This window comes from Fictibacillus phosphorivorans, from assembly GCF_001619875.1.
GTDB lineage: Bacteria > Bacillota > Bacilli > Bacillales > Fictibacillaceae > Fictibacillus > Fictibacillus phosphorivorans_B.
Genome location: NZ_LRFC01000006.1, coordinates 1 through 57,160 on the forward strand (window position 1 = coordinate 1; position 57,160 = coordinate 57,160).

A 57,160-nucleotide genomic window follows, 5' to 3' on the forward strand; every position below is an offset into this window, starting at 1 on the left:
ACGTTTTCAGAGAATGCTAGTGATGCTGATGGAGATACCTTAACCTATCAGTGGGCCTATCAAACTCCTGGTTCAAGTACATGGGTGAATTTTTCAACAGTAGCCAATCCGACAAAAGTATTGAATATAAAAGGTACATGGGATATTCGATTAACAGTTACAGATTCTAGTAGTTCAACAGCTTCGGTTACAAAATATCCAGTTGTAGTTAACCGAGCACCTGTAGCTGATTTCACGTATAGTCCAACAACCATTTATAATGATACAACTGTAGCCTTCAATGAGAATGCAAGTGACGCGGATGGAGATACCTTAACGTACCAGTGGGCATATCAGACACCGGGATCTAGTACATGGGTGAACTTCTCAATAGCCGCTAATCCTTCAAAAGTTTTAAATATTAAAGGAACATGGGATATACGCTTAACGGTGACAGATTCAAGTGGAGCTACCGCATCGAAGACTAAAAATCCAGTTGTAGTAAATAGACCACCAGTTGCTGATTTTAATTTTAGTCCTGCGACGATATATAATGATACAACCGTTACTTTTACAAACGCTTCAGTAGACGCGGATAATGACACTCTAACGTACCAATGGGCTTATCAGCAGCCAGGAACATCAACATGGACAAACTTCTCAACAGCGGTTAATCCTACAAGAGTGTTGAATGTAAAAGGAACATGGGGGATAAGATTAACGGTCACTGATGTAGATGGAGCTACCGCAACAAAGATTAAAAATCCAGTAGTTGTAAACCGACCACCGGTCGCTGATTTTAATTTCAGCCCGACTACCATCTATAACGATACAAACGTCACGTTTACAAATGCTTCTTCAGATGCAGATGGAGATTCTTTAACGTACCAATGGGCTTATCAGCAGCCAGGATCTTCGACTTGGACAAATTTTTCTTCAGTAGTAAATCCAACAAGAGTGTTGAATATAAAGGGGACTTGGGGGATAAGACTAACGGTTACTGATGTAGATGGAGCAACTGCAACAAAGATTAAAAATCCAGTTGTAGTAAACAGACCTTCAACAATTACTGTTACTTACTCTCCAGCTGATCCATATGAAGGGGACACGATTAACATCTGTGCCACTGCTAGTGACCTTGATAATGACCCGCTACTGGTGAAAATCTTTGTTAAGAAAGATAGCGGCATAGAACAAACTGTACTCAATAAAAGTAATGTCGTTAGCGGGACTCAAAAGTGTTATTCTTTTACATCACAAGTTGGAAGATACGATGTTAGAGCTACCGTTCATGATGGTACTGTAGAAGTAGGAACTTCAACATGGTTCTATTCCAAACCGCTCATTATTAAAGGGTATGTAAAACATACAGCTGATTGGTTATTAAAACATCAAGAACAAGGTCATTCTCCAAACCAATTCTATAGTGGAGAAAAATTCTTATTAGAAGCTGATACATCACCTTATCCTATCGTATATGTTCGTTCTACTCTTATAGCAACACAGGCTAACGGTAATCCTCATGTAAAAACAGTGGGACTTACTCCAACAACAAATGTTTTTGCGAAAGGTGAATTGTATGATCCAGCCTATTTAGAGTATCCGACGAATTTAAAAGTAGGAACTGCAGCATTTGAATTTGAAGTGAAATATGCAAACGGAGTAATAAAGAAAGATAGAGTACCTATCGAAATCATCGATGACGTGTATAATGCCTATAAACTGCATAGAACGTATTAAACCGACTTAATTTTTAGTCGGTTTTTATTTTTATGAAGGAAGATACAAAGTAACAAATAACGAGCTTTGTTAAACCAATTTAGGAAAATATCCTCCAACTTTAGTAATTAAGTAAACAGTTTTTCTCTTATTTTTATTAAAATAGAACCTATGTTCCGATGGAAAGGTACAAATTAATCAGTATAATAATACTAATAGTGGTATTAATTGGAATTGATATTTGTATTTCTTTTTTTTACACTAAAGTTATTATTTTGTAAAAAAGATTTCTATGTTTTTAAAAAAATCGATTGTGGAAATATACAGTATGAATTGAATTTCATAATAAAATGAAATTACATAAAAAATTAAGTCTGAAACAAACGAATTAAAGGGTGAGGACTATGAACGACATTATGACTAATCATTCATATTATATTAAAAAGACCGTATTTGAAGGCGATAATGATAATTTAGTAGAGCTAATTTCTGTTACTGAGGAAATTTGCGAGAAAAGTACTGGAAAAACTGTATACACTCCTGTTATTGTAGCGTCTCATATTCGTGAAATTTCTTTAAAAGATGCGAAAAAACATGGATTGTCCATTCACGATGAGGATCTAAAGCTATTTATTTCTGACGAACAAGCGGAACAACTGGTAAACATGAAAGATGAATCATTATTTCTTTCTACAATTTATAACATAATTTCATAATTTTTCTTGTAAAACAAAAGAATAAAATGGTAATATTTATATATAGTTTTTTCTTATTTTTGTTTTTTTGTTTTGGTAACCATTAAACACGAGCCTTTGGGTTCAGTCTTTTTTACGCATATTTATTTATGCCAATAGACTGCTCCCAAAGGCTTTTTTTGTGCCTTTGAAAGGAGATGGTAAATGAAAAATAAAGTTGTTTTAAGGGGTAATTAAAAAACTTTGAGAGAGGGAATTATGATGGACTACGTTTGTTGTAATTGCACGAAAACTTGTGATGCTGCTTATTACAAAGTTAATGGACAAGAGTATTGTTCAGAAAGTTGTATTGAGAAGAAGTTAGGAAATGATGATCATGTATAAGATTACATGCTTCGCTCCAATTGAACCTCAACAACTGGAAAAAGCATTAAAAGGCATTCATTTCAAAACTGTAAAAAGCGGTTTTGAATGGTTAATGGATGGATCAGTGTTTAGAATCGAGCCTTTTCAGAATCAACCAAGAGACAGCATGAAAGCGTATCGTATCTACTTTAATGGTGACATTAACGGTGGAACTTACCTTTTTGACTTAACACTTGGTTGCATGGATGCGGTAGTAACAGGTATTGAGTACATTCTTGAAGATTCATCAATGAAACATGATGATTGGATGAATGAACTTATAAGAAAACCTTCTTACCATATGATCGATTCAAGAGGATTATTTAGTAAGCAGGAAGTCGGTGTGACATTAGTAAACAATACGGTCACATTACAGCTTCGAAGCAGAAAAAATCAAAAATTGAAAATGTGGGATTGTCTAAAGAGGATCGATTTTATCCGGGAAGAACTTCAGCCCGTAAAATACGACCTCTTTTCTATTGAGGAGGAAATCGCGTGATCAGAGAGTTTTATACAAAAGATGAACAATTCGTTGTTTCATCCAAGCGGATCTTTAGAAATGGAGAAATCATTGCTGAAGGAACCGTAGAGATTCAACGTCTATGTTTAGACCAACCCGCTTGTTTCGTTGTAAGTAACGGAAATGAACACCCACCAACTTACTTTGAGACAAAGGTTGTTTCTGCTGTATTACCTCGGCTTGAGTATTGTAGTCAGTCTCACCGAGATGGACTTCAAACACGAAGTTTATAGCTCTACACGTTTTTCTTTGCAATCTCCACATTTTAATAATCGGAAGGATGTTTAACATGGCAGAAAAACAAAAAAATCGTTTCTATGAATATTTTAATCGAGATAAAAAAAGACTCCTTAACTTACTAAAGAGCCAAGGAATCTTTGAGCAATTTAGTCAAACTCATGGGTATCTATATTCAGTAGAAATTGGACAGCAATCCGGACAATCTATTCATTTGAAGGTAGCTTTAAAAGCCGGTGCACTAACAATATTAGATGTATTTAGCCGCTCTCTTGTAGCAACAGCTGAATAATTAGGAGGATAATTTTATGTCAATCATTAAAGCGTATTTATTAAATAAGGAACAAACAACAGGAAACTTTGCTGGTGATTATTTAGTTAGTTTTGAAAACCTCGCTTCCTTCCTGCAGAGATTTCAAGATAACTATGAAATTGTGGTTGTGGGACAATCGGATCTTCAATTTGTATTAAGTGTAAAAGGTGGAGTGATCGAATATTGTACCTTGCCGAATGAGTTACTGGTTAAGTTGAAAAATGAAATGAAAGCTTATAACAAACAATCTGAATTGCAACTGTTTCAAGTAATTCGAAATCAGGGAGTTGTTGAGCGTATTAACCTTTACTCAAATTCGGCTACACAAGCACGTGAAGATTTCAATAAATGGAGCAAGTTATCTCCTGACAAAATTATTCAGATCGCGTAATACCCAATAACATATTCCTTTCTAGTGGGGATTATTAAAATAACTCCCCGATGCTAGATGGGGGAGTTATCTGGGGTGATTAAATGAGCAAGGGTAAGAAAGCTAAAAAACAAATAATATCTACTGCTGCTGAAATGATGGAACAGTTTATTGAAGAAGGTACTTATCCTCATTTAAAGCAATCAGAAGAGAAGGTAAAGCGGTTAACATCTTCCATGAGAAAACGATTGGAACAATCAGAGAGCAAACGTCATGAATTTAAGGATTTTAATCTGGTTGGGCGGTTTACAGCTAAAAAGATTTATCAAACCGACTATATCTCGTTAAATGAATATTTATATGACCTCGGATTGTTACTGCATGTTGTTGAAATTGATAACAAATCAATCCAAGAGAATGAGCTCTATCTCGATATGATACAAGACTTTAAACTTGAAGATACTTTTTTTGTTAAACCTAACTTTAATAAGCTGGGTAAATCCTTAAATGCACTTCCAGAAGAATATTTCATTCCGGATGACTGTGAGCTTACAAGATTGGCCAGAGATATTTTAATCTTAAAGCCACAAATTAAGGACTTCAAAAATCAGTACGACAAGTTGAAATGGAAACTGTTACAGCTGGACGATTTTAAGAAGTTAAAAAGTCTTCCAAAGGAAAAGAGGAAACCTATTCCTCACAAGTATGGAAGTCTTTCTCTTTCTGTAAATCAACCAAAATATGATGTATCGAAAATTTATGACTATATCGGTGAGTGGTTGTTGATTGAATATGGAAAACCGAGTGCTGACAGCTTAGAGCGACTAATTTTAAATGGGACGTTATCCAAAAAGGAAATCGATCAATTTAAGACTGTCACTGATGTTAGATTAGACTTTTCGGTTATGTCCATTGACGATGAGCGTAAAATTCTCACGATATTAGAGGGAAAAAATCAAAAAGCAGCTGCAAATCGCAGATTGGCTTAATGGGGGAATGAAGATGTACGTATTATTGAGCAGTTGCGGAAACATCTCATATGGAGCTAATGCTTTAGAAGAGAAATTTGGTGTACCGACACAATGGATAAAAGTTTCTGATTTGAAAGAGGCTTCTAATGAATGCAGAAAATTTATTGATGAATATAACTTAGGTGGTAGCGAGTTTATTGGTGGTTATGTAGTAGAAAAGCCGAATGCTGATAAATTGATTAGTGTAATCAGCTACAATGGTCGCATCTGGGATGGAAAAGAGTACCAGGGTATGTACGAGCGTCAACGTGTTGAGTACGGTAGACATTGGTCAAACCCGCTTACGCTTTTAGACTTTAACAAGTGGGAAACCTTTCGTGTTAGCCGGGAGACTCTTTTAAAGCACAGCAAATATCAAGGTGATTGGAGTAAGATTATTGATGATGGCTGGAGATTTGACAGACACTTTAATAAGTTCTACAAAATAGTATTAATAGAAAATTAAGGGAAACATTCAAAAAAAATAATAGGGGACTTTATATGGGTGGATTATACACAAAAGAAAATGACACGATTGTTGAAATGATTAATACCAGAATATTAGTACAACCTGACAATCAGGATTTAATTCTAGTCAAATGTGACTGGTTTAAAGTCGATGAAAATGAGTATATGCCGACTCTAAGTTTATCTGAAATAGCTAAACAATTAGAGGTGGTGTATGGCGATAATTTATTCATTGATGTTTGGGTTGAACTAGGTTTAGCGGGATACATTTATCGCTATAATAGCATGGATAAAACTTGGTCCGAACATGGAAGAACAAGAGGTTTTGCATAAAAAATAGTTAAAGGAGGGAATGTCCTCTGCTAATACAATTAGCGGGGGATTTTCCCCATTTTTGTATTAGTAGTGGAACAATTTATGGATATGATTGACCAAATAAAAGAAGAAATGCGCAAGGTATATCTTCAAGATAAAAAACCAATTGTGGTGTTATATAGCGGTGGGAAGGATTCAAGCCTTGTCCTTACTTTGTTATGGGAAATGCTACTGGAACTACCAGCAGAACAAAGAACAAAAACCGTTCATGTGATGTTGTCAGATACAGGAGTAGAGCTTCCTAACATTTCTGAATATGTGGACCGTTGTTTGATAAAAATCGAGCGTAAAGCAAAACATGATGGACTTCCTATAGTTGTTCACAGAGCCAAACCTAAGATGAAGCAGAATTTTTGGTACAAGGTGTTAGGCCGCGGAACGCTTATTTCAACTCCTAAGACTAAGCATCGTTCTTGTACGCATTGGCTTAAGATTACACCTACTCAAGAAAAGCTAAAAGAACTGATTGCTGAAGCTCCTATTCAATTAGGAACGGATAAAACGGTTCTCACATGTATGCTTGGCGTTCGTAACGAAGAATCAGCGAGAAGGGCAGCTTCTATTCAGAAATGGGAACTCTCAAAAGAATCGCTATGGGCTAGGCATTCAGATTTTGAAGAAATTATGTGCTTCCATCCAATTAAATTCGTGACGGCTGATGAGCTCTGGTACACATTATTATCAAGAGGGACACTACCCTTCGGTGTAACAACCGAAGAATTAACCTTGCAGTATGGTGAAAGTGTTCTTGAATGCGGGATCAAAACTTCCAGTGATCAAGGTAATTCTTGTGGTGGTGGTGCTAATAGACTCGGATGTTGGACCTGTGGTCAAGTGAGTGGTGAAGATCCTATGATTTTACGTTTTATTGCTGAAGGTAAGAACTATCAGGGATTACTAGAATGGAAGAATCTCATGCTTTCAATGAGAAACGATATTCGGTACCGCGAAGTATTTCCTCGCCAGTATTATACCCGTATTTTTAAAGAGGATAACCAGCCGAACCAAATTGACTTATTCAATACGGACGAATCCACATCCTTTATGAATCAGTTTGAAACTTTTAAACGTGCTGATCATGAAACTTATGCTCCTGGAGGCATGACGATAGAGGGAAGAAGAATCTTATTGGAACATTTGTTATTTATCCAAGAGAGAGATGGACATTCTCTCATTTCAGAAGAGGAAATTCAGGCTGTTTTAGACGCTTGGAAGGATACAGACGGTATTTATATAAAACGCTCTGAGATCGCTCCTAGATCGTTTAAATATGATGGTCAATTAATCTTCTTACCCAATAAGACGATAAACAAAAAGGAAACAAAAACGGATAACAAGGTTTTCTATGTGACCATTGAGTTACGCAAAGAGGAAAAGGAACTATATGCGTTTATTAAACAACGACAGCAGCATAACCAGACAAGCTTATTTTTCTTTCCCGCTTCCCAGGAATTCAAGGATAAGAAGATGGTTTGGAATAAGGCGACATTTGTTGTTTGTAAATCTGGGATCACCTCTAAAGAAGAAGCTGCAGAGTACGTTTATAAGTGGTTAGGATGGCATTATGGGTCTTTTACTGAAGAGACTAAAAAGGCTGCTATTAACCATTTAATTTTATCTGCTTTGTCAGAAGGATATTCACAAAATAATAAAAAACTACTAACAAATGCAACTGTCACATTTGAACCGCTACCGGTTTCAACCAATGATGAAGGGCAATTGGCATTTGCAATTTAGGGAGGTTATAAATTTATGAAAAAAAGGGATTTATTATGGAATTGGATTAAAAAAGAGTGGTTTATCTTGGCTTATTTAGGATTAATCATCTCATTTGCATTTATTAAACTTGAATCACAATTAGCATTGATTGTAATGGCAGGAGTCATTGGTTTATGGGGATTTATTAACTCTTTATTTTATGTTTTAGGTAAACGGTCCCCACAATACAATACTTCTTCACAGTCCGAAAGAATCATATGGTTTGTTCTAATTTGTTTAGCCGCGTTTGCCGTTTATAAGACCTTCTCGCATTTTGAAGGGACATTTGACGGGAACGCAGCTACAATGGCTGGATTTTATTTAGGGCTGTTTTCTGTTGCCATATCTTTAGTTGTTCTTATTGATAATCAAATCTTCAAAAGAGCCGAAGATGCAGAACGAAAAATGTTAATGAGCGAACAAAAAGAAGTATTGGACAAAATCTTAGCAAAATTAGAGTCTCAAGCTCCATCTGAACCACAGAAAATCTTTAAGGAACAGGTGAAGGACCTTCCTTCTGGTGAACAACATCAGACAGATGTTAGCAAAAACGCTAAAGCAACTGTAGTCGCTATTCTAATTTTTGCCCTTATTAATGTTATGAGGAAAAAATAGCGGTTCTTACGAAAACAGAGAAAGTAGCCAAATGGCTGCTTTTTTCTTTTATAATTAAATAGATTGTGAGGGGATTATATGTCTGAAAAAAACTATCATAGTAGATTACTTGATATTAGTAAAAAGCTAGATCACGTCATTGAAAAGCTTAAGACAGGTTATATTGATCAAAAAAATCAACCGCCCTGGTTCTTCTGGCTGCTTCTTTCACCCTTTCGAGATCTAAAAACAGTCAGCAAGCTTCAAAAGGGAGTGAGCACCTTTCTTACAAGTGAATTTTTAATTCCGATTTTACCTCTGTTAGCAACAGTAGTCGGAATCCCGCTCTCTATTCCTTTTGACATCCCTGGATGGGTGTTGCCAGTATCTGCAGGTGTAATAGGTTATGGAGTAACGATGTATATCTATTTTAAGGAAATGTTAAACTTCAACAGTAAACACTTTCACTTAGGAGCTTATTCATCATTACGAAAGCAGGAATATGATATTTTCAAGCCGGCATTTTTGGATCCGGAAGGGGAATTTTATTTTAAAGGTGTATACGACTTCGTTACAGCTTCACAAAGCAGTCATACTACCGTAGAAAGGCTTATAAGAGAATACCTTCATACGGAGAAGACAAGTTATGAAGCTAAAATTCGTAGTCTAGAAGATAAGATAAAAGATAATCAAGTAGATTTTGAGGAAAAGCTTAATGAAGTTAGTGAAAACTCAGAAGAGTTAACAAAGGAGCTCTATGATTTTATTGATGGTCTAGTTGCGGATCAGAAAGCAACCGACCAAGAATTTGAATATGTCATAGAACTAATCAAAGATATAAACACACTGTTATTCAGGATTCATAATAAAGGAATGACAACTAAGGACCTTAATATTCTTACCGGGTTTACTCTATATGAACTAAAGGGAAGTAAGTTAGTACAAATAGAGGATGTAAACACATCTGGTGTATCACCAGATGTTATGGATTTAGATGATCCGAAATACAAAAATTACGGTGCAGTAAAAGTTATAAACGATAACTTAGACAAACCTATATTTAATGCTCCGTATACGGGTCATATTGTTGTTTCTCATAAGATGAGAATTGATCAAGATGATACCTGGGTTTATAATTTTCACTTTGACGAATCCAATACAAAAGCATGGCACTTTTTAGTAGAAAATGCTACACTTGAATCAAGAGAGATTTATAGATTAGTACATGCGCTCTGTCTATTGACTCTTGATTTCAAAGGTAAGAAACAGAAAGGGGCGGTTAGTCAATGAGACCAAAATCCGGTGTAGTTGAATTTAAAAGCCAACGGCAAATTAATGAAGACCGTCAACGAAAAACGCAAGCTGAGTATGACAGACTTAAAAGAGAAGTTACGCGGATCTTAAGAAAAAACTACAAAATTGCCGAGAGTGTCGGTAAATAATAAAAAAAGTGGGAGCAACTGCTTCCTCTTTTTTATTTGCCATATAAATCCTTTCCTTTTTGTTTCAATTCATTGTATTTATCATTTTGTTCTTTCCTCTTCTTTTCTAGCTTTTCTTTACGGTTATCCAGATTGATTGGCCGGGGAATTCCGTTTAAATTAATCAACTTTCCCATATAACCACCTCCAGTAGCATCATTGCCAAAGGAACTCTTATTATATTCAATATAGAATAAAAGGTCTTACTCTATTCCTCCTATTGTAAGGATAAGTTAAAAGATGGTAAATTCATCATAGGTGACAATTAAATAACGTATAAGGGGTTACATTATGATTTTGCATAGAAATGAAATAATGCAGCTGCTAGCTGAGAAGTATTATTACTTTTTAAATAGCCTTCCATTTGATGATGATATTTATATGACTGGTATGGGTGAAGCTCGGAGAAAGTTCTTAGCAAATCTGCATATCACTGTTATGAAAAAGCAGTTACCACCTAAGTATAATGATTGGCGCTTTTCTTCAGATTATGTAAGTGAACAGGCTTTAAAGCATCTTAAATTAGGAAAATGGGATAGCAATACTTTGCAATATGATCACATGGTACCTAAATCTGATTACATAAGAAAAGTATGTGAAGCAGCTGCCAAAAATGGCACTCTAACTATTCAGTTTATATATGAAAACTTACTTAAAAATCTATGGGTAGCAACTATACATACTGAAGAAAATAATCTTTTAAGTAAATTAGGCTTACGAAATAAGATGCCTCTTGATTGGGATGGATTCAACATCTTTGCTCGATATGAAAAGGCTGGAATTGAGCTAATCGAGCATGATAAAAGCTATTTATATGTGCACATAGACAGATAATGAAAAATTGAATATTAAAGGAGAAATTTTAATGGTTAAAAAATTAGCCACTGCTATATTGTTAAGCAGTTTACTATTCGGCTGTTCAGCTGAGGATCCCCCTGGACAAAAGGAAGTAGAATCATCTTCTGTAGAGAAAACAAAAGAAATTACAAAAGAAGAGAAAAACGCTTATGTTAACGAGCTTTTAGATGTGAATATGATATGGATTTCTGTATTAGAAGACTTTGAAAGTTTTATTCAAGGGCGTTCTCCATACGAAGTAAAGAGATATCCCGCTCTAATGGATGAGTTAGAAGCAATTATGGCACGTATAGAAGATGAAATGGTACCAGCATTTGATACTTTGGGATTTCCTCCTTCGAAAGATTTAGAACCATTATACAAAGTAGAATCGGATTATGTGAATGAAGCGGAGGAAATAGCCAGACTACTTCCAGAAGCTGTTTCTGGTGATGCCAATATGAAAGCTCAATTGAAAGAGCGGCTTTCTCATATGAAGGAAATGTCCAGCGAAATATCAGATATTGTTTCTTCGTTAGAACTTAAATAATTAACGTAAGAGCAGCTTAATAAAGACAACACTTTTGATCATTAATAATGGACGTAAAAGTGTTGTCTTATTTAATCCGACAGATTATATATGTTTTGTTTGTTTTACAATACATATTTTTAAATGATATAAACCTTTTATATGTTTTCGTGAAACCTGTTCCCTTGTTGGAGTAAGGAATAAGTATATAAACTATAACAGAAACAGGGTTAAGTCTAGCAAATTCAGGGTTATCTATAACAAAAACAGGGTTAAATCTATCGAATTCAGGGTGTGAATTATATCAAAAACAGGGTGAAGAATAGCAGAATCAGGGTTGCATCAGCAACTATAACAAAAACAGGGCGAACTATAACAGATACAGGGTTAAGGAACCTACAATGTTTTTGGCTACAAAAACCCTATAATATAGCTTTTATAACAAAAACAGGGTCTGAAATATAGCAGAAACAGGGTAATTTTGATTTAAGCTTGAAATTTACTATAACAAAAACAGGGTGAACTATAACAAAAACAGGGACTTGAAGCGTATACTCAACAAGCGCATAATAAGACATAGGAATACATAGACAGACAAAATTTAGCAGGGCAGGTGACATATTGTGGGTGAACCAAAAAAGAATTTGATCACTAAATCCAACTCTTTGATAGAAGCGAACTATAAGTTAGGGGAGTTGGAACAAAAAATCATCTGGCTATTAGCAAGCCGTATACAACCAAGTGATAAAGAGTTTAAAACTTACACACTTCGTATAAAGGAATTTACTGATTTATTAGGCCTTACTAGTAAATCAAAGTATAGTGAAATCGAGCAGATTACTCTAGGTTTAATGCAGAAGGTCTTTCAAATCAAGACTGAGTATAAAACAGAACAAATCAGCTGGTTAAGCTATGTTGCTTATAATAAAAAGAGCGGGACGGTGGATCTCAGAATCGATCCTAGCTTAAAGCCTTTCCTGATTGAGCTTAAAGAGTGCTTCACTAGTTACCGTATCGAAAACATCCTTCAGCTGAAAGGACAGTATACGATTCGTATCTATGAAATGTTAAAGCAGTATGAAAAGATCAAAGAGCGGACCTTTAAGGTAGATGAAATTAAAGAAAAGCTTTGTGTAGGGGATATGTATCCTCAATATGGAAGCTTCAAGCAAAGGGTATTAAAACCCGCTCAGAAGGAACTTAAGAAGAAGACAGATATCAGTTTTGAACTTGAAGAAATCAAGACCGGCAGAAAAGTAGATACTGTAAAGTTCATCATAAAAAAGAATAAAAACTCCATGAAGTCTCACCAATTAAGCTTGTTTGAAGGACAGAAGGACGAGGATATCAAACACTCTCTTCAAAAGCATGGAATCCAAGTATCGGATGCTACATTAAACAAATGGGCGGAATATGACAAGGAAAGAGTTATAGAAGTAATCAACTACACATCTGAACAAGACAATATACATAATCCTATCGGCTTGATCACGTACCTCTTAGAGAATGAATGGAGACCTGAAGTGAATGTAGAAAGTAAGGATTCACCAGTCACCAAAGAAATGAAAAGATTCCAAGAAGAACTGGTTAATTCTACACTTCCTTATTATTTAATGGAAAATGACTTCTTGGAACAGCTAACTCAGAATTTGGATGTATCAAAAGATGAAGCGGCTTCCTTATTAAATGAATATAAGGATATGTTTTCTGCTGATGTAATCTCTGAACTAAAGAAGAAGAGAAAAAAGAAGAGCTGGAGATAATCGTAAAAGATGGATATAACCAGATTAAAAGGAAAAATAAGTTGATAAAAAACTGAATAAATAGTAATATTATGCCATAAGTATTTTTGATTTTTTAATTTTTGTGCAACCATTTGGTTAGCGGGTATGATATTAAACGTATGCGTTCTTTGGAACGATTCTAAACACATTTTTATGTGTCTATTAGAGTCTTTCTAAAGGGCGCTTTTTTGCGTTTTAATATAAAAAACTTTAGAAGGATAGGTGGTAAAAATGGCAGTCACAATGTCAGAGTTATTCGGTACAAAAAATGTAATTGAGGATTGTAGGCAGCAAACAAAAATGATTGGTTCAAATGACAGAACTCGCATCTCAGCTGAAATTCTTTTAAAAAATGGAGATCGTCGCATTTATCGTGCAAAGTCCCTTACTCAAAAGAACGCTAAACGTGAAGTTGTATCATTTGTTGCTGCAGTCGAAAGAGCTACTGGTGAAAAGGTCATTTGGAGATTCAAAGGAGAAGAAACGTATCAATTCAGTACGAATTTTACGTCTCAACCTTCTTTATTCCAAAAGGCTAAAAAGTCATTATTAGATTATTTCTTTCCGATTGAAGATTAAGGGGCTTGCATTAAAAAACTTTAAGAAAGGGTGTTTTCAATGAAAAAGCAGATCGTCGATGCAAAAATTGCGTAATTTAACGAAATAACCAGGTATTTGCGAAGACAGTGATGTTACGAAACGTCTTGTCGAATAGGTAAAATGGTTGGGATTGATGTCCTTAATCACATTATTGTTGGACAAAACAGACACATTTCATTAAAAGAAAAGGGGTATTTGTAATGTTAAATAAAGTACAGTTCATTGGTCGTCTTACGAAAGATCCACAAACTGCTGGTAATCAAGATAATCCTGTAACTACTTTCAAAATTGCTGTTAATCGTCCTTACACGAATCAGCAAAATGAAAGAGAAGCGGATTTTATCCTTATCAAAGCCTTTAAAAATAAGAATTTAGCTCAAAATTGTGCTAATTACCTTCAAAAAGGTTCTCTTGTTTATGTAGAGGCAAAAGTCAAAACCGGTTCTTTTCAGGATAGAAACGACAACAATAAAACGGTTTATACAACTGATTTTATTGCTGAAGATGTTAAGTTTTTAAGTCCTACTAATGGAAACGGCAATGGGAACGGAAATCAAAATAATAACAACCAGAATAACAATAACCGTTCTAACAATAACCAAAATAACAATTTTAATAACAACCAAAACAAAAATAATTTCAATGATGATCCGTTTGCTGGAGACTATGGCAATCAATATGATGGTCCAGATCCATTTTCTAACGGTGACTTCGGAAACTATTAATCGGTTTGGTTAAACAAAAGCGTTCATTCTTTTATAGAGTGAGCGCTTTTTATTATTAAAATTCGGGAGGTAACTTTTATGCAATATCATGTTATTAGCTTAGAGAATAACGAAATTAAATGTTCGGATGGTCCAGAAGGGGTTAGAGAGTTTTTGGAAGACCTTTTTTATCTGAAGTTTGATTTTAATCCTATGCTGCAAGATAACGATGAATCGGGAGAATTAGAAGTTTATCTTCATACTGACACTTATGATGAATGCGGTGAAGAACAACTTAACAAATTAGATGAGCTCGGTATAACGGAATGTGATTCACTTCAAACAATCTGTAACTTATTAGGGATAAAGATTGATAAGTTTTCTAAAGATGAAATAGCTTCCTGTACTGTTTGTAAAACAAGTTATCACGAAAACGAAATCAATATGGTTGATTATGATGTTGACGTTTGTACTACGTGTGAGCCTGCTTATAAAACATCTGTTTAAAAGAGAACGAAAGGTGGAGTAATCTACCTTTCTTTTATTTTTCTAAATCAAATACTACTTAACTAGGAGGATACTCAATGAGTCATATCGGTAACAAAATAAAGAGCGGGTTTTTCGCGACTCCGGAACTGCAAGGAGAATTCTTAACAAAATTGCTTGAAGTGAAGGGGAATGGTGTTTGGTTAGATCCAACGTGTGGAGAAGGAGTTATCCTTAACCAACTTGCAGCTGCCCATCAATCTGAAGATTGTATCATTTCCACTTATGGAGTTGAACTAGACAAGAGACGAGCTGAAAAAGCTAGTACGTTGCTGAATCATTGTATTAATGCTCCTATTGAGAGCATGGTTATACAAAATGACGCGGTTTCCCTCTTGTATCTAAATCCCCCATATGATTTTACTATGAAAGCTATGGATGATGAATCAGCAGACAGAAAAGAGTGGCAGGAACTTGCACGTAATAGCCGCTACCTTAAAGAAAAAGGACTAATGATTTATGTTATCCCTTCTTATCGTTATGCAGATAAACGGATAGCACGATTTTTAGCGACTCATTTCTTTAATGTCGGTATTATGCGATTTTCTGATGAAGACTATGATGATTTCCGCCAGTGTATTTTTATCGGTAACAAAAAAAGCGGAAAGCATAAGGAGTTTAATCAAAAGCTTTTCGACTTCCTGGTTCAAATGGAATCAGATGATTTTGTTATGGAGAAGGTTAGTCCTATCAATCTATTTGTTAATGCAAATAAGAAATGGACAGTACCTACAGGAATCGAAGAATTAAAGACGTTTTATACGAAGCTAGTAAACAAATCTGACAATGTTGAAGCTATTCGGCATTCTAAAGGTTTCAATGCCTTTATCAGCCGTTCTAAGCCTAAACAACTTGTGATAGGTGGTAATCCTATACTCCCGTTGAACCAAGGCCAGTTGGCCCTCCTGCTTGCGAGCGGTGCCGTCAATGGAGAGATTGGTAGAGATGAAAACTATCACCTCGTACAAGGTTTAGAGATTGTTTCAAAGGTAACAGAGGAAGAAAAAAAGACCCATGATAATGGTTCTACTTCCACTGTCACAAAAACTCGTACAAAACGTGAAGTTTCCGTCAAAATAATAAACCCTTCCGGCTTAGTCCGAAAGCTAGTTTAAGAGTAAAAACACTACTAAAGGTAATGGGGGATTTGTAAAATGACTAATTACACATTCACAGACAGCAGCGTAAAGCTTGCTGATTTAGAAGAAAACAAATGGTATTACGTTGAGCCGGGCAGAGATTATTCCAATGAAGTAACAGGAGTGAAAATTTCTGAAAACAAGGTTTTCGTTCAATATATCGGCGGAGAATTCGACCAACCTTTTGAATTTTGGTTTGAATATAGTCCAGATGCTTTGAATGAATTTTGGCAATACGAATTCCGAGAAGAATATCCGCTTGAATTTGGTTGGGAAGTTGATGATCTCGATTGGGTGAATCAAATATCTTCTACACCTTATACCATGCTTAATGACCTTAAATATTCCTGTAAATACGCAGGTTTGGTAGAACGCGAGGTAAACGGTAATGAATGATAACGAAAAGCTATTGAAGGGGTTTAAAAAGATAATTGATCAGCGCAACTTAAGTAGTATGAATTTGTTCCTCTATACGTTCTTTACTTCGCATTGTAGTTTCATTGCACATTACAACGTATATGGATTCAAAGCACATTATAGTGGCCACAACTTCCTTGAGTTTCTGCAACATTTTACAAATCCACCCTATTATTTGTTTTTTAACAATGACCAGGAGGATTTAATCAGGGATATGATAGATTACGCTAAAGAAAAAGAGTCAGCCATTCTATTCGAGTTTGAGAATCAAGGACTCAATAGTAAATTGAAAATGCTTCAACAGCTGGCAAGTGAATTAGGATATGACATAAAACCAAACAAAAATCGAGCAATCCCGCTCTTCATTGATTCTAATGGACAGTTTGCGTTGCTTTAAGACTGGGGAAAGATGATGGCTTTAACACCTTACGAAATTTATAAAGATGTAGAAAAAAAAATCGGCAAAACGGTTCAAACGATTTGGGGTCCGAGTTTAGTCGTAGGTTTTATTAAAGATTACGATTTAGATATGGTTGAACTTCAAGATTACGGTGACGATGACCATCACTATTTCATTAATTTGTGTGAATGGCCAGAAGCTTTAATGTAACCTTAAAAATCAAATAAATTATTGGGGGAATTACTTTGTTTAATAGACTTAAAAAGGTTCAAGCAGCAACTCAAGAGTCTGTTGTAGAGGTTACTCTTTATTTAAGATCTCATAAAGTGACATCTCGAAGAAAGAGAAAGACTGACGCTAAATGGCTTACTGAGGTTCCTGCATTTGCAAATGATTACTTTGTTACAAAGGTAAAGGTTGATATAACCAAGTACCGTTGTGAAAAGTTACCGTTTGGTGGGTTTATTGTATATATTCCCCCAGCTGAACATTTGCGTTTGATGAACAAATCAAAATTCATAAGAAAAGCTTCTTAATTATTAAGAAGTAAACAAAAGAGGTTTAAAGGACATTCGTTCTTTAACCTCTTTTTCTATTAAAAACCGATGTGGAGGCATGAATAATGACAAGTCAATTTTCTTTATTTGAAATGACTGAAACTAATGATGACTTAGATATTCGTACTGAACAGCAATCCTTAAAAAAGGTTGCTTATGATGTGGGAGAAAAAGTTGGTGGAGCTCGTAAGGATCTAGCCGCTCTCAGAAAAGCATTTGAGGAAAATCAATCCGCTTCTGTTTTGGAAGAAATTGAATCTTCCAGTGCGATTTTAGCTGCTGAAATTGTAAACAAAAAAGAACTATTTAGAAGTTTTAACCTTTTGACCGAAAAAGAGAATGGTGTTGAACCGGCTGTCGCAAGAGCAAAACAGCTTCTTTTTCAGCGGATAGATTCTACACCATCTGTTGATTCAAAAGAAGTGCGATTGTCTTTTATGACAGCAGCACACTATCTTCTTGATTCCATTAGTAAGGTTAAAACGATGGATGAACTTTATGCCTATCTTAATAATTTAGCGACTTTATTACGACATGAATTATATAATCTGACGGGACTTGAAAAATTGTTGGGACAGATCAAATTAGATTTGGATAGTCTACCAAAGGATAGCGATGAATGGCGGCTTGCCTACAAAAGAGGAATCAACGCAAAACGCGATATTTTAAATTGTAGAAAAGCACAAGAAATTGGTTTGCGTAGTTTAGGAGATAAATTTATTAACTTCTTTAGAAGTAAATCAAGCTACACAAGTACTTTAACCAATGCTTTAAAGGTTGAATCCTGGGATGAGCTATTAATAAAGAAAGAGAAGAAAAAAGGGATTGCTCGTAAACTGGTATGGGAAAGACACCTTCCAGAACGTCCGGACCGTACAGGTGGGGCAATTAGTACGGTTGAAAAGCCAGAAGACCTATTAACCTTCTTTCATTTACGTGGAGCCGAATTTGGTCACTACATGGATGATTCAAAAGGTATGGAACATCTTCTCAGATCGTCAGAAGCTATGATGGATTTAGCCGAGTTATTAGGGTTAGATTACACATCTATTTCTCTTAACGGGACACTAGCAATGGCATATGGAGCCCGCGGACGTGGTGGTAGTGCACTTGCACATTATGAACCTCTATCTAAGGTAATTAATATGACCAAAGAAAAAGGATCGCTCGGGGTTTTTGCACATGAGTGGTTTCATGGCTTAGATAATCATCTTTATGATTTGTCTCACAACTCTAAAAACGGTAAAAGAGGATACGCATCTGAACCGGAAACGTTGGGGCAGCATGTTGATTCTTTCTTAAAGTTACTTTTTGAAGAGTTAATTGATTTGATCAAAGAGGGTAACAGTATCAGTTATTTTGAGAATACAAACAAACCCGGTGAACGTTGGAGAGGTTACGATTTCAAATCAGCTTACCAACGTCATAACGGAAACGTGTTAGAAGCCATGACAGAACGAATAAACTCCAAAAAAAGACGTATGGAGGAAGATGTAACTTTTGCTCAAACTTATTACGGTTCTCAAAAGGAAGGCGAAAAGATCCGTAACAAGTACTTGAGAAATTTAAAAAAATTCGCTTTAGCATTAGCTTGGTATCACGAAGATCAAACAGGAGAAAAAATAGATTATATTCCATACCCTTCTGATAAATCACCCTATTTCCAAGCTTCTATTAAATTGGATAAAGGTAAAGAAGGAAAGTACTGGAGTAAGGATCTTGAAATGACAGCTCGTGCTTTTGAGTCATTCATTCAAGATAAATTAAAGGCAGCGGGAAGGGTAAGCGACTATTTAGTAGCCGGTACTCGCGATAGTTTAGCTTTCCCGATGGATGAGCACCGTTTAGCAATTAACAATAAATTCGAGGAAATCTTTAAGTTCATTCGTGAGCTTAAATTGATTTAACCAGGGGGAGTACAAGTGAAAGCTCAATCAAACTTTAATACTGAAGCTATTCTTACTCATGTGAACAAACATATTCAAGAATGTACGGAAGATTTCTATAATCAATCGGATTTTAAACCGACATTTATATGTTTGGTGGGATCAAGAGTGGCTGGAACTAATAAGGAGTATAGTGATTTAGATATTGCGATTCAATATAAAGGTGATGCAAGAGAAGGTGATATCCATCATGCTCTTAATAGCATTCCTTTATCTACTGATGAATTTATCTTTGATTTTATGCCTTTTAGCGAGGAAAAAGGAAATTGTATCGAACTCACAAAGCCATATCTAGCCTTGTATGAGTTAGATGAATTTGATCCTTTAAAAATGAAACGCTTTATCAAAAAGGATGGACTTTTGAAATTCGTTTATAAGGATCTCGTGAGTAAAGACCATTCTGAAGAAGATGCAGCGAGATTGATATTTAATAGTTATGTACTCGGTGATCCAGTAATGGAAGCGGAGTATAACAAATTATAAAAACATTATGGAGACCTTTCTAATCATAGGAGGGTCTTTCCCAATAAAAAGGAGGATATAGTATGTTATCAAAAATCTTTGGCGGTTTAGTATTAGAGTATTCAGGTGAAAAGCCATATCATATTTCAACAAATGGTTATCAAGTTACTTTACCAAATGGAAGAACAATCGAATTTGATTGGAACTGTACAGAAGGGAATAGTGTACCAGGTACCAATAGGATTGAACTAGGATTGTCTGATTTTGATGGTGAATCTTTAGATAGCCTACAAATTCGTGCCGCTGAACTTGTGGAAAGCATTCAAAGTGGTAAGGTTACAGAAATCAACTTTGAAGCTGTTAACCAAAAGGATGATTGTATAAATGAGCAGGTGAAGGTTAAGGAGTTTTTCATTGAATTTGAAGACAAACGATTCGATTTAATAAACCTTGACCTTATTACTCAGCAGCTTATCAATATCTATTGGTCAGATACAACAAATGAAAAAATGGTCCAACAAACTAGGGAATTTATGAGCCTTAATTGTGTTGTTCCTGATTCGGTAAAAAATTACGTGGAAGTGATTCTCCCAACTGATTCAAAATTTCCCGCTCTCGCTATTATAGAGCCTTATGGTGAATCGTTAGAGAAGTTGCAGCCTCAATATTATGCAGCAAAGAGAAGTCTTTTTTATAAAGAGATTTAATCTGAGAACCAACAAAGCAAGGCGTTCTAAAAATGAATGCCTTGTTTTTTGTTATTAAAATTCTAAGGAGGATACTAAAATGAATCTAAAATTTAAGAAAGTATATACAGTTTCTAAGAAAGGTAAGCCTGAGAAACCGAGATTGTTTATTCAAAATCTTGTATGCGAAGCTGCCGGCTTTGAACCAGGAGGAGAGATCCACATCAAAATTAATGAGGATACGGAAGAAGTCATTCTGCAGAACTTTCCATTTCAAGCGGATGATTGTACTCATACCGTACATGTTGCATCAAGAAAGAGCAAATTAAGCGGTAAAATGCGTCCGTTAATTGATACAGCTGGAGACAAATATTCGTTTTTAGACATTAATCAAAAGATAGAGGTAAATGTTTTTAAAAAGGGTTGGAGAGGTAAGATTGTCATTAAGCCGCTTGAATATCGTCTGTTTGAGAACAGTACGATTCCAACACCCAAAGACCAGCGTATTCGCTTATTAAGTGTTTGTGCGGGAGCGGGAGTGGCTACGGCTTGCTTAAGTGATACAAACTACTTTACACCCGTTCAAGAAATCGAATTAGAAGATGATTCAGCTGAAGTTTTGTTGAAGAACTTCCCTAATTCGATGGTATTCAATGGTGATCTACGCGATTGCCAAGATGTTGCTGAAACTGATATGGCGTTTGTTTCCTTGCCATGCAATGAACATTCTACTTTAGGGTTTGGTTCGGGTAACATTATGAATGATTTAGTGCTTGCTACAGCGAAGATTATACAGTCCTCAAAAGCTAGTGTGCTATTCTTTGAGAATGTCCCGCAGTTCTATAAATCTCATGCGTGGGATTCTTTGAAAAGTCTTTTAAGTGATGATTATCCTTTTTGGGCTCAAAAAGAAATAGAAGCATGGGACTTCGGGAGTTTGGCAACAAGAAAAAGAACATACGCAGTAGCATTCAATAACGAAGAGAGATTCTTTCAATTTCATTTTCCTACACCACCAAAGGGAAGGAGGAAGAAGTTAAAGGATTATCTCGATCAATCACATGTGCAGCATGAATGGAAAAGCGTTTCTGATTGGATGGAGTCATTCAATAGTCGTGAAGCATGGCGTGACCGCTCTCTGGAGCTCACATTCTTGAGTAAGGATGCAGAGAAAGCACAATGTATCCCTAAGCGTTATACGTCGAATTGTGCCTCTAATAGCCACGTTTTAAGCGAAGATAAAAAGAGTTGGAGATTCCTATCTATTGATGAAATAAAAAGAATACTTGATATTCCTCAGTGGTTTCAATTTAGTGAAAACACGCAGAAGATTCGGAAATACGAAATGCTCGGACAAAGTGTTTCTGGGCAAGTGATTAAAGCGATTGCTAACCGCATTGCTTACACCTTTATGAAGGTAAAGGATACGTTAGTATCTACTCAATCAAAAGTAACACAAGCATACAATATAGCGAGTAGTGGACAAGTAGAGCTACTACTTTCCTAATAAGAAAGTGTAAACATGGGATAAATACTACTTTTCAAGATACAGCCCTTTAAAAACAATTAATTATGGATAAAATTTTAGATATTGAAGATGTCTAACTGAGGCAATTCAGGTTATTATAAATTTAATTATTACATGAAGTAGGTGTGAAAATGGATTTATTGATCGGTTTATTAATATTCGCGGGATTCTTTGCAGTAAATGGTACATTAAGAAAAATAAATAGTAATATTTCAAACCAAACTGAAGAGATAAAAAAATTACGAGAAGAACTTTTCAAAAAGTAACTCACAAACAGCCATTTGTTCAATAAAATTATCAACAAGCCAAGAAATTTTCAAGTTATATTGATAGCTTGAAAATTTTTGGCTTTTGTAATCAAAGATTTACGTTTTTTTAAGAACAATTCATTTTTAACCGATAGCCGCTTTGTTACTAATTACCTATTTTTTGAAAAAATGTAAAATTAAAGAGGTTCATGATTAATGATGTAGAAATATATAAAAAAAGGAGGTAATATGTATGAAATTAAAAAAACCTTTATTTGCAATAGTTATGGGTATATCACTTTTGAGTTTTGGAACTGGAGCAAGTGCTGCAGAAAACGATGGGTTGGTTGATTCTAGTGTTGCTCAAAGCTATAAACAACTGAAGCCAGGTACCATAAGTATTATGGCTGCACCTACAAACACATCTACAACAACTGTATATAATAATTTCGAGGGAGCTTATGCAGTATCAAAATCAACTTCAACTACAACAGAAGACTATATTTATGCAAAATGTAGAACGTTTAACGGTTCTGGAGAAGTATTAAATACAAAAACTGTAAGTCAGTATGATTCTTCTTATGTAGCTGCTAAAGCCGTTAATGGTACTTTCTATATTGCAAATGACTGGGCAGTCGGAAATCATACTTATAAACTTAGTGGTTACAATGATGTTGTTCACGAAACTAGAGATGATTGGTAAAAGAACTATAAAAGGTATGCTTAACGCATATCTTTTTTATTTATACTTAATAATGGGGAATGATTATGAAAATTAATTGGTATTACATTGTCGGTACAATATTTATAATTTTAATATTTTCATCTTATTTTTTCTATAAACTTACTTTTAATATAGACAATTCTTCCAATGTAATCGCAACTAATAGTGAAAATAAAAATAATGTAAGTAGACAAGCTGCTAACACTATTGCATACGGTTTAAAAAATACAAAGGGGGAACATATTGATAATGGAAGTAATATTATTCCACACAATAATATTATAAGTGTTAATGTCTCTATAGATCATAATTTAGACGAAAACAGAGAATATGGGTTAATTGTTTTAGAAGACTTCAAACAGGTGCCATTTAAAATTGAAAACAAACAAGAGTTCACCAAATATTTCTTTAATATGTCTCCAAATACTTCTAAATATATAAAGGTTACTTTGCCCGTTAATTCAAATGCACGTGAAGTAATATTTTTACTTATTAAAAAACCTAATTATAAATTAAAAGAATTGGATATTAATAGAGCCGTAATATTAGAGGAAGTTTTAAGTATGCGTTACTCAATTAATCAAGCGGCTAAAGATACTGATAATGTTAAGGAAAAGGAACCTGATTCTATAATAACAGATGGTTTAAATGAAAATATGTTTGTTACTAAACATAAAGAAAAGTTACAGGCTGTTTTTGTAGAAAAAGAAGGGAATGAACTTACATTTTCTGTTGGAAATGATACAGAACTACCAATGAGATACGCAATAGTAGCTCTTAGAGATTGGGAACAAAACACAATCATCAAAGATCAAGATGTAATTTATACTACCGTTCCATCGGGAGTAAGGCATATTTTTAATTTTAACTTGCCAAATGTGGATAATGATACAAATTTTCAATTAATAGCTCTACCTTTCCCATATGAAGTCAGTAAAGAAAATTATATTAGTCAACAAGCTTTTGGTTCTTTCCGAATCGTCATCCAAAATAAAGATTAATTAGGAAAATTGTTAATTAATTTCTCTTTATGATAAAGAAAACTTAGTGTAAAAGTCATCTCGAGTTGGAAGTACAGACCAAGTTTAAGTAATAATAATAAAATTAAAACATAAAGACCCCATCAATAAGGTGGGGTTTTTTATGTTTTTGTTAGAAAGTTAACGTTATTTAAAAATCCTATACCTTTTTAACATCCATCAGTATTATTTTTATTAATTGAATTAACAAAGGGGTTAGTAAAGAAGAATTGTGTCCCTGTTTATTGAGCAAGGCAGGCAGCAAATATCATATTATGGAAAAAATAAAAAACATACCGATATTCTAAATTAAGCAGAAAATTTATGATGAAGGGAGATCAGTAGCTCATTAATGAAAAATTTATTTTACTGGTTTAGAAAAGTTAAAGAACTTAATTGGCAAAAGAAAAGGTGCAATAATTGTAATTCTCTATTATTTGAGATAGAAGATAAACTTTTTAAAACCAATTCTGTAAGAGTAAAATGTCGGAAGTGTAAACAAATGACTCTGGTATAAGAAATTTTATTAAGGTGAGGGAATATTAGTGGATAACAAGAAGAAAATGGATCTTATTGGAGAATTAGATATGGTATTTGAAAATTTACACTATGCTAAGCAGAAAACTAATAACCCTCTAATTATTCACCGCATTGAAAAGATTAAAACTTCTGTTTCATCCCTAATGAATGATATTGAAAACTTAAATAAACTTGATTTAAAAATCGTGAACCCAAAGTATTTCAATAATCTAGTATTAAAAGGAAATAATGCACATAAAAAATCGAACTTATTTAACCCACAAGGTGGTTTTAAACCAACTTCTCCTTCTTATCACATTAAGGGTTATGAGGATTAAATAATTTAATTAGAAGCATCTCAGAGGTAATATTGCATAAATTTTCTATGTATACTTTACAACTGTTGAAAATTGTAAAATATAATGTTTAAATAGAATCATAAACTAATACATCCAAAGGGAATGACCCTAGTAATTTAGCCGATACGATCTATTGGTTACTTTTGCTAGGGCTTTTCTTTTTTCCGCCAAAAGGTGTTGTAAAATGCAAAAAGTCTGGATCATTGATCCAGACTCCTGCCGCTGATTAAGCTTATTATATTAGCTCTATAATAGCATTCACTGAATCTATTAATCAACATGAAAATTCTCTCAAATTTGTTTTGTCACTATTTCGTATTTTATGTTAATATGAAAATAGCTGATTAAGTGATTTGGGCCAATCCCTGTACGGGGATAAGTGTACCCAAATACTCTTATTCAGTGTACATATTATCTTGTATGCTTTTTTTGTGTTCAAAACACAAAAAAAAACAAAAAAATAAACCCACCGGGGATCATGAGTTAGTCAAGGTTTGGCGGCCAACGCTAACAAATGATATGGAAGATGGGTTTTGCTTCTTAATTTATGTGTTTATCATAACATATATATACAAATTAGTGAAGCCAAAACCTCTATTTCCTGATGTCTTTTTGTGGGGAAAGGGGTATTTATTTTGACTAAGTTTACGTATTACCGTTACACGAAGGAAATCGCGGATTCAAAACCAGTAACTAGAAAAAGAAAAGTAAAAAATCCAACTACCGGAGAACTTGAATATGTTCTTCAGACATACGAACGAAAAATTAAGAAGACCCTTGAATTCAGTGAAGAAGATGTAAAGAAATTCACTTTAGAAAACACTGGTCAATTGCTACCAGCAACTCAAATTGGTCATACTCAGATGAATAATTATTTTTTAGATTTTTGGGGAGCAATTTTAGGTCATGGACCGGTAGCTGTTTTTACTCATTTATTACGACATGCTTATCAAAAAGATTGGTGTGATCCTAGTCTTGAATTAATTGAGCAAAAAATGGATATTAAGCGAGATGCTTTGAATGGTTATCTAGATATTCTAGAAAATCATGGCTTTATATTTAGGTTCTGGCGTAAGAAAAAAGATGATAAAGATAAAGACACATCTATCTTTTTTAAACTTAGAAGAACTATTCCCTTATTAACAGAAAGCTTATTGTTGTCTCTTAAGGAAAATAAACCTAAATTGTACACTAAGCACAATGAATACCTAGAACAATTAAATGAATCACATGAAGTAGAACTCAATGCCAAAGATGAATATGAAGCAATTTACAAGGATTTTGAACAACGAGGTATTCCTATGAAAACGCAAGCTTTAAAGAAAGCTGAGAAGGATGCTGAAACTTTTGATGATTTATTTAATCTTCGTATTGAACAGGTTGAAACTTCAGAAGATGAAAATAATCTCTGGATAACAATTAATAACCATCTACAAGAACGAATTAGTAAGCCTTCTTATGAGATGTACTTTAAAGGATCTAAATTGAAATTTGAAGGAATGTATGCAGTTATATACATTAGACATGAATTTATGCAGCAGTCTTTTGAAGATATAGTCCGAACATTGATTGGACCATTCATTAATAATGAATTTGATGAAATGGTATATGAAATATTCTTCCAACCTGTTATAAGACTAGGGGATATGAAATAGAAGGGGATTTCCCTTCTATTTTTTTCTGTAATATAAGGGTATAGAAATTCTATATCTATACCTATAGAAAATCTATACCTATAACTTATCCACAAAAATTTATACCTATAGAAAATCTATACCTATACCTACGATAAAATTATAGGGGGGATATAGAAATTCTATAGGTAGGTTATCCACAAAAATTAGCATATAGATTTTCTATACCTATAAAAATAGATATAGAAAATCTATATAGGTTACATAGAATTTCTACATAGGGTAAATAGAAAATCTATACCAAATAATAAGTTTTTAAGAATACGCTTTTAAAAAGACTTTAAAGATCTTAAAAGATTAGTGAGTATACGGTTGGTTCAAAATAGATTTTAAGTTGAGGATTATATTATGAAATTTAAAGGACTTATTTTGCTTCTTATTAGAGATTCCAAAGGAATTGTTCACCATCAAAAGAAAAGATCACAGCACCCAGCAGAATTAGAACAATATCTACAATATATAAATACAATTGAAAAACAGTTAGGTGACCGACTAATTAAATCTTTTGTTATTAATTTAGAAGATCCTAAAAGATATGTTTGGAGCTCATATACCTGGAGGAAAGACGTAAATAACAAAATTTCACCAAATCATCAGAAGTATATTGATTATTTATCGGAAAACAAAAAGGGATTTATGTTTATAGGGCCATACAAATCGATGAGAACAAAAGGCTTACATTTATGTCCAAAAGGCCATGAATGGAATATACAGCCTATTCAAGTAAAAGAAGGTGTTAGCTGCCCTAAATGTAAAATGAAAGGTAAAGAATCAAACGGTGCGAAATTTATAACAAACTTTCTTACTTCAAATAAAGTAGAATTTATTAAAGAAGTTCCGATTGATAGGTTCGGATTTAGTGAGAATTACCGCATGGACTTCTTGATTTGTAAGAATAACCACCCGCTTTTTTTTATTGAATTTAATGGAGTACAACATTACAAACTTATTAGAAATGATTTTTTTGGTAGTTATAAAGGTTTTAAGGAAAGAAATAGCAGAGATCGGTACAAAAGGGATTGCTGCTGGAAAATTGGGATACCTGTAATTGACATTCCTTATACGGAGACAGAAGAACAAATGGGAGAGACGATTATTTATTTTCTTAAGCTTTTCGAAATTTACAAATAAAAAGGGGAGTTTAGTCTCCCCTTTTCTAATTATCTTTTCTAATTGGTGTGACAGTAGCGGGTTTAGTATGATGATATATCGCACTATTTTTTTTAAAAAAAAGCATCTGAAATAATGGTTTACCATTGATTGTCACTTGTTGGAAAGCTGCATGTTCAAACTGTTTTATATCTTCGTCAGAAATTAGTAATTCTTCATGTGTAAAAAATCCTTCTGGCTGTTCCTTATAAATAGGTTTGTCCGTCCCCATCACTTCATGATTTTGATAATACATTGAACCACCCCATAACTTCTTTTCCAATAATAGTAACTCAAAAATAATAGTGTAGGAAATTTAACCTAATTCTTTTACTATCCGTTCTTGTCGATTTTTATAAATAAAGGTATAATACCCATATATTCACTTTTTGATTTTATTTTTTGTTTGCAATCCTTTTACGGATTAGCGGGATTTAATTAAACGATACAGCCTTTGTGGTTGATGGTAAGTAGCTTAGTAGTTTACTAGCTATTATTTATCAGAGACTTCAAGGGCTTTTTTTATTGCCAAAATTGAATGGTGGTTAACAAAGAGGATGGGGAAACCTATGCTCTTTTTTATATATTAAAAACTTTAAGTAAAAGGGGATGTTTTCATGGCTGCAAGCCAAAGTAAAAAGAAGTGGAAGAAGAAAGATGGACCAAGTGTTCAAGAAAAAGTTGAAGAACTTGTTTCTATCCTAGAAGTAGGCGTTAAGAACTTTTCTTATGATCCAGAAGTTTTCAAAGCAATTTTAGAAATGAAAGCTCTTATGCCTAACTACTCCTTCCGCAACATCATGGTCGCTAAGTCTCAGTTTCCAAACGCTAGTTTCATTGCTTCTTATAAGCGTTGGCAAGAGTTAGGGCGAAATGTGAAAAAGGGTGCGAAGTCATTAAAGATTTTCAAACCTAATTTCAAGAAAGCAAAGAATGAAGATGGATCTCAAAGTAACGAAGTTCAGCTAGTGGGTTTTTTAACGGTTCCAGTGTTTGCATATGAACAGACAGAAGGAGAGCCGCTTCCCATTGATAAAGCTAAGATCACATTAGATGGTGATTGTCCTGAAGCAAGACATATTATCGAGATTGCTGAACGAATTGCAGCTGAAGATAATTGTCCTGTCTCCTACGGTGACGCTGAAGGTTCAAATGGTTACTATGTACCATCACTTCATGAAATCGTGGTAGAAGAATCGCTTAGTATCAATCATCGTTGTAAAACGTTGGTCCATGAATTGGTTCATTCCAGAGTACATCGTCATGATGATAAATCTACCAGGTCTGAAAAGGAAGTCGTAGCGGAAGGATCTGCATTTGTTGTTTGTTCCTTCTTTGGACTCGATACTTCTGATTACAGCTTTGGTTATGTAAAAGGCTGGAGTGACGATGAAGAAGCCCTTGTGAAGTATGGTTCTCAGATTTGTGATATATCCGGCAGAATCATTAATGACTTCAAAAAGCTTATGGAAGAAGTTAAAGAAGATACTCCAGTAATTGAGGTGGCCAGTTAATGAAAAAGTTTAAAGATAACGAAAAAGAGTTTTGGGACTTCGTAGAATTCCTGCTTGAAAAATACCCGAGCTTAAAAGAGTTTGGTAATTTTGGGCTTATTGAAAAGGAATTACAAAATATCCTTCCAAAAGAAGGAGCGGACCAAAGTGAAGCCTATGATTTCGCCAGAGTAATTTGGAACGTATAGCGAAGTAAGGATTCAAATTAAATATCAGTCTTATTAGACAGGGAGGTGTATCCCTACCATCAATACTAAATGGGGAGCACACGCTTTCTATTTAAATTGATTGATAGGGACTTAAGATGAACAACTTTAACAGAGTGCCTGAAACAAACGACAATCCCAAAATGATTGAAGTTTATCTTGAACAAGCATGGCAAAATGCTTTTTGTTACGCTCTAGCTGTCGAGCCTGGTCCGAATGAATATACGGGTTCTAAACTACTAATGGCAATCATTGCGGGTTCTGATTCAACGTTGCAAGCAATGAAAGCAGCGGTTGATATTGGATCAGGAGGATTAGCTTTTGGTCATGGTATTAAACAACTAACCGATTACAAATTTGTTTCGGAGCTTCGCATGTTCTCTGAAAAAGGTCAGTACGAAAAATTCCCTATAACGATTAACCAAAATCGTAAGGCAGTTGCTATCGTTCATGATGAACTACTCGGAAACAGCGACTATATCCTTTCCTTTGATGGGACACCAGCTGAAGATCTTAGACAAGTATTAGGTGGAGGGAAATACGGATTAAATATCTTGCCGGATTGGAAAGATGCCGTATTCAATGAGTTTCTAAAAAGAGAGCATTTAGAAGAAGTGGAATTTTATTTTGACCCTTTGCTTTTTCCAAATGGATTTAACATTTACAAACTTAAATTGAACGAAGAAGAAGCTGACGCAATCATTTCTGAAATGATTCAAAACGGCATCTTAAAGTTCCCAAGTGGTGGAAGCGGGAGCAATCTTGAAGAGATTACAGACCTGACAACCTATATGCAGACCTTTGTGAATGACATGATTGACAAAGTAAGCGAACAGGTACAGCCAGTTCATAATCCTCTTACAGATCCTGTTGATCCTCAAATAAGTACCTATAAGCGAGAGTTGTTTCCTGTGCAAGCTCATGTTTCTACAGCTGTAGCGAAGGTTCTTAAAAAGCAAAACGCCGCTCTTATACAAGGAGAGATGTCGACGGGAAAATCCACGATGATGACAGCCATCGCTGATGTTCTTGCCGCTATGTCTAATAAAAAAGGATATTTTACTTGTTTAATGTGTCCACCATCTCTAACTAAGAAGTGGCCGGAAGAAATTAAAGAGATTGTACCTCATGCTGATGTACGAGTTATTGAAAGAACATCTCAACTAATCGAGTTTCATAGTGCCTGGACACGAGCGGGAAGACCAAAGCCAACTAAACCTACATTTTTCGTTGTTTCATTTACAACAATGCGTGGGGATTGTGCTACGGAGCCAGCTGTACACTTCCAGTACAAGAAAACAAAACTTCAAGCTATGAGTGAATCTCTTCCTTATCGCTATGGCTATTATTGTCCATGCTGCGGTAATCCTAACCAAGTCATTGAATCAACAACGATTGATCATGATGAAAATGGAGAGGAAAAAGAGAATCATACAAAGCGGGCAATGGATGAAGAAGAATTTGGAACGTCCAGACGTATCCATAACTCAAAACAGCCAGCTAATGCTTTTTGTAGTGAGTGTGGAGAAAGCTTATGGACAAAACGTGTACCTACCCGTTATACCAATCCTAAAGAGTGGATTGAACATGAAAAGAAAGTAACTCATGCCGCTCTTGATGGAAATAAACGTTTAGTAAAACACATCCAAAGTTCACAACCTGATATTCCGACTAAACAAGGTAATCCAAGAAGGATATCTACCGTTGAGTACATTCGCCGTAAAATGCGTTGGTTTTTCGATCTTGCAATTATAGACGAGATTCACGAATTGAAAGCCGGTATGAGCGCACAAGGACACGCCCTCGGTAGTCTTGCTGCAGCATGTAAAAAAGTTGTTGGCGGGACTGGAACTTTGTTTGGCGGGAAAGCGGAAGATATCTACTTTACTCTCTGGAGGCTGTTTCCACATCTCATGGTTGAAAACGGATATAAGTATTCGGAAGTACGAAAGTGGAATGAGGAATATGGAAACATTGAAACTACCACTTACAATCATGACGATAAAGGGGAGTATTCCAACAAACAATCGCGGGGCGGCACGAAACGAACAGAGAAAGTCTTGCCTGGTATCTCTCCTTTTGTATTCGGTAAATTCCTTGTACAAAATAGTGTGCTAGTTAGATTGACTGATGTTTGGCCAGATCCTGTTGAGCTAATCAATGTACCTACTATCCTAGTGGATTTAGATGAGGATTTAAAAGAACATTATGATTCGATGGTTTGGACTTTTGAACGTAACATTCGAAGTCGTGATGATGGACATAAACTTTACTTACCGCTCACACAGACAGGTATCGCTTATCCGGACAACCCCTTTACCTATCCTTCGTTTTCTATTAAAACGGATGAAGGAAGAGATTTAATTTGGGAGCCAGAACCTTTTCCGGCAGACCGTATTCTCAATAAAGAGAAAAAGCTACAGGAAATCATTCGTGGTGAGGTGGAAGAAGGAAGAAAGTCTATCGTTTATGTTCGGGATACAGGTTCAAGTATTGAAGGGAGAGATGTTCGACCTCGACTTAAAATGATTCTTGAACAAATTGGTGCAAAAGTTGCCATCCTTGATACTAGCTCAGCCAAAACAAATCAACGTAGCGAATGGCTGAAAAAGAAAATTGAAAAAGAGGACCATGATGTTGTCATTGTCTCGCAAGAACTTGTTAAGGTAGGACTCGATTTATTATGCACGCCTACACTTATCTTTTATCAGTTCAGTTGGTCATTGTTTACAATAAATCAAGCCGCTCGCAGATCTTTCAGAATTGGTCAGTCAGAGGAATGTCGTCTGTATTACTTATCGTACAAACACACCTTCCAGGAACAAATGGCTACATTGATTGCTCAAAAGAACAAGGCAGCGGGAGCGATTAATGGTGACGTAAGCTCAGATGGTTTAAATGCTATGTTGGGTGATGATGGAGATCTTCAATCCATGCTGATCAAGTCCATTAAAAAGGGAGCCAAGTTAAAAGGTTCTACTGAAGAGTGGGTTGCTGAAGCATCTGAACGTGCTAGAGAAATTTTAGCCGGGATAGGAAAGAAGAAACAAAAAGTACTTACTGCAAAAGAGCAATTCATTGCATGGGTTAACCAGCAACTTGAAACAGACTCTTCAAAGAACGTTCTTGTGCGTAAAGCGGCTACTATCACATCCTTTATCGAGAAGGGTTTGATCAATGGATTTACCTTAAGTAAGAATGTCTTAGAGGTAGATTTAATTGAGGCATTCGGTTTCGATTGTATAGCAGATGGTGAAATCGTTGCTTATCTGACGGACTTTGAAAGAGAATCAGCTGATAAAGTTGACTCGAATGTGGAAGGGCAGCAAGTCTCCCTATTCGAAATAAAGGTAGCAGAGATCAAATCCAAGAAAAAAAGAAGTGCTGCGGTCAGCGGGCAATTGGCGTTTGAATTATTTTAAAACTAAAAAAGGTTGTAGGAGGGTATTACAGTGACAGTTGTTTTAACGATGGAATTGTTAGTTTGTTTTTACTGGTTGCTTGAAATGTATGTTTTTGTTTATTGCACAGAAGCACATGCCAAACAACGAATGGAGCATTTTAACTATCTAGCCCAAATGGAAGTTGATTGTATAGAGCCTGTCCAGGAATCTGTACCTGTAATTTCTAATGTGGCAAAACCTGTTGAATTTACTGTATCAGAATTAGACCATGCAGCAGAGGGATTATTTGCAGAGCTTCAGCAAGAACTGAATATGATGGATAATCCACTGGCAATACCTCAGTTGGAATCAGAATTTTATTTTGATGATGATTCTGCATCGGAGTTTACTTACGAAATGGTTAGTCTAGCTGAACATGAAGAGGAAGAAGATTGTATACAGCTGGCTGATCTTGATGAAATGGAAGAAGAGTCACAAACCGGATATGAAGAATTTGCATCTGCCAAAATAGGGGATTGTATCAATGGTCCTCAAAAATGGGTTGTTTCAATTGTCGGTATGGAAGAAAACTATATTCACGTTTCTGACGGTAAAAGACTTTGGATCAACGTTGAAGAAAAAGCTTCCAAATTAAGAAATGGCGATGTCCTTATGCTAGATGTAATCCGCTCAGGCAAAGAAGTAACAGTAGATAATTTGATTCTTTTGGAAACAAACGCTTCGGCTGATTATGTTATTCCTGATGAAAGTGATTATTTCTATTATGAAGAACAAATTGCTATTTAATGGTTATAGAGCGCGACTTTAGTCGCCTCTTGTTCTAAGGAAATAAAGATTATTTCTTTAGAACAGGAGGTAAAACCGGGACTAATATACCAATATATTTTTACTAATTAGATATAAAGTAACATAATCGTCAAGTAAACGACAATATTCGACATTTAAGCTAGGAATTTTGTAATATGATGTTGTAGAATTTGTAAACAAATACATATTTTACATCGTTAATCGCAAATTCACTGAAAAGTGAAGACGCAAAACTATTAGGGGCTAAAACGTAAGTTATGCCAGCCAGTTGCCGAATTAAAAGCTAGTAGCTTACATCGGTAACTTACTAGCTTTTTTATATCCATTTTTTGATTGAAGGGGGATTATTCTTGTGGTTATGATACAGCAACTGAACGATGATCAGATTTTAGAAATTAAACAAACTTTAATGACACACAGAGTAGGATTAAAATCTTTATATTTTAAATACAATTCAAACACTCATGATATGTTTGTTGAAGGAAAAGGCATTGAAGGAATTCCTCAAAATGAAGAATATTACGATAATCTTGAAGACAATTTGATTTTTTCAGACATCAGTTGGTTAACTCCTATATGCGGAGAGTTAAAAGCAAATTTCCAAGCAGAAATCGATGTTCTTCCTGATGGAACGATGGATCACAGTAAAGTTAAAATGGAGATTACTATTGCTTGTCCATTACGGAATATGTCCAAAAAAGACATAATGAGAGAATACTATTCAGTCTTTAAGAGACTTCTGAAGTTTAGAGGATTCATAAAGAAAGTGGAGTTCAGGGGGCATGAGTATTCTCTCAAAACAATCAGCTTTTCTTTAGAGCTTGACGGGAGAAAAGTAAACACTATTCTTAAAAATACGCAAACCATCAATACGCAGGTACTTAGTCAATGGCAAGCAACATTAGACCATGTTCTTGATTACAACAAAGGTAGATTCAAGTTTGTATCTGTGCTGCCGGTTGTAAACGGACGGATGAGTACAGCAACATTTGAATCTGCTGTATGTTTTAAATTCAGTACAGGAGTAGCAAAATGAAAAAATTAAAAAATTTTATTTTCTTATTTGCGTTTATATTCGGTATATCTTATCCATTAGAAGTTTACGCAAATCCAGCGTTCGGCAGTAACGGAAATGGTCCGACAATGAACGATCAACTCGGTTCCTGGACTGAACAAATTAATGGATTAGCACCAACGGTTTCTTATATGATTTCAGCTTTGTTCACGATTATGTTTTTAGTGGGCGTTGTAAGAATGGGTTACTCCATTATCACTAAGACTGGACAAGTTATGAAGTTTTCTACGGGATTACTGATTTGGGTTCCTATAAGTTTCTTCTTTATCCGAATTATGGTAATAATATTATTTACAACAGATACTAACAATGTTACACTACTTGCAAATGATTTGATAAGTTTAATTAAAACCACAGGCTACTTTACGTCCATCGGGATGGTGTTGATCGGACTAGTATTTTTCTACTTTTTCAAGTTGATCGATCAGCCAGAGTTCGGCAGGTGGAGTAAGAGGTTGTGGGTTAGTGCGGTGCTCTTAACGTTTATCACAAGTATCATGCCATATGTTTTAGGAGCAGCGTAATCAACTTCTTTGAAATAAGGTGATATTATGCTGAAACTTATAGTGGATAATGACCAAAATCAAAATAACCCTTTTGCAGTTACTTGCCGTAATTCATGCGACCTGTTTGATGGAATTACTGGAGTTTGTTCTATTCATCAAAATGTGAATGTAGATAGTGAGTATGAAGCTGCAAGATGTGGTAACTTTTTAAGTAGAGAGTTTAAAGAATTATCAACCAACGAGCATATTCCGTTTAAGTTTTCTTTAATTGAAGAAGAAGCGGATTATTTACTAGATGATGAAGAAATATTTCATGAGCTAACAGGGAGTTCGGTTTATAAGAAAGAATATACGTATCCTAATCAACCTGACTTTTCCGCTCATAGAGATGATGCGTCCTGGTTCATTTCACCTTGTGGGACATTTGCTTGCTGGATCGTCAATCAGTATAATAAACCGCAACGGGTACCAAAGAGTATGGAGGATGCAGTAAAAGGGTGGAGTAAAAAAGTCTACAAGTCCCCCATCCCGCTACATGACCACAAATCTTCACTCTCGATCGCTTCAAAAATGGCATGGGTGATTGATGAAGATGGATACGGCCAGTATGCTTTATTGGTAAATGGAAGGATTTCATCTATTTCCTCACCAAAACCGAAAAATTGGAAAAAGTAATATTGAATTTAATATGAAATAATTGGTATAATGGAATTAATAACATATATCCAAGAAAGGGAACGACCCTTGTTTGAAGAGTGCAACTGCTACCAGTGTGTACTTTGAAACAAGTGTCGTTCTTTTTTGTTTAAAGAAAGGTAGGGGAGAATGGAAAATATTTTGATTATTAATGAGAGAGGTCCATTCCGAGAGGGACTTAGAAATCTCATGGAACTTAAATTTGGTAGGCTATTCTCAGTTATAGGGTTTGATGCAAGGAAACTAAAAAAACAAGATAAAACTCCGCGCCTCATTATCGTTGAACAAATAGAAAATGCCAGTACAGAAAACTATTTGAAAAAGATGAAGAGGCAAGGTGCAAAAGTAATTCTTCTAATCTCACATGAAGAAGGTTTGAAGGAATATATGAACTTTGAAATTTTCTCAGGCTTTCTTCTGAAGAACATGAAAACCAACGATATGCTGCAAGTAATTGAAGAGATCTTAGATGATGGTGAAGTATATGTACATCCAGAGATTGGTTCCTTTTTTCTAAAAAAATTATTAAAAACAGAAAATTAAATAAAAACGCTTGTAAATGGTGTAATATATGTTATATTTATTATTAAAATTACACAAATTTACAGGAGGTTTTTATTATGCAGAAAACAGTAGCTATTTTCGGTGGATCTCAAGAAGGAACGTATAAGAAAATCGGACAAAAACATGGTTTAAATGTACTTTTCCATTGTGGTAAGTCTAGAAATGGCGGCAGCAAGAAAGAGTTTAAGAGTTTAGTAAAGAAAGCCGACTGTGTTGTCATGCTCTATGGAGCGTTAGGTCACGTAAGTATGGATATAGTAAAAGACTTATGCAAAAGCCTTAACAAACAGTTTGTATGCCATGAGGGATTTGGTGCCAGCGGAGCTATTCAAAAAAGTATTGAATGTATGGATGGCGCTGCAGCTTAATTTAAGGGTTTTGGAGGATTAGATGGGTATAAAAATTGTTGAAATAACAAACTTTTTTAGTGTGAATAGTGCACTCATAATGGGCATTTTTTTCGTTATTTTATTGTTAGCGTTATTTTATTATCATCTAAGCGGAAAATTTAATAACAGAGCTATTATACCAAGCATATTACTATATCCGCTCCTTGTGATTACAATATTTGGGATTATAAGATTTTTTCAGTAAGTGACAATTGCAAGGAGGTAATATATGAGTTTTCCATTTTCATTGATTTGTGCAGAAAAACCCGATCAGTCCAAGAAACTCGCTGCCCCTTTTCCCCATCAAAATAAGGGAGACCATATCGCTATTGGACAGTGTGAAATGTTTCCGCAGGGAGCCATAGTGATTAGTGCTCGGGGACATATCCTAGAAGTATGTGAACCAGAAGAATATGATTCAAACCTACGTAAATGGTCCATTGAGCCGCTTCCTTTTATTCCTGAAAAATTCAAGCTGAGAATATCGAGTTCTACTAAAAGTTACTTCAATGCTTTCAAGAAGTTCCTTAATGATGACGAGATTAAGCTTGTTATTCATGCAGGTGATGCAGGCAGAGAAGGACAGCTTCTAATTGATGAGATTTTGTATTACTTAAATAACAAAAAACCTGTCAAAAGGCTTTGGTTGAAGTCTCTTACTAAACCGAGTGTTATTAAAGCTCTGAACGAAATGGAAGACAATAAGAAATACGAACCCATGTATTTGGAAGCTGTAGCCCGGCAACGAGCTGATTTTATGATTGGAATAAACGCAACAAGGGTATTAACAGTCCTTTTACAGCAAAAAGGAATAAACAAGACGTTTAGTGCAGGAAGAGTTCAAACAGCCTTGATGGGGATTATCTACAATCGTGAAATGGATATAGAAAACTTTAAAAGTATGCCATTTTGGGATTGCTACGCTGACTTTAAATTTGAGGACTATACCATACGAGGAAAATGGTTTAAAGAAGACGGTGAACACATATTTAAGCATGAATCTGCTCAAGCTCTTGTGAAATTTTGTGAGGGAAGCACAGTGAAGGTTTACTCCGCATTGAAAGAAGAAAAGAACACCAGACCTCCACAGTTATATCATCTTTCTACTCTTCAATCAGAGGCTAACCGTCTTTATGGATTATCTCCCGAAAATGTCCTTAACTATGCACAAGGTCTGTATGATAAGTCGATTATTAGTTATCCGAGAACAGATAGCCAGTATTTAACTCCAGAAGAAGCAAATTGGATGCCTACCATTTTAAATAATTTATCTAAACTCAAAGAGTATAAGGATCTTGTTCCAGGAGCCACAGGTGATATTTCAAATGATAAGCGGTATGTGGATTCCAATAAGGTTACTGACCATTATGGAATTATCCTTACAGAAGAGGAAACTGACCCTACAACCCTTCAAGAAGGTGAACGGTTGATTTTTGACATGATCGCCAAATCTATAATTGCTGCTCACTATCCGGATTATCTCTTTAATTCTACTGAAATTATAATTTCTGTTCAAAATCGATTTACCTTCAAAGTCAAAGGAAAGCAGGTAAAGTTTGAAGGATGGAGATCCGTTTATAATGGATTACCCGAAGAACAACTAGATGAACAGGGACAGTTTGATGAAATACAGCTACCTGATGTGTCTGAAGGTGAAGAAGGTCACATTACCTCCATCGAGCTAAAAGAAGGTGCTACAAGCCCACCATCCCGATTTACACAAGGGGATTTGGTCAAGGTAATGAGTAATCCTGGACGATATTGCGGAGAGAAAGAAGACTATAAAAATAGTGAGTTAAGTTTAGGTACTCCCGCTACCCGCGCAAATATAATTTCGACAGTCACTAAACGATATGTAAATGTGGAAAGTAACTTAATTTATCTGCAGCCAGAGGGTCGTATTTTAATTGAAGCTCTTGGGAATGGCAGCTATTTAACTTCAGTTCTATCAACAGGTAATATGGAACGATATTTGAGTCAGATCGGCAAGGGCAAGGGTTCTTATAAGACCTTTATTGAGAGGACAAAACAAATCACTCATAACGTCGTGGATGACCTTAAGGAAAACTCAACAACCTGGCAATTTGACAACTACATTCATGATATACAAGAAGCAGATAAAATAGGATCCTGTCTGCTTTGTGGCGACACAGTAATTGACGTTGGACCAGTATATGGGTGCCAATCCTATAAGACCACTAACTGCGAATTTAAGCTATATAAGACCATATCAGGTAAAGCCATTAGTAGAACAAATGCAGTGAAACTCTTGGAAACTGGAACTACTGCACTAATAAAAGGATTTATGAAGAAAGATAAAACCTCTACTTACGACGCTTACATAGTTTGGGACTCGAATAAGAAAACGACGAGGTTTGAATATGTAAACAACAGGAGGGATAAAAGATGAACTCAGCACTATTACACAACCAAAGAGTAGTAACCGCTGCAGAGTATAGCCAAGAAACTCATGGACATCGTTTGTTTTGTATAGATAAATCGTGTAAAGCTCCAGTTATTTTCGTAAACGGATCCGAAACAACCATTCCGCATTTTAAAACAACTGGAAAAAATGATGTATCCAAGCATATGGATTCATGTGGTTTTTTTAAACCGCTTTCCTTTGAGGAGAGTATAAAAAAGGTTCAGGAGTATCAATCAGATTTACTTAATCAAGGAATGAAAGAGAACATAGTAAAGTTGAATTTAAATAAGCTGGATCCAGACTATGAGGGAAAACAGATTGAGAGGGATGAAATAGAAAAGAAAGAAAAGGATCCAAACGAAATAAAAGTTAAACAAGAGTCTCCTACACCGAACAGTATAAGCTCGCTTAAATCGATCGTTAAGCTTTTGACATCATATGAACCTGATATTCTTGCTTCCATATTAGTAAGCGTTAAGAGCAAGAAAGTCCCACTCTCGCAAATCGTCATAAACCAAGAAAAAGCACATGACTTGCTCTGGGCAGACGAAGTTGTGGATTCTATGAGTTATTTTGTTTACGGAACTGTAGAGAACGTTATAAGGCGTGAGAAAGTATATTATATATCGTTCAAACCCACTAATAATGTTTCTTTTAATTTAGTAGTATTTGATAAATATTTTAAGCATTTTACTTACAGAGATGAACAGCTAATTGGTAAAGATATTGTGGCCTGGGGCGGATTAAAGAAGAACATTTACAAAGATAAGAACACTACAGAGATGGTGATCAAATCAAATAAATATCTGGAGTACCTCCCGAAACAAAAGAATGATTAATGCATTCATTGGATTTTTTGAAAGGGGTGAACTTTTTAACTAGTTGTTTTGTACAACGCCAATATTACTGATAACACTGGAGGAATTTAAATTGAATAAGAAATTTGTTTTGGCTTGTGCATTGAGTTTTGGAATAATCGGAGCCGTAGGTAATTCACCATTAGAAGTAAATGCAGCTTATGCAAAAAATGAAGCACAAGTATTCAGTGACTTATTAATCTCTAAAAATATGTACTTAGGTAGCCTTGGAGATAGCATTAAAAATGATTACAAAGCTATCAAAGATAAACAGTATTCAGATTTACAGCTTGAATATAAGAAACTTGATTTAAAACTAGAGAAAATCAAAAAGAATTATGAAGAAGCAAAACAAATTGATCGTAAAACAGCTGATGCTAAGTACCAGTCACAAGTAAAAGAATGGACAAAGGAAAAAGACATGGTAACAGCTGCAGCAAAATCAAAAAGTGAAACGATAACTAGAGAACTACAAAACAAAGAAAACAGTCTAAAGCAGATGGAAAAAGTTCAGTACCAAAAAGTTGATGAATTCCGTAAGCAAATGGAAAAGTCAAAGGGTACTGAAGAATATAAAGTTGCTCTTGCAATGCTAGGAGTAGCAAAAGATTTTAAAAATTTAACAGCTATTCTTGAATATCAATCTGCATTATACACTATTGATAACGATCAGCTTCAATTAAAAAATGAAAAAAACATGAAGATCATCGACCTAGATATTGAACAATTGAAGAATCGTAATCCTGAAAGTTATAAAACTAAAGTAGCCGGTATTGAGAAAAACTATTTAGGACAGCTTAATAGCCTTGACCGCAAGAAGACAGAAGCTACGGAATTATATAATGGCAAGAAAAAAGTTAATGAAAGAGATTTCGCGGAAGGCACAAAGTATTTTAATGATTTGCTGAACGATGCTAAAAAAACAAGCATTAAGAAATAAGAGTTAGTTTTAAAGATACAGTCATATTGGCTGTATCTTTTTTTATAAAAGTAACTATAACTTTGACCATTGTTTTACCGATATATAAACTACATTGGAAAAAGTGATATAGTAATTGGGTTCGGATATAATATGGCAGTTCTTAGGTTATAAATGGTCAGATACTAAATTGGGTGATGTTTTTATTTAGGAAATTTAGACGTTATATACGAGGAATAGCAAAGTTATTCAACTGCCGCAGTTATTGCTGCAATATTTGTTGCTATTGTTTCAGCAACAGTAAAATGGAGGTAACTAATGAATGAAAATCTTTCTAAGGAACAGGAATCTACAATCAGAAGTGAAATTGTAAGATTAGTTTATAAGAAATCAAAAGGCATATCCATACTAGAAAAAATTAGATTGTTTATAAATTTATCCTATCTTATGACTGGCCCTTGTTTATTATTTATGTTTCTAGCACCTAAAGAAACTACACCCATTTTTGTTTTCTTCGCTTTGATCACAGGTAGTGGGCATTTTATTAGTTATATTCAAAGAATAGAAATTAAATGTATAAAAGAAGATTTAGATACCTTAAAAATTGAATTAAAGAGGATTATGGAACTTAATGAAAAATCTAAATTGAGCGAATTGAATCAAAATATACTTGACGTTATAATGAAAAAACCAATAGAAAATGATGAATACAAATCGATTATTGAATATGTAGATAATAAACTTAGCTGAATCTAAGTACTATAAAATGGTGGTAATGAAGAATGAATGGTGTATATACTGAAAAACTACCCAACTACTCACAAGGGAAATTAGAAGTAACTAAGGATAGTTGGTACATTGAATTTTATTTTAAAGGTCCTGATTTTAGGTATAATGGAACTTTCGTAAAAATATGCGAATTCGAAATACAAAAGTATATTAATGCCTTTATATTTAATTTTAAAAAATACTTAGAATTAAAATCACAGATTCCAGCTGGAACGACTTATGAAATAAAAGGTGAATTAAATATGGAAATACGAATAGGTGGCCCTTTTAGGGAAGGGGTTTGTATAAAGTCTTACCATCTACCTATAAGTTCAAAAGAAGATTTATATAAAATAGTGTACGATCTTCAATGGGCTCAAAAACGAGCAGTAGAAATTAAAAATGTTTTAAAAAGTATTTAATTACAATAGTTACAGCTCATACAAACAAGCATGAGTTAAAAAACGATCAGAATAAATCTGATCGTTTTTAATGTTTTTGGAAATTGTAATTTTACCAGCTGTTACGCTTGCCCAAGAAGATTCTGCTGGAAGGCACTTTTTTGTTAATATGATTCTATAGCTAATTGTAATGCTTCCTTATAGGCAGCAGAGATTCTAATTTCACAAGGATTATTATATATAATTTCACATACCGTAAGTTTTATAGGAATTTCTTGATTTAAATATAAAATGGTCTCCATTGAAACGCCATCTTTAAATTCACAAAAATTAATAAAGATTGATTTAACATTATAGGAGAGATCTTTTAAAATATCAATTAAAGCTTCAGCAGTACATATAGGGACCGATTTTATATATGCAGCTTGAGATGTTATTTCACTTGCTCCATTTAGGAAATCTGCTTTTATCTGCTTAATTTGGCCGTTTATGATTTGGTATGAACTCATGTTTAACTGCTTAGTAAGTTTTTCAGATTGCTTTTCTAAATAACGTTCTTCGCTTCGTTTTTTATAATTTTCTCTATGTGTTTGAAACCAAGACTTTTTCATAAATGAGACCTCTTATATGTTTTTTATAATGTTTGAATCCTTCCAGGTATGTGCTGCATTATTCTTCCTTGCCATCTTTCTCTGTAGATAGATCATTGTCGTTTTAATATCCGAGTGGCCGAGAGATTCTTTTATTGCTAATAACTCTGCTCCTTGTTCTGCAGATATTAAAGCAAAACAATGCCTGAATGTATGACAAGTAATAGGTGTGGATCTCATTCTAATAAAATCTATATCAGCTGCATTAATCTTCTGAGTAATGTAATTAGACAGATACTTATAGGTATAAGCTTTTCCTTTTGCTGTAGTAAACAGCGGGGAGGTATCGCTTCGGTCCAACTTTAACTTTACTCTTCGTCTTTGTCTAAATGCCTTAATGGTCTCCAGTACATTTTCATGAATCAGAACTTCTCTCTCTTTTCGACCTTTTCCCATAACCTTCAGCCAGTACCCGCCATCTACATATGATAAATCGCATACTCTTAATTTACATAACTCCTGTACGCGTAAACCAGTTGTTCCTAAAACGGAAATTAGGCTATAGAGAATAGGATGATTTTTAAAATACCTTAATAATAGAAGAAACTCGACAGAACTCATTTCTTTGTCTGGTCGATCAGATGCTCTTACATTGCTTGAAAGCATCTTTTCATGTAGCGGCAAGGAGATATACCCGTTACTGTAAAGGAAATAAAAGAAACCTTTGATTATGACCATCTTCCGGTTAAGTGTTGCAACCGCATAAGGTTTTCCACTTTTACCTAATGGAGCTTGTTTAATCCATTCCTGGTACTTCCTTATATTTCTATGACTCAACCGCTTCAATATTTGATATTCCTCAAATGCCTCTATCGACAATTCAATTTGATTCGATTGTTCCAGTATCTGTTTGTAGAAGATAAGCAGATCTCGAACATATTCCTTCTTCGTATTTTCCATTCTATTTTTATTATCATTAAGATCCTTCTGCTGATGAACATAAAAATATATCATTTCTAAATCGTTGAATGATGAAAAGTCATTTTCTCCGCTTTCATCTATTACATCATTCAGTTGTTTAAACATAGAGTTATCTACCATTAACGAGGTTAATGTTGAAATGTCCCTAGAAGAATTAAATCTATTAGTAGTTAACTCATTCTTACTGTTCTTTATTAATTCATTGTTAAAATCCAATTCTATCACCACCTGTTTAATGTAATCTATTTCTTCATATATGTATTTCTAATTATTAATAATGACAACACTTTTTGTCATTTTTTTAGTATCTGTTAGATACTAGGTTACTAGAAAAATAGGTTATTTGTCTACTAATATTTAATTAACTAATATTATATTTTTAACTTTGTTTTAACATAGATATATATTTAACTAGACAATATATGTTAGAGATGATAAATTTGTTAATAGGAAATCAAGTAAGGATTTTCCAAACATCAAGGAGGGTAGGAGTTACAGTTTGAGACAACTTTAAATCTCAGGGGCTAATTTACTAAAAAACTTTAAGAAGGGTTGTTTGATTATGCTAACAATAAAGACAATTACCTATGAACTATCTCCTGTAACAGTCGAAGTAAAAGTAGACGAAAGTATGAATGAAAAAGAGCTATTGGAATTAGGAAAACAAAAAGTGATTGAACAGCTGTCAAAAAAATTTCCATTCTATAAATATAGTATTACAGAAGGACCATTAATAAGTGATGAAGACCTAAAGCTAGGACGTCCAGTAAAGGTTAAAGATACAGGGGAGATTGGAATTATTTACGACATTAAGCCGAGTCAGAACTTTCCTATTAAAGTAGCAATGCCTAATGGTGTGGCAGCCGCTTACGTAAAACGTGCTCTTGAAAAACCTTCGAAGCGAACAAGCATTGAAAAGTTAATCAAAGGTCGTCAAAAATGGGAGAAAGATTTTGGATGGGAAAACGGTAAAACCGCATTCTTCGTAAATGGGAAAGAAATTATACCTGTAGTTATAAGCGTTACGAGGAATAAGATAAAAGCTATTATTGTCAGTCATGATACCAATGGAAGTGCTTATTCTTTAACCGAACGTGATACTCATAGACTCTTTGATACCTTGGAAGAAGCAGAAAAGTCGGTTTCTAAATAAACTCATTGCTTACTTATTGCCGACTTCAGATGAACTCATATAATCTAGGGAAGGGAATACGTGTATGAGAGAATCCTATCAAACAACAGACAAAAAATTTCGTTTTGGAAAACATGCGATAAAAATAACTTCCTATCATCTTACAGAACATAGAGCGGGTGTGCGGGTTGAAGTAAGAAGGTTTACCCGAACCCAGACTGTTGAAATCGACTTATTAATTGGTGATGATAGCTTACTCCTAAAAAGGATATATCGTAGAAAAGCCATTCAAAATGCTACAAAAAAACAGGTAGATATAGTGGTTAATGAAATGATTGAATATGCAAAAGAAAAAAGACTTATAAAGGTTCATGCTTAAGGGAGAAGATCTTGTCTTCTTCCTTTCTTCATAATAGATAAAGATGTTATATTATTGAATAATAAATAGTAAACAGCAAAAAAAAGAGACCTCAAAATTTTTTAGGTACTATATAATTTCAATATTTTTAGGATCAACTTCTAAACGAGTCGATAAATCATTTTTCAACTCTTGTGCTGTTTGATAATCATAATTGAAAAATCCTGACCATTTTGAATCATCATAATCAACTACATTACCTTTTTCATCAAAATATTGTAATGAATCTATTCTAAATAATCCATCAAAATAATCAGGATCATCTCCATCTAGTTCGAGTAAGTACACTTTTACAGTTGAAAGCATTGTACGTCCCTCCTGAAATAATTCATACTAATATTTTATAGAATTAGACAATCCACTACAATATATTTTAAGTTGAAGGAACGTTTAAAGTTATTACATTTAAGAATGTTAAATCTCTAAAGAGTAAGTTTAAGAAATAAGGTGATAAAATGGATAAAATCGAACGCGGTATGATCACAACAAAAGATGCAGCTGAAAAACTAGGAGTTAAATCCTCTACCATTCATAAATATGTTAAAGAGGGTAAATTGAAACCTGTTTATGGTGACAACTGGCATATAGATGCTACCAAACTCTTTTATGAAGATGATGTTCTTGAATTAAAGAAGGAACTCGCGAAACCTGGGATTAGTACTGGAGAAGCTGCTGAATTGCTAGGTTTGCATAAAACAACCATTACACAATACATCAACAAAGGCTTAATTCATGCGGAAAAGAAAACGTATCGCGGTAGAGAGCTTAATTTCATTTCTCCAGAAGAATTAGAAAGATTTAAACTGTCTTATGAAAGTAAACAGAAGCGGGAACGTAAAGACTTTTATGATAAAGAAACGGGTTATGCTTGGTTCCAATCATTTGAAGACAAAGAGGGGAATAGGAATAATCGAATACTCTTAAATCAAAATGGTGATCCGTACTTATCAACCTCCCAAAACGAAGATATTTCCATAGAGGATATTAAACCTGAAGGCTACAAGCCAGTATACCTTATTAAAGACCATGATTATATTCATAAACGTGGATATGCAAAGTTTACTTTTAAACCTTCAGAAGATGTGTATTCAATAATTGAGCTGTTCTATCGTAACTTAGGTCCTAAAAACTTAAAGCTTAATTTAAGAGAGGATCATTTTATTGAGGTTGAAGTTAAGCCGATATTAATTAAAGAAGAAATTAATGAGATCCAGCTTTCCACTTTAAATAATTCTTTAGAAGAAGGTAACATTATAGTCCGGCACGATGGTGTGTTCATCGACAGTGATCTTGAAATCATTACTATTGCTGCTCCATCTGGTTTGAAAAAGAAAATCAAGCAGGATTCTGAAAAGGATAATATCTCTATGGAAGACGTTGTATTAAATATTTTAAAGGAAAAATACGAGATTTAACAAAGGTTATATGGTAAAATAAAGATAAATTAATAAATAGTGGGAATGACCCAAGACGACCATATTTTTATGGCTGTTTTGGGTTTTTTCGCGTATTAGGAGGATTAAATGAACCAATCTAAATCTGATGAAAAAAGAAAGCTAAAAATGATTGAAGATATTTTGAATCATCCAGTACCTGGAGAAGTTTACATCGAAACATCCGGCCGTATTTGGAAAGAGCTTGTACTTCGTCATTTTAATAAGTTGGAACGCAAAGAACTTACATTGATGGAACTGGTTAAATGGTTAGAAACAAAAGAATCAGTAAAGTACAGCCAAAAATACGAGTTAGTGAAGTACCCCATTATTGAATGCATTAAATATATCTCAAAAGTTACAAAACGTCCTATTACCATTATAGAATAAGGAGTTATTTATGAAGAAATTAATAATCATCAGCTGCACTTTACTCTTACTTACAGCCTGTCAGTTAGAAGAAAAGGCAATGTCCTATAAGCAAATTCCTAAATATGAAACAAACATAGAAGTTGAGAATACACCTAATCTAACCATACCGGGTACAACTGGAGAGCAACCACAAGAGCCTGCAGCAGAAGTAGCAAATAAGCAGGAGAGAAAAAAGGTTTTTGTTATTCGTGTAATAGACGGCGATACTCTTGTCTACAGAGATTCTTCGGGCAAAGAATATACAGGGCGTCTACTAGGGGTAAATTCACCTGAATCTACGAAAGAACAGCAACTTTACGGTAAAGAAGCCGCTGCTTTTTTAAATAACCTTGTGGAAGGCAAAGAAATCGAAATTGAATATGATCCAAACGCTGAACTGACAGATAAGTATGGACGATATTTAGTCCATGCCTTTATTGGAGGTAGGAGTATACAATATTTGCTCATTTCAGAAGGCCTTTGCCGTGTTGCTTATGTTTTTGGAGATTATAACTACATTAGCATGTATCGTGAAGCAGAGAGCTTAGCGAAAGAACAGGGAATGAATATACATTCGATACCCGGCTATATCAATTCTGCAAATGGTTTTGATATGAGTGTCGTATCTTCCAGCATCAAAGAAAAAGTATTTGATTTAACCAAGCAAATTATCAACAATTAAGACTTAGGAATTAAGTATTTATACCTAAAATATGTTACTATAAATGGAAATTCAGATAGTATGTTGCGAGGTGTTTTTTTGAAGAAAATAGGATTAGATATTATGAATATTGATGAAAATAATGAAGAATTGGCCATTCATATTATAGGAAATGCAAATGATGAATTAGACTTAATAAATAAGACTATCAAGAAATTAATAAAGCAAATTGACCTAAAATACATGTGCAGCGAAGATCAAGATTTATTTGATAAACAAATGGAAAGTATTTTATTTATAATTGCTGAAAATATTCAGTCTAATATACGTATTAAGGGATTACTGGAAATAGGCAATGATTATAAAAATATTGATAAAACGCATTTAAACTCTAATGTGGAACTCTTACAGAATTTTCTTCAACTCTATATAGAAGAAAGTAAAAAAGTGCTAACAAAGTAATCTCTTAAAATTGGGTAAAAAAACAAAGAAATCCCTTATAAATAAAATAATAGTAAATATCAATTAACCTATGTGCAAAAGAATACATAGGTTTTTTTCATGAAAATAAAATATTGTATTAAATGTAAATATATAGTAGCATCAAATTGTAATACTTTTTAATTTTTTAATTTTTTTGCAATTCCATTTGGAATTAGCGGGTTTAAAAGAGACGACTGCTGCCTTTGGGTAGATGGATTTTACCAAGTTTTTTTGTGGTGAAATCTGTCATCCCAAGGGCTTTTTTTGTTGTCTTTTGCGGCACAAAATAAAGAGAGGATGATGGAATTATGTTAACAAATTTAATTATTGCTACAATGGTTGGGGGATTTATGGGAGTTTTAACACACATTAAGCGTAACAAAACGATTAAAAAACCACGTAATACAAAACGTACATTTGACCCTGGTTTCTTGTACGATTTCGCCTTTGGTGCTGTTGCTGCTTTGGCAGTTGTCATTGTTGCAGATCCTAATGGATTGGAAAGAGTGATTTTAACGGCTATCTTAGGCGGTTATGCTGGTGAAGGTGCAATTGCTAAATTAGAGGCTTCTACTAATAACAGTAAAAACGAATTAACAATTGATGCTGTTAAAGGTTATAACGATGAAGTTATAGAGTCTGACAAAAAGCAGGAACAAAAGTAATGTTTCTGTTCCTTGCTTAACCTTACATATTATGGATGTTAAAGCATAATATGATATAATATACATAACAATTGACGGATTTTATTCATGTAAATCGTTGAAAGGAGAAACGGACTATGCCAAGAATGAAAGACATTCTTACTAAGGAAGAAGATCAAAAAGTAAATGAGTTGTTTATTGAGTTATTAGACGCTCATAGTAAAAAAGAAGCGAAACTGATCAAAAAAGAAATCGACGAAATTTACGAAACTGCAAAGGAACGTTACTTTTCTTCTCTAAAGGGAAATAAAGAGCAATCCTCAACTAAAGAGAAATTTTTTAAATACACTTTACCTAAAATCAGATTAAAGGAAAGTCAACCGCAAGAAATTCGAGCTGTACTCGCTTAAGAGTGCAGCTTTTTTTATATTCTAAAGAAAAATGTAATCTAAATTCTTAAGCTAGTAATAAGTGGACAAGGAGTCAGCTGATTGATAGTGTGCCACCGAGCAGTCATTTTTTTGGACTATTAACTAAAGTAGAATTTTAGTGTTTAATTTAATATAGAGGAGATTATACAAACGTAAAAAATTAGTAGTATTTTAATTAGGGGAGCGAGTGTATGAAAAAGTTTTTTGATAAATATCCAGATTTATATATTGTTTTAGCCATTTTTGTTCTCTTTGTAATAGGCTTTTGGTCATCATACATTTTTGTATTTGTTTCAACACCAATCGGAGTAATAAACACTAACCATTTAAGTGATTGGGTACAATGGATGGGGTCTTTTACTGGAGGGGTAATAGGAGGGATTTTAGCGTATATTGGTATTAAGATAACGTTAAAAAATCAGCGAAAAGAAATTCAATATGAAAATAAAAGGAAGGCCCTCCCATACATGAATGTAAAAAGTGGTGGGGAATATGATTATAAAAATAAATATATCCAATTAGACTTTAACTTTACTAAGGAATCTAAAAAACGAGAGAGAAAGGATATAGAAGATACTGCGAGGACAGCTATATCCATTGAGAATGTTGGAATGCGTGAATTATATGATTTGTATATTGGGGATATTGAATCAACGTATTTTAGTGCAGACCATGAAATTTATAGTGTAACTCCTATTCTCTACTGCAATAAACCTTTTGTAATTAATCTCTTCTTTTATGAAAAAGGATCATATGACTCCGATGAGTTTCCCGAGCGTTACAATACATGGGGTAGTGATATCGTATTTAAATTTTACTTTAGAGATTGTTATGATAACTGGTACCGCCAAAAGATAAGTATCTCATTTCAGCATAAGATCATTGCAGAGGTTGAACATGAAAAAAGAGCTTTAGAAATTAATTATGTAAAAAGTGAAATTAAATCTATACCAGAAGAAATTTCCGAAAACGATCTACCTTGGAAAAATGGAAAATCACTTTGCTATTTATAAGATGAATAACTCCTTTTTCAGCAAAAATAGCAGTTGAGCAATTCAAATAAAAAGGAATTGTAAGTATTTATGGAAATTGCTATAATTTACTTGTAATACTTTTTGATTTTTTATTTTTGTGCAATTCTTTAATTGCGGAACTAACAAACTACTGCAGTCTTTGGACTGATTTTGACACTACCATTGTGTCTAAAATCAGATTCTTCCAAAGGCTGCTTTTTTGTTGTCTGCGGAAAGGTGGGTAGATTAAGCGTCTCATTAAAAAATATATAGGAGGAATGGAAAATGGACAAAAATACAGCAGAAATTAGCAACAAAAGAACTATGGAATTAGTAGGTGTGGACGATTGGGCTAGACCCGTTTATAAATGTATTGAAACAAATCACTTGTATAAAGACATAACACTTGGGAGTGACAACCCATCTTTATATTGCTGTGGAAATGTTTTTGAAGGTGAACCTGGTTTCCCAATCGACAGTGATTTAGAAATCCGTTTTAACCAAACTGTGGAGAGGCCAAGTCCTGAAAATCGTTTTAACTATATGTTATTAGACAGGTTAAGAACCGATTGTGATTATTATTTAGGCAATGGAAACAGAAACCCCAAGAATTTATGGGCAAATGATGAAAAAGAGCAGATCGCAAAAATGAAGGAACTGTATAATGGTTTTACTGAAGAGGATAAACCTGAGTGGTTAACATACGAACAAATTGAACAGTATGAAAAGTCTATGGTTAATAATGATTAACTGTTGATTTGACATATTATGTGCAGGAGGTAAACAGATGAAATTAAAGGTTTACTTAGCCGATATTCTATTTTTTATAGGTAACAAGTTAATTATTCAATCTGCTTTATTGATGGGGTATAAAGATACCGCAGAGGAATTAAAGAACGCACAAGCACATTGGTTAAAGTCAGAAGCGTTTAAAACAAAGAATTATTAAACATTTCGAAGATATACCGTCATTCCAAATAAGATATCGGGGCTAATATAAAAAACTGTAAGAAGAGTTGCTGAAGTTAGTATGTGCTAACATAATAAAATTTTTTAAGAGCAAAGAGACGTTTATGTTTCTTTGCTTTTTCAATTTCAGGAGGAATTAACTTATGAATGAATTCGTTTATGGATATGTAGACGGTGAACAAGTAATGATTGCAAACACTGTTGAACAGGTATGCGCTTTTATTATGAAATATAAATATGAAAGTGTGAAAATCACGAACTTCTTTGATGAACTTCTGATTGAAACATCTATGGGATTTATTATGTATTGTAGAGACCAAACATATTTAGCTAATAATCTATTGCCAACACTGGCACCAATGCAAATGGGAGATACCGAAATTCCGGAATTTGTGCCATATAAGGAAAAAGAAGAATCTAATGAAATGGATGATCAAGAAGATTCAAAATGGGTTCAAAATGAATTAGGAAATTATTTAAGTTTCCATATTATGATTCCTTACTTTAATGATCAATACCCAAAATATCATGTGTTGAAGAAGTCAGAGCATGATGAATGGGTAATTGGTGTCTTCTACAAAATGATAGGAGAATATGTACCTCTTGAGGATGAAGGAGAGGAACAGCTCGTATTTGATACAGCAGAAAAAGCTATTAGTTATGTTGATATTGAATTAGAAGATAACAGACATAGCAGTTTAATGAAGATTAAGGAAGCAGAAATTATTAATACCGGTGGAAACTGTATGGTATTACTAATGTCGGTATCCAATGGAGGTAACATAAGATCAATTGCAATCAGTAGTGATTCAATTGGTGCATACGAAGTTGAAGATCCTTTTGAAGTTGACGACATGGGAGAAGTAACACTTTGGTTCACTGATAGCTGGAAAGAGCTTGAAAAGAAAACGAGTATTACTTTTGCTACAGAGTGTCGCCAGTATTTCGAAAACCACTGGAACTTCGAACATGTACTAAAAGATTAATAGGGCAGTATTAAAAAATGGTAAGAAGGATTGCTGAAGTTAGATATGTACTAACAAAATAAAATGAGTAGAGCAAAGGAGCCATTAGGTTTCTTTGCTTTTTCTATTCTAGGAGGAAAAAAGACAATGCATATCGCTATTCCGTTGAGTATGATCCGTGAACCAAATCGAATATCTAGTAAGCATCCCGCTGATTTATTAGACACACCAGGTGAGTACTATGAAGTCACCATTTTAGAAAGTAATGATTTTGGTGATGAATCTCATGTAGTCATTCGTGGTGAATTTAGAGGGTGGGATTATGATTCAGATAGAGGAATCGCTTATGCGATCATAGCAAAAATGGGAGAAACAAGAGGATACGAGTACCACAGAGAGGATATTGTCGCTGTTAAACAGGTTGAAAAATTCTTTGAACCTTATAAGGGTAGAGAAATCTCTATCGGGCAGCGCGTAGATATTTATAAGAATCTTCATTTGGATAACGGTTATAGCATTCGTTGTTCAAAGACAGGTCTTGTATTAGCTCATTGTAGTACTGTACTACTTAAAAATGCTTCATTTCATGTTTCTGAGAGTGGTAGACAAAAAACGGTTAAGGAGAAAAGGAAGCGGGTTCATGCTTATGTTCGCGGCGAGTTGGTAGCGGTTAATACTGAATTTCCACAAGACTTTGTAAAGGTATTGTATAACCCGTATCTAACAGAGTTTTTCTTGGATTCTACTACCCGAGATCCAATCTATCAAGCTGATGAAGTTTTCTTTATGGGACGACATGCATACCGAAAGAACAGAGATATCAATCTCTTTTCGAATTGAGGTGTTTTGATGAAAAAGAATTATCCGAAATGGATATTCAAAACAAAAGGCGAAGTAACGGCTGCATTTAGAAATCTCCAATGTATTAATGGATTTCCAATAGCTGTACGTGTTGGATTAGATGGTGCAACAGTGTTTGGGAAGAATGATTTATCTCCTAACTTGCACTATATGAATAAAGAAGAGTTTGCTTGTTTAGAAGATTTTATAGGCAAGGGGCGAAAAGGCATTAAAGCCTTTGAAGTTGGCTGTATACGCTTAGATGGAAGCCTATGGTTTTCAGATTGTATGTATGAGCCTGGCTTAATAGAAGAAGATTTTAATGACTTAAAGTCGTTATTATTTAACTTCTACGTTAACCATTTGCCAACTGAAAAACAGACAAATCGAATCAAGAGATTAGTTGAGCATGTAGGAGAAGATAGAGTAAAAGATTACTTTCTATCTAAGTTCCCTGATGGTGACTTCAAAAATATGAATCGGCAGCAAGCACAAAAGGTGATTACTGGACTTCAACTTCTGGAGCCAAGAAAACCTATTTATAATGTGTACGCTGATCCACAGTGGCTTTACTCATAAAAAATCAAAAAGGGGATAGAGAAGTGAAAAATCACATCATATTCTTCAGCGGAGGACTATCTAGTTTCTCAGTAGCAGATTATGTAAAGAAGAACTTTCCGAATGATAATATATTGCTTTATTTTACCGATACGTTGTGGGAAAGTATGGACCTTTATCGATTTATAAATGAAGCTTCAGATAAAATGGAACTTCCTTTATTAACGCATAGCATGGGCTTAACTCCTGTCCAGCTGATGTTTGAGCAGAAGGTTATCTTTAATAGTCGGATCGGTAATTGTTCCAAATACTTAAAAATGAAAGTTGCTGCAGATTACTTGAAAAAGGGGAAGCGGCCAAACATTGAAAAGTGGCGGAATAAACAATATCTAAAACATGAGGACTTTACAACAGAAGCAATCCTGTACTTTGGTATTGGGTTTATGGAATCTCATAGAGCCGCTCCGATACAAAAAAACTGGCAACCGTTTAAGGTTGAAATGCCTCTGATCAATCAGCTTTGGTTTGAACATGCCCCAGTATTAGAAGAATACTCCATACGTCAGCCTATTCTCTATGATTATGGATTTAGTCACAATAATTGTAATGGCAGATGTGTTAAAGCTGGTATGAGTCATTTTAAACGACTGAGATCTACAATGCCTGAAGTGTTTAAAGAACTTGTAGAACAAGAACACTATTTGAAGCTTTATGTTTCTGAATACCACTACATTAAGAATTTAGAAGTAGACGGTTTGACAGAAGATGTTAAAGCTTTGTGGCATGAGAAATTGGATGATGCTTACCGTGATTATTTTTATGGTAGAGCTAAAAGGCCAAAAGTATATATTCCTACAGATCTTTTCATTCAGCAATATGGCTTTATGAAGAGAAAAGGTAGTGCTTACCCGCTAAGTCAATTTTCAAGGGATTTAAGCGGACATAAAGGCTCTACTAATGAGGAAGATATCTTTGACTTAAAACATGATGAGGGTGGATGTGGCTGTTTTGTTGACTTCAGTACACCCTTGTTCGATGAATCAAATAATCAAATTGCTATTAATTTATAGGGAGAGATAAATATAAACACACCAAAAAGTGAAGTGAATGAACAGCCTATGATACCAGCTAAGGTATTTGGTTATGAGGTTAGGAACCTTACTCATTTAACGGATAAGGAATATGAAGACTATATCGAGGAAAAGCATGATTCATTCCTCCGTAGTTTAAATGATTAATAAAATCTACGAACAGAGCCGCTGCATAGTGGTTCTGTTTTTCGTTAGGAGGAAAAGTATTGGATAGCAAAGTGAAGATGATCAGAAACCTACGGACTTCTGAAAGAAATGGAAACCCCCGTATTTTCTTAGAATCTACTGTCTTAGAAGCGGGTAATTTTGCAGTTGGAGAACATATCTCTTATACGATTACTAATAATGCTCTCGTTATTCAAAAAACAGAGGACCCATCTTATAAAGTGGCCAAACGTAAGAGACCGTCATGGAAAGAACATAGACCTTTGATTGATTATTGTAACGGTGACTTAGGTATTCTTTTTCGAGCAAAAGAAAAAATAGACATCCTGGTATCTGATTCAACAATCGTCATTCGTAAAGAACTTTCCTTTGATTTGTGTGTGATTGGTCAGCCTCGACTAGAAGGAGAACAACCTTTAAAGAAACTTACTTTTGCGAGTTTTCCGTCCGGCGCAGGAGTAGCTAGTGCTGCATTAGAGGAGACGGGTTATTTTGAGAGCAAGATGGGAGCGGATATTTGGGATTTAGCAGTAGATTCTTATCTACACAATTTCTCAAATGGTTCTTTATACTTTGGTGATCTTCGGAGTATAAATCCTGCTTATATCCCTTCAGTAGATGTAAGTTGGTTGTCACCACCGTGCGTTGAATTTTCAGCACTCGGTCAACTAGGAAAAGGTGTACTGGAAGGTTTAGGTGTTCATTTTGCAAGGGTTGTAATGGCAACAGGTTGTAAGGCGATCATTATTGAACAAGTGCCACAGTACTTTAAATCGCGTTCTTTTGAACAACTAAAGGGATTACTTGCCCCGATGTTTCCGTTTTGGAATGTGTCAAATATAGACGCATTTGATATGGGAGCTGTAGCGGGTAGACGAAGAGGTTATGCGGTTGCTTTTGCAGATAATGAAGACTTTCAATTTCCCGCTGTTCAGAGCTTACCAGAGCATAGACGAACAACCGTTCAACAAATAATCGGTAACGATTGGGAAGAAGGAGATTGGAGAAAGATAGAAGGTTCTACCATGCAGCATCTTCTAAATAAAAGCGGAAATAACAATTTCACCGCGGAGAAGAATCGAACATTAGTTGGCCTAAACGACAAGAAGGTTAGTTGTTTTATTGCCAACTATTCAAAAATCAATGTAACCAGCAGCTATTTTGTTCATCCAGAGAATCCTTCATTATGGAGACCTTTTCGTTCTGATGAAATTGCCAAGTTTTTAGATGTTCCGGAATGGTTCTCTTTTCCTGAGAATGTTTCTGAAAATCAAAGAACAAGACTACTAGGGCAATCAGTAGCGGCAAACGTTGTTAAAGCGATTGGAATTGAAGTGGCTTATACATTGATGAAACAAAAAGTAAGGAAAACAATAGATCAAAGTTTTGTTGTTCCCGTACAGAAAAACCAAAACAATCAACTAGCCTTCATTTTATAAGGCAGAAGGAGAAACAGATGAACGAAATAGGTGTTCAGCAATTTAAAAATGAGGTAGCGATTGGTGATGTCATAAGTGCCAGCACCCTTCACCATTCATATTGTGGAGAGGTTCTTGCTATCGAGGATAAACATTGTGTTATTAAAGAAAACGATTTGAAGTTTCACATCTACTTTAATGAGATGTGGATATTTTACAAAAGTTAGGGGACAAATTTTTGAAACACATTCTTTCCGAATCTCATAAAACGGGGGTATTAGCATGGAATTTCTAATTAATGCATTACAAAACACATCGGTAGGATTATGGATTGTAGCGATAATCGCTTTGATCGTCGTAATAAAAATAGTTCGTTCCGTAGTTGCAAAACTGATGGGACTAGCATTTACCGGGATAGCTTTATTCAGAGTTTATCTTTTCATGAACGATAAATTCTAAATATAAACTTTTGAAGGGGAGTTTTCATTAACTCTCCTTTTCTTATAAGGAGGATTAATCATGTACGCAGAGTACAGTTTAAATGCTCGAAAGGTTGAGCGGGAATTTCAACGTAAAGTTACAAAAAGAGGGTTTTTCCAAACCGCTAAAGGCTGCATGAATTATGTAGTAGGATACGGTAAAGATAGCCTGTCAT

At 34.5% G+C, this 57,160-nt stretch carries 71 protein-coding genes and 1 riboswitch (1 of these 72 cut by a window edge); of the genes, 66 read left to right on the forward strand and 5 right to left on the reverse strand.

Going from position 1 to position 57,160, the window contains the following annotated elements:
- The 13 genes from AWM68_RS21675 to AWM68_RS21275 all read left to right on the forward strand — a co-directional run.
- Positions 1-1,719: PKD domain-containing protein (locus AWM68_RS21675; RefSeq protein ID WP_197468133.1), on the forward strand; the 1,719-nt coding region annotated here is incomplete at its 5' end.
- A gap of 383 nt (positions 1,720-2,102) precedes the next feature.
- Positions 2,103-2,414 (forward strand): hypothetical protein, encoded by a 312-nt coding sequence (locus tag AWM68_RS05525; RefSeq protein ID WP_066238265.1) that lies wholly within the window; start codon positions 2,103-2,105, stop codon positions 2,412-2,414.
- Positions 2,415-2,769: 355 nt separating this feature from the next.
- Positions 2,770-3,297, forward strand: a complete 528-nt coding sequence (locus AWM68_RS05530; RefSeq protein ID WP_066238651.1) for a hypothetical protein — start codon at positions 2,770-2,772, stop codon at positions 3,295-3,297.
- Entirely contained in the window at positions 3,294-3,551 is a 258-nt protein-coding gene (locus AWM68_RS05535) for a hypothetical protein (protein ID WP_066238267.1), read from the forward strand. Before AWM68_RS05530 ends, AWM68_RS05535 begins: the two co-directional genes overlap by 4 nt.
- Before the next feature lie 56 nt (positions 3,552-3,607).
- The gene (locus tag AWM68_RS05540) at positions 3,608-3,847 is read left to right on the forward strand and encodes a hypothetical protein (RefSeq protein ID WP_066238270.1); all 240 of its coding nucleotides are present in this window, start codon (positions 3,608-3,610) and stop codon (positions 3,845-3,847) included.
- A 16-nt stretch (positions 3,848-3,863) separates the two neighbouring features.
- A complete protein-coding gene (locus AWM68_RS05545) occupies positions 3,864-4,259 on the forward strand; it encodes a hypothetical protein (protein ID WP_066238273.1) in 396 nt (131 codons plus the stop codon).
- 83 nt (positions 4,260-4,342) lie between these two features.
- The gene (locus AWM68_RS05550; protein WP_066238275.1) at positions 4,343-5,227 is read left to right on the forward strand and encodes a hypothetical protein; all 885 of its coding nucleotides are present in this window, start codon (positions 4,343-4,345) and stop codon (positions 5,225-5,227) included.
- Positions 5,228-5,234: 7 nt separating this feature from the next.
- A complete protein-coding gene (locus AWM68_RS05555; protein ID WP_156488310.1) occupies positions 5,235-5,714 on the forward strand; it encodes a hypothetical protein in 480 nt (159 codons plus the stop codon).
- Positions 5,715-5,749: 35 nt separating this feature from the next.
- Positions 5,750-6,049 carry a hypothetical protein gene (locus AWM68_RS05560; RefSeq protein WP_066238283.1) on the forward strand — a complete coding sequence of 100 codons (300 nt, stop codon included), beginning with the start codon at positions 5,750-5,752 and terminating at the stop codon, positions 6,047-6,049.
- Between the two features lie 84 nt (positions 6,050-6,133).
- The gene (locus tag AWM68_RS05565; RefSeq protein ID WP_066238285.1) at positions 6,134-7,828 is read left to right on the forward strand and encodes a phosphoadenosine phosphosulfate reductase family protein; all 1,695 of its coding nucleotides are present in this window, start codon (positions 6,134-6,136) and stop codon (positions 7,826-7,828) included.
- A gap of 15 nt (positions 7,829-7,843) precedes the next feature.
- A complete protein-coding gene (locus AWM68_RS05570) occupies positions 7,844-8,464 on the forward strand; it encodes a hypothetical protein (RefSeq protein ID WP_066238288.1) in 621 nt (206 codons plus the stop codon).
- 78 nt (positions 8,465-8,542) lie between these two features.
- Complete coding sequence (locus tag AWM68_RS05575; RefSeq protein WP_066238290.1) at positions 8,543-9,733, forward strand: hypothetical protein; 1,191 nt, start codon at positions 8,543-8,545, stop codon at positions 9,731-9,733.
- The gene (locus AWM68_RS21275; RefSeq protein ID WP_156488311.1) at positions 9,730-9,885 is read left to right on the forward strand and encodes a hypothetical protein; all 156 of its coding nucleotides are present in this window, start codon (positions 9,730-9,732) and stop codon (positions 9,883-9,885) included. The genes AWM68_RS05575 and AWM68_RS21275 overlap by 4 nt, the downstream gene beginning before the upstream one ends.
- Before the next feature lie 32 nt (positions 9,886-9,917).
- Here AWM68_RS21275 and AWM68_RS21280 read toward each other — a convergent pair whose 3' ends face one another.
- On the reverse strand, positions 9,918-10,061 hold the full coding sequence (locus tag AWM68_RS21280; protein ID WP_156488312.1) for a hypothetical protein: 144 nt from the start codon (positions 10,059-10,061) through the stop codon (positions 9,918-9,920).
- 154 nt (positions 10,062-10,215) lie between these two features.
- Between AWM68_RS21280 and AWM68_RS05580 the strand changes: the two genes are divergently transcribed.
- The 21 genes from AWM68_RS05580 (at position 10,216) to AWM68_RS05675 (ending at position 27,753) form a co-directional block, all read left to right on the forward strand.
- Positions 10,216-10,758, forward strand: coding sequence for a hypothetical protein (locus AWM68_RS05580; RefSeq protein ID WP_066238292.1), 543 nt, complete (start codon positions 10,216-10,218; stop codon positions 10,756-10,758).
- A gap of 31 nt (positions 10,759-10,789) precedes the next feature.
- On the forward strand, positions 10,790-11,311 hold the full coding sequence (locus tag AWM68_RS05585) for a hypothetical protein (RefSeq protein ID WP_066238294.1): 522 nt from the start codon (positions 10,790-10,792) through the stop codon (positions 11,309-11,311).
- A 602-nt stretch (positions 11,312-11,913) separates the two neighbouring features.
- The gene (locus AWM68_RS05590; protein WP_066238297.1) at positions 11,914-13,053 is read left to right on the forward strand and encodes a replication initiation protein; all 1,140 of its coding nucleotides are present in this window, start codon (positions 11,914-11,916) and stop codon (positions 13,051-13,053) included.
- Positions 13,054-13,305: 252 nt separating this feature from the next.
- Positions 13,306-13,653 carry a DUF6018 family natural product bioysynthesis protein gene (locus AWM68_RS05595; RefSeq protein WP_066238300.1) on the forward strand — a complete coding sequence of 116 codons (348 nt, stop codon included), beginning with the start codon at positions 13,306-13,308 and terminating at the stop codon, positions 13,651-13,653.
- Between the two features lie 141 nt (positions 13,654-13,794).
- A complete protein-coding gene (locus tag AWM68_RS21285; protein ID WP_082820588.1) occupies positions 13,795-13,875 on the forward strand; it encodes a JAB domain-containing protein in 81 nt (26 codons plus the stop codon).
- Positions 13,875-14,399: a single-stranded DNA-binding protein gene (locus AWM68_RS05600; protein ID WP_066238303.1), complete on the forward strand. Its 525-nt coding sequence runs from the start codon at positions 13,875-13,877 to the stop codon at positions 14,397-14,399. Before AWM68_RS21285 ends, AWM68_RS05600 begins: the two co-directional genes overlap by 1 nt.
- 78 nt (positions 14,400-14,477) lie before the next feature.
- Positions 14,478-14,885, forward strand: coding sequence for a hypothetical protein (locus AWM68_RS05605; RefSeq protein WP_066238306.1), 408 nt, complete (start codon positions 14,478-14,480; stop codon positions 14,883-14,885).
- Positions 14,886-14,962: 77 nt separating this feature from the next.
- A complete protein-coding gene (locus AWM68_RS05610; RefSeq protein WP_231868375.1) occupies positions 14,963-16,039 on the forward strand; it encodes a DUF6094 domain-containing protein in 1,077 nt (358 codons plus the stop codon).
- A gap of 39 nt (positions 16,040-16,078) precedes the next feature.
- Positions 16,079-16,459 (forward strand): hypothetical protein, encoded by a 381-nt coding sequence (locus tag AWM68_RS05615; RefSeq protein WP_066238309.1) that lies wholly within the window; start codon positions 16,079-16,081, stop codon positions 16,457-16,459.
- Between the two features lie 235 nt (positions 16,460-16,694).
- Positions 16,695-16,877, forward strand: coding sequence for a hypothetical protein (locus AWM68_RS21290; RefSeq protein WP_156488313.1), 183 nt, complete (start codon positions 16,695-16,697; stop codon positions 16,875-16,877).
- 15 nt (positions 16,878-16,892) lie between these two features.
- On the forward strand, positions 16,893-17,090 hold the full coding sequence (locus AWM68_RS05625) for a hypothetical protein (RefSeq protein WP_066238318.1): 198 nt from the start codon (positions 16,893-16,895) through the stop codon (positions 17,088-17,090).
- Positions 17,091-17,125: 35 nt separating this feature from the next.
- Complete coding sequence (locus AWM68_RS05630) at positions 17,126-17,416, forward strand: hypothetical protein (protein WP_066238321.1); 291 nt, start codon at positions 17,126-17,128, stop codon at positions 17,414-17,416.
- 86 nt (positions 17,417-17,502) lie between these two features.
- Positions 17,503-19,344 carry an LPD1 domain-containing protein gene (locus AWM68_RS05635; RefSeq protein ID WP_066238324.1) on the forward strand — a complete coding sequence of 614 codons (1,842 nt, stop codon included), beginning with the start codon at positions 17,503-17,505 and terminating at the stop codon, positions 19,342-19,344.
- A gap of 15 nt (positions 19,345-19,359) precedes the next feature.
- Positions 19,360-19,866 (forward strand): nucleotidyltransferase domain-containing protein, encoded by a 507-nt coding sequence (locus AWM68_RS05640; protein WP_066238327.1) that lies wholly within the window; start codon positions 19,360-19,362, stop codon positions 19,864-19,866.
- Between the two features lie 62 nt (positions 19,867-19,928).
- A complete protein-coding gene (locus AWM68_RS05645; RefSeq protein ID WP_066238330.1) occupies positions 19,929-20,552 on the forward strand; it encodes a hypothetical protein in 624 nt (207 codons plus the stop codon).
- A gap of 79 nt (positions 20,553-20,631) precedes the next feature.
- Entirely contained in the window at positions 20,632-22,038 is a 1,407-nt protein-coding gene (locus AWM68_RS05650) for a DNA cytosine methyltransferase (protein ID WP_066238334.1), read from the forward strand.
- A 522-nt stretch (positions 22,039-22,560) separates the two neighbouring features.
- Entirely contained in the window at positions 22,561-23,010 is a 450-nt protein-coding gene (locus AWM68_RS05655; protein ID WP_066238336.1) for a hypothetical protein, read from the forward strand.
- A gap of 65 nt (positions 23,011-23,075) precedes the next feature.
- Positions 23,076-24,032 (forward strand): hypothetical protein, encoded by a 957-nt coding sequence (locus tag AWM68_RS05660; protein ID WP_082820589.1) that lies wholly within the window; start codon positions 23,076-23,078, stop codon positions 24,030-24,032.
- A 563-nt stretch (positions 24,033-24,595) separates the two neighbouring features.
- Positions 24,596-24,907, forward strand: coding sequence for a hypothetical protein (locus tag AWM68_RS05665; protein ID WP_066238339.1), 312 nt, complete (start codon positions 24,596-24,598; stop codon positions 24,905-24,907).
- Between the two features lie 656 nt (positions 24,908-25,563).
- Entirely contained in the window at positions 25,564-26,583 is a 1,020-nt protein-coding gene (locus AWM68_RS05670; RefSeq protein WP_066238341.1) for a hypothetical protein, read from the forward strand.
- A 387-nt stretch (positions 26,584-26,970) separates the two neighbouring features.
- Positions 26,971-27,753 (forward strand): DUF2726 domain-containing protein, encoded by a 783-nt coding sequence (locus tag AWM68_RS05675; RefSeq protein WP_066238344.1) that lies wholly within the window; start codon positions 26,971-26,973, stop codon positions 27,751-27,753.
- A gap of 25 nt (positions 27,754-27,778) precedes the next feature.
- Here the strand turns inward: AWM68_RS05675 and AWM68_RS05680 are convergent, their stop codons facing one another.
- Entirely contained in the window at positions 27,779-28,054 is a 276-nt protein-coding gene (locus AWM68_RS05680; RefSeq protein ID WP_156488314.1) for a hypothetical protein, read from the reverse strand.
- 334 nt (positions 28,055-28,388) lie between these two features.
- On the opposite strand from AWM68_RS05680, the gene AWM68_RS05685 reads away from it, so the two are divergent.
- The 14 genes from AWM68_RS05685 (at position 28,389) to AWM68_RS05755 (ending at position 42,323) form a co-directional block, all read left to right on the forward strand.
- Positions 28,389-29,285 carry an ArdC-like ssDNA-binding domain-containing protein gene (locus tag AWM68_RS05685; protein WP_066238349.1) on the forward strand — a complete coding sequence of 299 codons (897 nt, stop codon included), beginning with the start codon at positions 28,389-28,391 and terminating at the stop codon, positions 29,283-29,285.
- Positions 29,285-29,473: a hypothetical protein gene (locus AWM68_RS05690; protein ID WP_066238351.1), complete on the forward strand. Its 189-nt coding sequence runs from the start codon at positions 29,285-29,287 to the stop codon at positions 29,471-29,473. The genes AWM68_RS05685 and AWM68_RS05690 overlap by 1 nt, the downstream gene beginning before the upstream one ends.
- Before the next feature lie 116 nt (positions 29,474-29,589).
- A complete protein-coding gene (locus tag AWM68_RS05695) occupies positions 29,590-32,913 on the forward strand; it encodes a DEAD/DEAH box helicase (protein WP_066238354.1) in 3,324 nt (1,107 codons plus the stop codon).
- Positions 32,914-32,943: 30 nt separating this feature from the next.
- On the forward strand, positions 32,944-33,681 hold the full coding sequence (locus AWM68_RS05700) for a hypothetical protein (protein WP_066238356.1): 738 nt from the start codon (positions 32,944-32,946) through the stop codon (positions 33,679-33,681).
- A 213-nt stretch (positions 33,682-33,894) separates the two neighbouring features.
- Positions 33,895-33,978: riboswitch (cyclic di-GMP riboswitch) on the forward strand.
- Positions 33,979-34,054: 76 nt separating this feature from the next.
- On the forward strand, positions 34,055-34,738 hold the full coding sequence (locus AWM68_RS05705; RefSeq protein WP_066238359.1) for a hypothetical protein: 684 nt from the start codon (positions 34,055-34,057) through the stop codon (positions 34,736-34,738).
- The gene (locus tag AWM68_RS05710) at positions 34,735-35,301 is read left to right on the forward strand and encodes a hypothetical protein (protein WP_066238362.1); all 567 of its coding nucleotides are present in this window, start codon (positions 34,735-34,737) and stop codon (positions 35,299-35,301) included. The genes AWM68_RS05705 and AWM68_RS05710 overlap by 4 nt, the downstream gene beginning before the upstream one ends.
- A gap of 27 nt (positions 35,302-35,328) precedes the next feature.
- The gene (locus tag AWM68_RS05715) at positions 35,329-35,958 is read left to right on the forward strand and encodes a hypothetical protein (RefSeq protein ID WP_066238366.1); all 630 of its coding nucleotides are present in this window, start codon (positions 35,329-35,331) and stop codon (positions 35,956-35,958) included.
- A 150-nt stretch (positions 35,959-36,108) separates the two neighbouring features.
- On the forward strand, positions 36,109-36,522 hold the full coding sequence (locus AWM68_RS05720; RefSeq protein ID WP_066238369.1) for a response regulator transcription factor: 414 nt from the start codon (positions 36,109-36,111) through the stop codon (positions 36,520-36,522).
- Between the two features lie 77 nt (positions 36,523-36,599).
- Entirely contained in the window at positions 36,600-36,911 is a 312-nt protein-coding gene (locus AWM68_RS05725; protein ID WP_066238372.1) for a DUF2325 domain-containing protein, read from the forward strand.
- A 250-nt stretch (positions 36,912-37,161) separates the two neighbouring features.
- Positions 37,162-39,342: a type IA DNA topoisomerase gene (locus tag AWM68_RS05735; protein WP_066238378.1), complete on the forward strand. Its 2,181-nt coding sequence runs from the start codon at positions 37,162-37,164 to the stop codon at positions 39,340-39,342.
- A complete protein-coding gene (locus AWM68_RS05740; RefSeq protein WP_066238381.1) occupies positions 39,339-40,196 on the forward strand; it encodes a hypothetical protein in 858 nt (285 codons plus the stop codon). The genes AWM68_RS05735 and AWM68_RS05740 overlap by 4 nt, the downstream gene beginning before the upstream one ends.
- A gap of 91 nt (positions 40,197-40,287) precedes the next feature.
- Positions 40,288-41,154: a hypothetical protein gene (locus tag AWM68_RS05745; protein WP_066238384.1), complete on the forward strand. Its 867-nt coding sequence runs from the start codon at positions 40,288-40,290 to the stop codon at positions 41,152-41,154.
- Positions 41,155-41,451: 297 nt separating this feature from the next.
- A complete protein-coding gene (locus tag AWM68_RS05750) occupies positions 41,452-41,883 on the forward strand; it encodes a hypothetical protein (protein ID WP_066238387.1) in 432 nt (143 codons plus the stop codon).
- 32 nt (positions 41,884-41,915) lie between these two features.
- Positions 41,916-42,323 carry a hypothetical protein gene (locus AWM68_RS05755; protein WP_066238391.1) on the forward strand — a complete coding sequence of 136 codons (408 nt, stop codon included), beginning with the start codon at positions 41,916-41,918 and terminating at the stop codon, positions 42,321-42,323.
- Between the two features lie 143 nt (positions 42,324-42,466).
- Here AWM68_RS05755 and AWM68_RS05760 read toward each other — a convergent pair whose 3' ends face one another.
- Together AWM68_RS05760 and AWM68_RS05765 are read right to left on the reverse strand one after the other, a co-directional pair.
- Positions 42,467-42,913, reverse strand: a complete 447-nt coding sequence (locus AWM68_RS05760; RefSeq protein WP_066238394.1) for a hypothetical protein — start codon at positions 42,911-42,913, stop codon at positions 42,467-42,469.
- A 12-nt stretch (positions 42,914-42,925) separates the two neighbouring features.
- Positions 42,926-44,089 carry a tyrosine-type recombinase/integrase gene (locus AWM68_RS05765; protein ID WP_066238397.1) on the reverse strand — a complete coding sequence of 388 codons (1,164 nt, stop codon included), beginning with the start codon at positions 44,087-44,089 and terminating at the stop codon, positions 42,926-42,928.
- 346 nt (positions 44,090-44,435) lie between these two features.
- Here AWM68_RS05765 and AWM68_RS05770 point away from each other — a divergent pair, with 346 nt between their 5' ends.
- Both AWM68_RS05770 and AWM68_RS05775 read left to right on the forward strand, forming a co-directional pair.
- Positions 44,436-45,026 carry a hypothetical protein gene (locus AWM68_RS05770; protein ID WP_066238400.1) on the forward strand — a complete coding sequence of 197 codons (591 nt, stop codon included), beginning with the start codon at positions 44,436-44,438 and terminating at the stop codon, positions 45,024-45,026.
- Positions 45,027-45,090: 64 nt separating this feature from the next.
- On the forward strand, positions 45,091-45,384 hold the full coding sequence (locus tag AWM68_RS05775; RefSeq protein ID WP_066238403.1) for a hypothetical protein: 294 nt from the start codon (positions 45,091-45,093) through the stop codon (positions 45,382-45,384).
- Positions 45,385-45,492: 108 nt separating this feature from the next.
- Here the strand turns inward: AWM68_RS05775 and AWM68_RS05780 are convergent, their stop codons facing one another.
- The gene (locus AWM68_RS05780) at positions 45,493-45,729 is read right to left on the reverse strand and encodes a hypothetical protein (RefSeq protein WP_066238406.1); all 237 of its coding nucleotides are present in this window, start codon (positions 45,727-45,729) and stop codon (positions 45,493-45,495) included.
- Between the two features lie 149 nt (positions 45,730-45,878).
- On the opposite strand from AWM68_RS05780, the gene AWM68_RS05785 reads away from it, so the two are divergent.
- The 16 genes from AWM68_RS05785 to AWM68_RS05855 form a co-directional block, all read left to right on the forward strand.
- Positions 45,879-46,838, forward strand: coding sequence for a helix-turn-helix domain-containing protein (locus AWM68_RS05785; RefSeq protein ID WP_066238409.1), 960 nt, complete (start codon positions 45,879-45,881; stop codon positions 46,836-46,838).
- 108 nt (positions 46,839-46,946) lie between these two features.
- Positions 46,947-47,246, forward strand: coding sequence for a hypothetical protein (locus AWM68_RS05790; RefSeq protein WP_066238412.1), 300 nt, complete (start codon positions 46,947-46,949; stop codon positions 47,244-47,246).
- Positions 47,247-47,256: 10 nt separating this feature from the next.
- On the forward strand, positions 47,257-47,949 hold the full coding sequence (locus tag AWM68_RS05795) for a thermonuclease family protein (RefSeq protein WP_066238414.1): 693 nt from the start codon (positions 47,257-47,259) through the stop codon (positions 47,947-47,949).
- 78 nt (positions 47,950-48,027) lie between these two features.
- Positions 48,028-48,390 (forward strand): hypothetical protein, encoded by a 363-nt coding sequence (locus AWM68_RS05800; RefSeq protein WP_066238416.1) that lies wholly within the window; start codon positions 48,028-48,030, stop codon positions 48,388-48,390.
- A 329-nt stretch (positions 48,391-48,719) separates the two neighbouring features.
- Complete coding sequence (locus AWM68_RS05805) at positions 48,720-49,076, forward strand: DUF4257 domain-containing protein (RefSeq protein WP_066238419.1); 357 nt, start codon at positions 48,720-48,722, stop codon at positions 49,074-49,076.
- A 116-nt stretch (positions 49,077-49,192) separates the two neighbouring features.
- Positions 49,193-49,465: a hypothetical protein gene (locus AWM68_RS05810; RefSeq protein ID WP_066238422.1), complete on the forward strand. Its 273-nt coding sequence runs from the start codon at positions 49,193-49,195 to the stop codon at positions 49,463-49,465.
- Between the two features lie 212 nt (positions 49,466-49,677).
- Positions 49,678-50,499: a hypothetical protein gene (locus AWM68_RS05815; RefSeq protein WP_066238427.1), complete on the forward strand. Its 822-nt coding sequence runs from the start codon at positions 49,678-49,680 to the stop codon at positions 50,497-50,499.
- 285 nt (positions 50,500-50,784) lie between these two features.
- Positions 50,785-51,249 carry an LPD11 domain-containing protein gene (locus AWM68_RS21855; protein WP_231868376.1) on the forward strand — a complete coding sequence of 155 codons (465 nt, stop codon included), beginning with the start codon at positions 50,785-50,787 and terminating at the stop codon, positions 51,247-51,249.
- Positions 51,250-51,286: 37 nt separating this feature from the next.
- Entirely contained in the window at positions 51,287-51,448 is a 162-nt protein-coding gene (locus AWM68_RS21295; RefSeq protein ID WP_156488316.1) for a hypothetical protein, read from the forward strand.
- 163 nt (positions 51,449-51,611) lie between these two features.
- Complete coding sequence (locus AWM68_RS05825) at positions 51,612-52,454, forward strand: hypothetical protein (RefSeq protein WP_066238429.1); 843 nt, start codon at positions 51,612-51,614, stop codon at positions 52,452-52,454.
- Between the two features lie 126 nt (positions 52,455-52,580).
- Entirely contained in the window at positions 52,581-53,273 is a 693-nt protein-coding gene (locus AWM68_RS05830; RefSeq protein ID WP_066238435.1) for a hypothetical protein, read from the forward strand.
- Positions 53,274-53,282: 9 nt separating this feature from the next.
- Entirely contained in the window at positions 53,283-53,852 is a 570-nt protein-coding gene (locus AWM68_RS05835; protein WP_066238438.1) for a hypothetical protein, read from the forward strand.
- A gap of 23 nt (positions 53,853-53,875) precedes the next feature.
- Positions 53,876-54,901, forward strand: coding sequence for a phosphoadenosine phosphosulfate reductase family protein (locus AWM68_RS05840; RefSeq protein ID WP_156488317.1), 1,026 nt, complete (start codon positions 53,876-53,878; stop codon positions 54,899-54,901).
- 227 nt (positions 54,902-55,128) lie between these two features.
- Complete coding sequence (locus AWM68_RS05845) at positions 55,129-56,526, forward strand: DNA cytosine methyltransferase (RefSeq protein ID WP_066238442.1); 1,398 nt, start codon at positions 55,129-55,131, stop codon at positions 56,524-56,526.
- Positions 56,527-56,543: 17 nt separating this feature from the next.
- Positions 56,544-56,732, forward strand: a complete 189-nt coding sequence (locus tag AWM68_RS05850) for a hypothetical protein (RefSeq protein WP_066238445.1) — start codon at positions 56,544-56,546, stop codon at positions 56,730-56,732.
- A 292-nt stretch (positions 56,733-57,024) separates the two neighbouring features.
- Positions 57,025-57,160, forward strand: partial view of a hypothetical protein gene (locus AWM68_RS05855; protein ID WP_066238450.1) — the start only. It continues 1,031 nt past the right edge of the window; the window shows 136 of its 1,167 coding nt (coding positions 1-136); its start codon is at positions 57,025-57,027; its stop codon lies beyond the right edge, outside the window.

What these genes read in the sequence shown, in the direction of transcription:
- AWM68_RS05740 (WP_066238381.1), top strand. Translation starts at nt 39,339, where the DNA reads ATGAACTCAGCACTATTACACAACCAAAGAGTAGTAACCGCTGCAGAG.
- AWM68_RS05580 (WP_066238292.1), top strand. Translation starts at nt 10,216, where the DNA reads ATGATTTTGCATAGAAATGAAATAATGCAGCTGCTAGCTGAGAAGTAT.
- AWM68_RS21290 (WP_156488313.1), top strand. Translation starts at nt 16,695, where the DNA reads ATGATAGATTACGCTAAAGAAAAAGAGTCAGCCATTCTATTCGAGTTT.
- AWM68_RS05605 (WP_066238306.1), top strand. Translation starts at nt 14,478, where the DNA reads ATGCAATATCATGTTATTAGCTTAGAGAATAACGAAATTAAATGTTCG.
- AWM68_RS05600 (WP_066238303.1), top strand. Translation starts at nt 13,875, where the DNA reads ATGTTAAATAAAGTACAGTTCATTGGTCGTCTTACGAAAGATCCACAA.
- AWM68_RS05570 (WP_066238288.1), top strand. Translation starts at nt 7,844, where the DNA reads ATGAAAAAAAGGGATTTATTATGGAATTGGATTAAAAAAGAGTGGTTT.
- AWM68_RS05645 (WP_066238330.1), top strand. Translation starts at nt 19,929, where the DNA reads ATGTTATCAAAAATCTTTGGCGGTTTAGTATTAGAGTATTCAGGTGAA.
- AWM68_RS05725 (WP_066238372.1), top strand. Translation starts at nt 36,600, where the DNA reads ATGCAGAAAACAGTAGCTATTTTCGGTGGATCTCAAGAAGGAACGTAT.
- AWM68_RS05755 (WP_066238391.1), top strand. Translation starts at nt 41,916, where the DNA reads ATGAATGGTGTATATACTGAAAAACTACCCAACTACTCACAAGGGAAA.
- AWM68_RS05685 (WP_066238349.1), top strand. Translation starts at nt 28,389, where the DNA reads ATGGCTGCAAGCCAAAGTAAAAAGAAGTGGAAGAAGAAAGATGGACCA.
- AWM68_RS05805 (WP_066238419.1), top strand. Translation starts at nt 48,720, where the DNA reads ATGTTAACAAATTTAATTATTGCTACAATGGTTGGGGGATTTATGGGA.
- AWM68_RS05750 (WP_066238387.1), top strand. Translation starts at nt 41,452, where the DNA reads ATGAATGAAAATCTTTCTAAGGAACAGGAATCTACAATCAGAAGTGAA.
- AWM68_RS05675 (WP_066238344.1), top strand. Translation starts at nt 26,971, where the DNA reads ATGAAATTTAAAGGACTTATTTTGCTTCTTATTAGAGATTCCAAAGGA.
- AWM68_RS05695 (WP_066238354.1), top strand. Translation starts at nt 29,590, where the DNA reads ATGAACAACTTTAACAGAGTGCCTGAAACAAACGACAATCCCAAAATG.
- AWM68_RS05625 (WP_066238318.1), top strand. Translation starts at nt 16,893, where the DNA reads ATGGCTTTAACACCTTACGAAATTTATAAAGATGTAGAAAAAAAAATC.
- AWM68_RS05550 (WP_066238275.1), top strand. Translation starts at nt 4,343, where the DNA reads ATGAGCAAGGGTAAGAAAGCTAAAAAACAAATAATATCTACTGCTGCT.
- AWM68_RS05815 (WP_066238427.1), top strand. Translation starts at nt 49,678, where the DNA reads ATGAAAAAGTTTTTTGATAAATATCCAGATTTATATATTGTTTTAGCC.
- AWM68_RS05635 (WP_066238324.1), top strand. Translation starts at nt 17,503, where the DNA reads ATGACAAGTCAATTTTCTTTATTTGAAATGACTGAAACTAATGATGAC.
- AWM68_RS05610 (WP_231868375.1), top strand. Translation starts at nt 14,963, where the DNA reads ATGAGTCATATCGGTAACAAAATAAAGAGCGGGTTTTTCGCGACTCCG.
- AWM68_RS21280 (WP_156488312.1), bottom strand. Translation starts at nt 10,061, where the DNA reads ATGGGAAAGTTGATTAATTTAAACGGAATTCCCCGGCCAATCAATCTG.
- AWM68_RS21855 (WP_231868376.1), top strand. Translation starts at nt 50,785, where the DNA reads ATGGACAAAAATACAGCAGAAATTAGCAACAAAAGAACTATGGAATTA.
- AWM68_RS05615 (WP_066238309.1), top strand. Translation starts at nt 16,079, where the DNA reads ATGACTAATTACACATTCACAGACAGCAGCGTAAAGCTTGCTGATTTA.
- AWM68_RS05555 (WP_156488310.1), top strand. Translation starts at nt 5,235, where the DNA reads ATGAAGATGTACGTATTATTGAGCAGTTGCGGAAACATCTCATATGGA.
- AWM68_RS21275 (WP_156488311.1), top strand. Translation starts at nt 9,730, where the DNA reads ATGAGACCAAAATCCGGTGTAGTTGAATTTAAAAGCCAACGGCAAATT.
- AWM68_RS05565 (WP_066238285.1), top strand. Translation starts at nt 6,134, where the DNA reads ATGGATATGATTGACCAAATAAAAGAAGAAATGCGCAAGGTATATCTT.
- AWM68_RS05830 (WP_066238435.1), top strand. Translation starts at nt 52,581, where the DNA reads ATGCATATCGCTATTCCGTTGAGTATGATCCGTGAACCAAATCGAATA.
- AWM68_RS05650 (WP_066238334.1), top strand. Translation starts at nt 20,632, where the DNA reads ATGAATCTAAAATTTAAGAAAGTATATACAGTTTCTAAGAAAGGTAAG.
- AWM68_RS05735 (WP_066238378.1), top strand. Translation starts at nt 37,162, where the DNA reads ATGAGTTTTCCATTTTCATTGATTTGTGCAGAAAAACCCGATCAGTCC.
- AWM68_RS05690 (WP_066238351.1), top strand. Translation starts at nt 29,285, where the DNA reads ATGAAAAAGTTTAAAGATAACGAAAAAGAGTTTTGGGACTTCGTAGAA.
- AWM68_RS05775 (WP_066238403.1), top strand. Translation starts at nt 45,091, where the DNA reads ATGAGAGAATCCTATCAAACAACAGACAAAAAATTTCGTTTTGGAAAA.
- AWM68_RS05720 (WP_066238369.1), top strand. Translation starts at nt 36,109, where the DNA reads ATGGAAAATATTTTGATTATTAATGAGAGAGGTCCATTCCGAGAGGGA.
- AWM68_RS05660 (WP_082820589.1), top strand. Translation starts at nt 23,076, where the DNA reads ATGAAAATTAATTGGTATTACATTGTCGGTACAATATTTATAATTTTA.
- AWM68_RS05710 (WP_066238362.1), top strand. Translation starts at nt 34,735, where the DNA reads ATGAAAAAATTAAAAAATTTTATTTTCTTATTTGCGTTTATATTCGGT.
- AWM68_RS05575 (WP_066238290.1), top strand. Translation starts at nt 8,543, where the DNA reads ATGTCTGAAAAAAACTATCATAGTAGATTACTTGATATTAGTAAAAAG.
- AWM68_RS05540 (WP_066238270.1), top strand. Translation starts at nt 3,608, where the DNA reads ATGGCAGAAAAACAAAAAAATCGTTTCTATGAATATTTTAATCGAGAT.
- AWM68_RS05595 (WP_066238300.1), top strand. Translation starts at nt 13,306, where the DNA reads ATGGCAGTCACAATGTCAGAGTTATTCGGTACAAAAAATGTAATTGAG.
- AWM68_RS05785 (WP_066238409.1), top strand. Translation starts at nt 45,879, where the DNA reads ATGGATAAAATCGAACGCGGTATGATCACAACAAAAGATGCAGCTGAA.
- AWM68_RS05810 (WP_066238422.1), top strand. Translation starts at nt 49,193, where the DNA reads ATGCCAAGAATGAAAGACATTCTTACTAAGGAAGAAGATCAAAAAGTA.
- AWM68_RS21285 (WP_082820588.1), top strand. Translation starts at nt 13,795, where the DNA reads ATGGTTGGGATTGATGTCCTTAATCACATTATTGTTGGACAAAACAGA.
- AWM68_RS05825 (WP_066238429.1), top strand. Translation starts at nt 51,612, where the DNA reads ATGAATGAATTCGTTTATGGATATGTAGACGGTGAACAAGTAATGATT.
- AWM68_RS05850 (WP_066238445.1), top strand. Translation starts at nt 56,544, where the DNA reads ATGAACGAAATAGGTGTTCAGCAATTTAAAAATGAGGTAGCGATTGGT.
- AWM68_RS05780 (WP_066238406.1), bottom strand. Translation starts at nt 45,729, where the DNA reads ATGCTTTCAACTGTAAAAGTGTACTTACTCGAACTAGATGGAGATGAT.
- AWM68_RS05760 (WP_066238394.1), bottom strand. Translation starts at nt 42,913, where the DNA reads ATGAAAAAGTCTTGGTTTCAAACACATAGAGAAAATTATAAAAAACGA.
- AWM68_RS05770 (WP_066238400.1), top strand. Translation starts at nt 44,436, where the DNA reads ATGCTAACAATAAAGACAATTACCTATGAACTATCTCCTGTAACAGTC.
- AWM68_RS05790 (WP_066238412.1), top strand. Translation starts at nt 46,947, where the DNA reads ATGAACCAATCTAAATCTGATGAAAAAAGAAAGCTAAAAATGATTGAA.
- AWM68_RS05530 (WP_066238651.1), top strand. Translation starts at nt 2,770, where the DNA reads ATGTATAAGATTACATGCTTCGCTCCAATTGAACCTCAACAACTGGAA.
- AWM68_RS05525 (WP_066238265.1), top strand. Translation starts at nt 2,103, where the DNA reads ATGAACGACATTATGACTAATCATTCATATTATATTAAAAAGACCGTA.
- AWM68_RS05560 (WP_066238283.1), top strand. Translation starts at nt 5,750, where the DNA reads ATGGGTGGATTATACACAAAAGAAAATGACACGATTGTTGAAATGATT.
- AWM68_RS05795 (WP_066238414.1), top strand. Translation starts at nt 47,257, where the DNA reads ATGAAGAAATTAATAATCATCAGCTGCACTTTACTCTTACTTACAGCC.
- AWM68_RS05655 (WP_066238336.1), top strand. Translation starts at nt 22,561, where the DNA reads ATGAAATTAAAAAAACCTTTATTTGCAATAGTTATGGGTATATCACTT.
- AWM68_RS05585 (WP_066238294.1), top strand. Translation starts at nt 10,790, where the DNA reads ATGGTTAAAAAATTAGCCACTGCTATATTGTTAAGCAGTTTACTATTC.
- AWM68_RS21295 (WP_156488316.1), top strand. Translation starts at nt 51,287, where the DNA reads ATGAAATTAAAGGTTTACTTAGCCGATATTCTATTTTTTATAGGTAAC.
- AWM68_RS05545 (WP_066238273.1), top strand. Translation starts at nt 3,864, where the DNA reads ATGTCAATCATTAAAGCGTATTTATTAAATAAGGAACAAACAACAGGA.
- AWM68_RS05715 (WP_066238366.1), top strand. Translation starts at nt 35,329, where the DNA reads ATGCTGAAACTTATAGTGGATAATGACCAAAATCAAAATAACCCTTTT.
- AWM68_RS05835 (WP_066238438.1), top strand. Translation starts at nt 53,283, where the DNA reads ATGAAAAAGAATTATCCGAAATGGATATTCAAAACAAAAGGCGAAGTA.